Raw genomic sequence first — 49626 nt, forward strand, 5'->3', positions numbered from 1 at the left:
TCAAGTTAGTAAGACCCCTTGAAGACGACGAGGTAGATAGGGCGGAGGTGGAAGTACAGTAATGTATGGAGCTGACCGTTACTAATAGGTCGAGGGCATAACCAAGCAAGGTGATAGGAGAATGGATGGAAAGATCTTTTGTATGTAGTTTTGAAGGTATATAACCCTTGAAGAATGAGAGAAGAGGCACCTGGAAGTGAAAACTTCCGGGTGTTTTTTTATGGATTATTTGTGATAAATAGATTAACAGAAGGAAGTTTAGGAGAGATATAGAGAAATATAAGAAAGCCTTCTTCTATGGTTTACGGCGGTAAAACACCATGTTAGTATAGAAAATAAAAAAATTCATAAAAAGTGAAACTTTCTGATTCGTTTTACCGTCTAATAGATGTAAGAACAGTGTAAAGATAAGGGGGAGACAAGCACTGAAAAATAACGACCTGCAGGAGAAGAAAGGGGGAAGCCTATTGCTGTTTTTAGTGAAAAAAGCGCAAAAAAGGGACGACCAGGCATTTGTGGAACTAATGGAAACTTATAAGTCCAGTATGTATAAGGTGGCGAGGAGTTATCTGCGCAGAGATGAAGATATTGCGGATGCTGTTTCCCAGACAATATTGGATTGTTATGACAACATCGTAAAATTGCATGATCCGAAATATTTTAAAACATGGATGATCCGTATTTTGATCAATAATTGTAAGGATACGATAAGACAGAATCAAAAGGAACATCTTCTGGAGACGCCGCCGGAAAAAGGAGAAGAATGTATGGAGCTTAAAAATTATGAATTTCAGGAACTGATGAATTCTCTGGATGACAAATATCGGGTCATACTGCTTCTCTATTACGGAGAAGGCTTTAAGATCCGGGAAATCGCGCAGATACTGGAAATGGATGAAAATACGGTAAAGACAAGATTGTCCAGAGGAAGAAAAAAACTGGGACAGGTGTATAGTTTAAAGCCGGCGGCAGAGAGGAGATAATGTATGAGAAAGGATTATTCAGATAAAGAAATCAAACAGATCCTGGAAAAAGAGGCGCAGATCCCGCAGTGTGTAGAAGAAAAAATCCAGGCGGCATACCGGGAGATCAGTATGGAGCCGAAAGTAACGATGAAGTATACAAAGATATATAAGATCAGAAAAATGATCGTGATCGCAGCCGTTGTGACGATGGCGGCAGGATTGGTAGGGTTTGCAGCGAATGAATTTTTAAAAGTCAATATAAATGAAGAGGAAGAAAATGCGAAGGAGATAGAATTCAGGGTACAAGTAGATGCACAGAAAGAAGCGCACAAGATCGAGGTGGCTCCTACCTATATGCCGGAAGGTTATATATATGGAGAGGAAACTTCTCCATATGGTGGTAAATGGCATAATTATGACACAGACAGTGATATTACGATCACACCCATCAATGCGGCAGAAATTTATTGGGGAGAAAAGACAGAAAATCCAGTGTACCGAGACAGCTTTGACAAAGCAGATTATTTGGAAAAAGCGGAGATAGATGGGCAGCGGCAGGATATTTTCGTAGAGGCGAAGGCTCGCTATGTAGATACAGACAAGCAGACGATCAATATATTCCTCACCAATCAGGAGTATGGATATATGGTTTGGATAAGCAGTGAGACAACTTTAGAAAAAGAAGAGCTGCTGAAAGTAGCGAAAGGACTGAAAATAGAAGTGTTGGATGAAACAGAATCTTATCCTACAGAGGCAGAGATCGAGGACGAACTTGCTGCACAGAAAGAAGAACAGACACTTTGGGAAGAAGAAAAGGCAGAAAAACTAAAATATGGGATCCCGGCAGAAAATATCTATGAAATCGGAGATACCATCTCCAATCCGTTCCTGAATGCAGAATTCTCGGAGGAGGATATTGAGTATACTGTAGAAGATATTCAAATCAAGGACAGCCTTTCTATGGATAAATATCCGACCCAAAACTATATAAGTTATGAAGAAGTTTCCCCTTGGTTTCAGGAAGATGGAACATTAAAACCTCATGCCAGATACACGCAGACGATAACAGAAGATGGACAGGTGCAAGAAGAACCGATTCTTGAAGAAGTCGCATCGAAATATGTAGTGGTAAACATGAAAGTGAAAAATGCCTCCGGCAGGGCATATGAAGGGATAAATCTCGCACCGGATCTGATCGTTAAAGAAACAAGAGAAGATGGAAGTCTCTCCTGCTATGGACCAGAGTTCCTGTCGGCAAATGAGGACTATAATCTGCAGTGGAACAGCGGAGAAGGGGCAAGTTTCCCTGTATATATCGATCCGATATATTATACGGAAGGAACAGAACGTTTAAAGATTGGTTTATACAGACCACTGAAAGAGCAGGAAGAACTGGAATATACACTCGTGTATATAGCGGATGAAGACGTACTGGATTCCCTGTATCTGAAATTCCATCCATCTTATACGGAAGAAATGATCGAAGGAAAATGGACGACCAATCCATATGTAAAAGTAACGAAATAAAAATATACCGTAAGGTATAAGATGACAGGAGAGCGGTTTGACGCTCTCCTGTTTTATATGCAAAAAATATAGTTTGTGGTGTTCGAAAATATTTTGTTCAAAATGTTCGTTTTCGAAAGAAATCTATATGAAATTGCTTCTTAGGCAATTGAATCTGTATTGGCAAATGTTAAAATAAAAATGTAACGGACAATAAACCTAGGAAGGAGTTATATATGGAAATTTTAAAGAAACTTTTACCAGAAGGAATCACAAGAGAAGAAAGAACACAGAAGTTAAATACAGCAATGAGGAATGTTAAACCTGCTATTTGCATTGAGCGCGCAAAATTGATTACAGAAAGTTATAAACAGACAGAAGGCATGCCACATATTATTCGTAGAGCAAAAGGATTAAAATATCTTCTGGAACATATGACAATTTTTATTGATAAGGAAGAATTAATTGTGGGAAACCATGCTTCAAATCCGCGATGTGCGCCTTTATTTCCGGAATTTGGAGGTTTCAGTAAAAAAGAACTGGATATGATGCCTACACGTAAAGTAGATACATTGCAAATCACGGAGGAAGAAAAGAAAATACTTTTAAATGAGATTTATCCTTATTGGAAGAATAAATCTATTGGTGATTTATCTAGGTATTATATTGATGAAAGGATTATGGAAGTTTTAGATTCTGAATATCGCGTATTTAATCCGTTGAGCAGGGCTCGTAGTGGGTATGGTCATTATTTGCCCAATATAAAGAAAATTCTTACAAAGGGTTTTTGCGAAGTAGAAAGAGAAGCAAGAGACTATCTTATAAATTTGGATATTTTGGATAAGGATTTTACTGATAAGGTACACTTTTATAAATCCATACTAATTATCTGTGAAGCAGTGAAAATATTTCAGGACAGATTTGCTGATTTGGCAGAACAGATGGCGGCAAAAGAACAAGATGATCGGAGAAAACAGGAATTGCTACTTATTGCTGAAAATTGTAGGATTGTGCCCTACAAGCCAGCTAAGACGTATTATCAGGCTCTACAGTCATATTGGTTTGTATTAGTGATTGATTATTGTGGACAGAATGGGTCAGCTATTTCGGGCGGAAGAGTAGATCAAATGTTCTATCCATTTTGGAAAAAAGATATAGAAGAAGGACGTATGGTAAAAGAAGAAGCCAGGGAAATACTAGAGGCTTTGTGGGTGAAAAGCAGCGATATTATTAAAGCGGGTACGTACATGAGTGCTAGAAATAATGGAGGATTTGCTACGACTATCAATGTTGTTTTAGGTGGAATAGACGAAAAAGGTGAAGATGCTGTTAATGATTTTACATATGTATGTTTGGATGCAGAACAAACAGTATTTAATTCAGAACCAAATACAAGCATTAGAATCTCCAAAAAGAATCCAGATAAATTTATTAATAAGGTATTACAGATTTTAGTAGAAAATGAAGGCGGGAAACTTCCGTTTTTTAATGATGAGCTGATAATTGATGGTTTGATTAAAGATGGAGTTTCAATAGAAGATGCAAGAGATTATGCAATTGTAGGCTGTGTGGAACCCACAGGGCAGGGGAATACCATGGGAAGAACAAATGCATGTTATTTTAATTTAGCGAAATGCTTGGAGTTGGCATTATTTGATGGAGTATGCCAAATGTCAGGACAGCAAATGGGACCAAAGACAGGTGCGTTTAAAGATTTTAAAACATTTAAAGATTTTTTAAGAGCGTATGAGACACAAGTCGACTATTTTGTTGATATGATGATAAGTTCTTTAAATTCTATTGAGCTTCTTCACGCCAGATATGGACAGCATATATATTGTTCTGCTCTTTTAGAGGGATGCCTTGAAAATGGAAGGGACTGTACACAAGGTGGTGCAAAATACGATTATGTTGGCGTTCAAGGGGTTGGTATTGCAGATGTGGGAGATTCTTTGACCGTTATTAATCAAATGGTGTTTGAAACAAAAGAGCTTATGCCGGAAAAATTATTAAAAGCATTGAAAGAAAATTTTAAAGGTCAGGATATTTTAAAGCACCGTATGCTTAACAAAATATCAAAATATGGAAATGACATAAAGGAAGCGGACGAAATGGTAAAATATGTTGGTGAGCAGTATTGTAGAAGTGTAAAGGGACATCGTTCGCCTCATGGGGCAATTTATCGACCAGGCTTATTCTGTTTGTCTTCCAATACACCTTTAGGAAGGCAAGTATGTGCACTTCCTAGTGGACGCGAGGCTGGTACTCCATTGGGGGATGGTGGAATTTCTCCTAAACACGGAATGGATATCTGCGGACCGACTGCTGCTTGTAAATCAGTTGCTAGAGTAAATCATGAATTAGCAATAAATGGAGTTAATTTTAACATGAAATTTATGCCTACGATTTTAAAGACAAAAGAAGAACGACAAAAATTAATTGATATGATTCGTACTTATTTTAATATAGGAGGTATGCATATACAATTTAATATTCTTACGCCAGAAAAATTAAAAGATGCACAAATGAATCCGGACAGACATAGAAATTTAGTTGTACGTGTAGCTGGTTATAGCGCTTTTTTCGTGGAATTGGATAAAGATATTCAAAATGAAATCATTAACAGAACAATGCAGTGTGTATAGGAAAAGGAGATAATATGGAAAAGCAAATAAGAGGAAATGTATTTGATATACAAAGATATAGCATACATGATGGTCCAGGAATTCGTACAGTTGTGTTTTTAAAGGGATGTCCGCTTAGGTGTAAGTGGTGTTCTAACCCGGAATCGTGGAATGAATCACCCCAGTTGTTTTATGCGTCATCTAGATGTATTGGATGTCGCACTTGTGTGAAAGTATGTACTAATAAAGAAGTAACGGCAGAAGAAAGGTTAAAGATTCATTGGGATCGATGTAAAGCAGATAAATTAGACTGGGTAGAACAGTGTCCAACAAAAGCACTAACAGTAAAAGGAAAATGGATGGGGATTTCAAAAGTAATGGATGAAATAGAAAAGGATATAGACTTTTACAAGCAAAGCAAGGGGGGAATTACTTTATCCGGAGGGGAACCACTTCTACAGCCAGAATTTTCTTATGAGTTGTTGAGACTATGTAATGAAAAAGGAATTCATACATCTGTGGAAACAACAGGATGTGTTCCAAAAGAAAATTTAGAAAAGATATTGCCGGTAGTAGATTTATTTTTATATGATATAAAATCAGCAGATACGCACAAACATAAAGAATGGACTGGCATAGGAAATGAGAAAATTTTGGAAAATTTGAGATGGATATCTAAGCAGAATAAAAAAATATTTGTTAGGACACCCATGATTCCAGAAGTTAATGATAAAGAACAAGATATTCTTGATATCATAGAAATTTTGCAGAAATATAGTATTAGAAACTATGATATACTGCCCTTTCATCAGTATGGAAGTGGAAAATATCAATCTTGTGGAATTGAATATGTCATGCAGGATGTAAAACCACATAACGAGGAATATGTAGAGAAGATGAGGAATATGATACGTAGTTATGGTTTTAACACAAAGATGGAAAAATGAAAAGAGGGGGCAGTTTGCCCCCACTTTCTATATTATACTCATTGTGAAAGTGTTACCTGCCTACGTATATTCACAGGAGTTTTGGTGGAATTTGTATTTTTGTACAGTTCTAACTGAAATACACATTTGTCCGCCCTTGTGATGGAAGTAGTAAATTCAAAGATGAAGCCAGAATCTAAATAGGAGACACGTTGGATTTTATAACCTGGCACTTTAGCAGTGCATTTTAAAAGAGTTGCCTCATCTCTATTGATAATAATTGCTTCAATTGTTTCAGTTGCTCTATAAAGGTTCAATGCATAATGCTCATCTAGTGTATTGTACAGTGAAACAGAAGAAAAATCATAATATTCAATACCCTCACACAGATAATACGGGATATATGACTTTTCAAACAGAATGGGCTCATTATTCGCACAGCGAAGCCTATATAGCTTAAATACTTTTGTTTGTGTACTTGGCAATCTGAGCTGTTCACGAATAAAAACGGGAGCATCTACAACCTCGCTTTTTAGGACGATAGAATTAGGGTTTGCACCGAGTTCTTTCATGTTTTCCGTGAAATTATAAAGATAATTAATATTGCGTTTCATTTTGGAATCTGCAATAAAGGAGCCTCTTCCACGATAGCGGACAAGAAGTCCTTCTTCCACTAGTCTATCCATACATTGTCTGACGGTTGTACGGCTGATATTTAATATTTTACAAAGATTAGCCTCGGTGATCATTTGATCTCCAGGCTTTAAAATGCCTGCTTGAATTTGTATTTTAATATAAGAGGCAAGTTGTTCATATAATGGTGAATCACTTCCTAAAGAAAAATGAAAAGTTTCTTTAAAATAATCAATATCCAATTTAATAGTTCCTTTCTAACATAGGATTTCCGCATGGGATGAAAGGGACAAATGTTGTAAATACAGCGGATAGAACGGTTTTATTTGTTTCAATAGTATCACAAAAAGATAGTGCATTCAAATATCTTTTGCCAATTACTGGATGAAAAAACAACTGGATTAAATCATGTTTTTGTGATACAATACATATGTATCATACAAATGATACAAAAATCATATCATAAGTAAATAAAAAAGGCAATATATTGACGTGGAAAAATAAAGTAAAATAAATGGGGAAAGTTATCAATGCGAGAACGCAGAAAGATTATTTTACAAGAATTAGAACAGACAGGATATGTAAAAGTAAGTATGTTAAGCCAAGAATTCCATTGTACAGAGATGACAATACGTAGAGATCTAAACGCTATGTCAGAAGAAGGTTTATTAAAAAGGACACATGGAGGGGCTGTTAAAATTGGAAAAAATTTTGTGACAGATAATGTAAAAGATTTGGTTTATAGCAATCTATGCAACAAGATATATATTGCGAAAATGGCTTACCGTATTATAAAGAATGGGGATACTATTTTTTTAGACGATGCGACGACTTGTCTGTATTTAGCACAGGAAATAAAAAGAAACAATAAAAAAAGTGTTAATGTAATTACAAATAGTATTTTACTCGCTTCAGAAATCATGCAGACAGCACATATATTATTGAAGGTAATAGGAGGAGATGTTGCAGGAAATCTTTCTGCTACTGTGGGGAAAGAAGCACTGGAACAGATAAGAGGATATAGAGTGAATAAAGCATTTATTGGGGTAAACGGAATTGATTATCAGGAAGGAATTACAGGAATCGGATATCCGCAGATGGAGATAAAAAAAGCTATGATGAAACGAGCAGAAGCTACCTATGTGCTAGCGGACAGCAGTAAATTCGGACATATATATTTGTCCCATATTTGTAATCTATCTGAAGTGACAGGTGTTTTGACAGATAAAGATTTAAAGGAAGAATATGTACAGATAGCAAAAGAGAAGAACTATCCGATATATGTAGATGATACATTTATAAATAGGAGAGAATGAAAATGAAGAAAGAAACTATGAGTGAAAAACAAAAATGTCAGTCGGGAGTTTTGTATGATGCTAATTATAATAAGAATTTGGTAGAGGAACGAAACAGATGCAAAGACGTATGTTTTGCATTTAACAATTGTTTACCATCTAGGAAAGAACACAGGAAGAATATTATAAAACCAATATTTGGTAAAGCAGATGATACATTTCAAATCGAGTCAGACTTCTGGTGTGATTATGGATATAATATAGAATTAGGCAGAAATTTCTATGCAAATCATGGATGTATCATTCTAGACGAAGCAAAAGTTATGTTTGGTGATAATGTTTTTATAGGACCAAATTGCGGTTTTTATACTGCAGGGCATCCGATTGATCCACAATTAAGAGTAAAAGGTTTAGAGTATGCAAAACCTATTACTATTGGAAGCAATGTTTGGTTTGGAGGAAATGTGGTGGTTATGCCTGGAGTAATGATTGGAGATGACGTAATCATAGGTGCTGGGAGTGTGGTGACAAAAGATATACCAACTGGGGTGATTGCAGTCGGAAATCCATGTAGGGTATTACGAAAGATCACAGAGGAAGAAATAGAAAAAGAAAGGAGGTTAGTATGAGCTGGCTAGATTTACATATGCATACTGTACTTAGCAATGATGGAGAATTTGAACCAGATAAACTAATGAAGTTGTGCGCAAAGGCGAAGCTGGAGGTAGTAGCGATTGCCGATCATAATAGTACCAGGGCATATAGAAAAGCAAGTGAAACAGCAGGGGCTTTGGGAATTGAATTACTTCCAGCAGTAGAATTAGATTGTACTTTTCAGGGAAAAGATTTTCATGTCTTAGGGTATGGGATTGATCCAGTATATGAGGAGTATGAAATAATTGAAAAAGAACTACTCTGCAAAGAACAAGATGCCTCCAAAATAAGATTGAAACTTATACAAGAAGCAGGGATAAAAGTTGATCATGAAAAAGCAGAAACTTTGGCCCATGATGACGTGATAACAGGAGAAGTAATAGCAGAAACTGCATTACAAGATTCAAGAAATTATGCATTACTAGAAGCATATCTTCCCGGAGGTAGTCGAAGCGATAATCCATATGTTAATTTTTATTGGGATTGGTGTGCACAGGGAAAAATTGCCTATGTACCGATAGAATTTATATCTCTTGATAAAGCGATAGAAATTATTAAAAAATCGGGTGGAATTCCGGTTCTTGCACATCCAGGGAATAATGTAAAAGAAGATACGGACTTGCTGGAAAAAATTACTGAAAGAGGAGTATGTGGAATAGAAGTGTTTAGTAGTTATCATACAGATAAGCAGAAGAAATTTTATATGGACTGGGCAAAGAAGCATGAAATGGTAATGACTGCTGGAAGTGATTTCCATGGAAAGACAAAGCCAGCTATTTTCTTGGGAGATATGGATATTTGGGGAATGGAAGAAATGTTATATAAAAAATTAAAGGAAGCAATAAGGAGGGGATAATCAGTGGATTCTTTGTGTCGGGATATTTTATGGAAAGAAGGGACATGGACAAATAAACCTGCAGCATGGAAAGAAGAAGGAAAATCGTTGTTGGTACAAGCGATGCCGGAAAGTGATTATTGGGAAAAAACATTATATGGATTTATACATCGCAATGGGCATGCACTTTTGACAGAGTTAAAACGTTCTGAGGCAATGGAGGTAACCTTTTTGTTAAAAGACTTCTCAGAATTATATGATCAGGCAGGCATGATGATCTGGTATGATGATATACATTGGATTAAGGCTGGGATAGAAGTAATAGATGGAGAGCCTAATATATCTATTGTAATAACAGATGTATATTCAGATTGTTCTAATTTTCCAGTAGCGAATTGGGAAGGAGAGAAGGTTACATTTCGTGTGTCACCTTTTCATGATGCAGTTTTAATTCGTGTACGTACTTCTAAAAGCAGATGGATGACGGTAAGGCTTTCTAGATTTCCTTTTGAGAAAGGAATAAAAGCGGGACCTATGGTATGTGCACCTATCAGGAAAGATTTAAAGGTAGAATTTACAAGGTGGATAAAGACGGATCCGGACATAGCACAGCATCAAGATCCTCCCATCATATAAATAATTTAGATATTTTACTATAAAAATCAATTTCAGATTGCTATATATTTTTATTTTGGAGCAAGCAGCGCTTGCGGAAATATTCTAAAGCAATTTGAAGTTGATTTTTTTAATACCTCAATTTACAGGCTTTTATTTTTTAAGGATGTATAGAAAATAAGAAGGTTTATCATTTAATAAATTAGTTAAATTGTAGAAAATATATAGTAATATTTGTGCAATATGCAAATTTTAGTATAAAACAAACAAAAGTATTGACAATATAAAACGATTAATATATATTAAATGTATCATACATTTGAAACAAATAAACAGGAGGTTAATTATGGGGAAGGTAAAAGAGATGAATAGTAATGAAAGCAAAATACTTCTAAAAAAAATGAAAGCAATGGGAATTTTGTGGGCGCTGATTTTAATTTGTATCATTGCGGCTGTTATTTCCCCTAATTTTTTAAGACCGGCTAATATAGTTAACGTAGTACGTTCTGTTTCTTTAAATGGTATTATTGCCATGGGTATGACCTTTGTTGTGCTAACAGGTGGGGTGGACTTGTCAGTTGGCTCTATTGTTGGGGTGGTTGCTGTGTCCTGTGCGATGCTGCTTCAAAAAGGAGTCTCTCCCATTATGACAGTAGCAGCAGGATTAGTAATAGGGATTATTCTTGGCCTAATAAATGGTATTGGGGTTACAAGAGGAAGATTAGCGCCGTTTATTATGACTTTAGGTACGATGACTGCACTTCGTGGAGTGGCAAGATATTTGGCGAATGGTTCGCCACAGAATTGGACTGAATCAGGTATTGATTTTTCCTTTTTGGGTCAGGGAAGTATGTTAGGAATTCCAGTACCGGTTTATATCTTTTTAACCGTATTTTTTATTGCATTATATATGCTGAAATATACAGGTTTTGGAAGAAGTGTATATGCTTTGGGGGACAGTAGAGAAGCAGCGCGTTTATGTGGGATTCATACAAAAAGAGTAGAGACAATGTGCTTTGTGATTACAGGTTTTTTGTCGGCGCTTTCTGCAATTATTTTTATTTCAAGATTAGGCATTGGGCAGCCGGAGGCTGGGGAAGGTTATGAGTTAGATGCACTTGCGATGGTCTATATCGGCGGGGCAAGCACAGCTGGAGGAAGCGGAAGTGTAGTTGGTACTTTGATTGGGGCCTGCTTGATTTCCGTATTAAATAATATTTTGAATTTGATGGGTATTTCCCCATTCATACAGAAAGTTATTCAAGGTGTCATTATTATATTAGCTGTGCTGTTAGAGAGAAAGACAAAAAAGAATTCTTAAGGCTAAGGGCACGTGAAGAAAGTGCTTTAGTAATAAAATAATTCACAATAATAAAAGGAGGAAATGTGGATGAAAAAGAAAATAATAAGTGCGGTTCTTTGTCTAACAATGGTAGCGGGTCTGGTAGTCGGATGTAGCAATGGAGGAGCAGGAAATTCTGCTGGAGAGGATAAATCTTCGAAAGAAGGAGATAAAAAGTATACGATAGGATTGTCTCAGGGGACAATGAACCATCCATTTCGCGTTGCCATGGTGGATGAAAATGTGGCCTATGCAGAAGAAAATTATCCGGAATTTGAAGTAATTACGACTGATGGACAGAATGACTCGGCTACACAAGTACAAAATGTAGAAGATCTGCTTGCCCGTGGAATTGATTTATTGATTATTTCACCGTTGACAGCGGATGCACTGACTCCAGTTTGCCAGAAAGCAATGGATCAAGGAATACCAGTAGTTACACTAGACAGAAATGTAGAGTGTGAAGTTACATGTTATGTCGGAGCAGAGAATAAACCAATGGGAGTAGCTTCCGCAGATAAGTTAGCAGAAGCTTTAGATGGCAAAGGAAAAATTGTAGAAATACAGGGAACAGCAGGGACATCGGCAACGATAGACAGACATGACGGTTTTGCAGAGCAATTAGAAGCTGAATATCCGGATATGGAAGTTATTGCGACACAATATTGTGATTATCTAAGAGAAGATGCAATGGCATTTATGGATGATACATTACAAAGATTCGGACCTGGTGAAATTGATGCAATCTATTGTCATAATGATGAAATGGCGTTAGGGGCTTTAGAAGCATTGCGAGCAGCAGGCCGTGAAGATGAAGACATATTAATTACGGGAATGGATGGGACAGAAGTTGCTTTTAAAGAAATTGAAGAAGGCAATATGTTCTTTACTGTTTTCTATCCGTATTGTGCACCAGAAGGAATGCAGGCAGCATATGAGATCCTAGAAGGAGACGGAGTAGAGCAGCGTTGGGAATTAGAGACAGTGGTTATTGACAAAGATAATGTAAAAGACTGGATTGGAAAAGGTCTGTAAATAAACCCATAATACGGAGGTGGCAGCGATGCTTAAGATGAATCATATTTCAAAAAGTTTTCCTGGAGTAAAGGCACTGGATGATATCTCAATTTCTGTAAAACGAGGAGAAATACATGCTTTAGTTGGAGAAAATGGTGCTGGAAAATCAACATTAATGAAGATTTTATCAGGTGCTTATTCATTAGATAAAGGCGAGATTATCATCGATGGGGAAAAAATAGAAAATACGACACCTGCAAAGATGATTGAAAAAGGAATTGCAGTAATTTATCAAGAGTTAATGCTGTTGCCTCACCGTACTGTAGCCGAAAATATTTTTCTGAACAGATATCCGAAAAATAAGATGGGGAAGATAGATTATAAAAGGATGGAAGAGGATACAAAGAAAGTTATAAAAGAATTGCAGTTAGATTTGGATCCGCGGGCTGTGGTAGAAGATTTAAGTGTGGCAAAGAGACAGATGGTAGAGATTGCCAAAGCAATGTCTAGGAACGCTAAAATTGTAGTACTGGATGAACCGACAGCAGTATTAGGAGACAATGAATTGGAAGGACTTTTCAGAATCGTAAAAAATCTTGCAGCAGAAGGAGTTACTTTTATCTATATTTCTCATCGGTTAAAAGAGATTTTTGAACTTTGTACAAGTTTGACAATTATGAAAGATGGACAGCTTGTAGAAAGCGGGCCGGTACAAAATTATACAACAGAAATATTGGTTTCCAGAATGGTGGGCAGGGATGTAAAAGATATTTATCCTAAAAGAGAAAGAAAATGTGGAAATGTTGTGCTTTCTATTCGAAATTTAACAAGGAAAGGCGCGATAGAAAATATCAATTTTGATCTTCATAAAGGTGAGATTTTAGGAATTGCAGGGCTTGCAGGAGCAGGACGCTCGGAGATTTTACGTGCAATTATCGGTGCGGATCCAATTGATGAGGGAAATATAGAATTGGAAGGAAAACCAGTAAAATTTAAAAACGTAAAAGAAGGAATTCTTGCAGGCTTAGGTATAGTACCAGAAGAACGAAAAGCAGAAGGACTAATGCTACAGCAAAATATGATATTTAATATGACTATACCGGCGCTTAGAAAATATAAAAATAAATTCGGTACACTGATGTTACGAAAAGAAGCAGAAATTACAAAGAAATATATTCAAATGTTTCATATACGTCCAGGAATACCTGATACCATTACAAATTTTATGAGTGGAGGAAATCAACAAAAGGTAGTTTTATCGAAATGGATAGCGGCAGATTGTAAAATTCTTCTTGTAGATGAACCTACTAGAGGAGTAGATGTAGGTGCAAAAGAAGAAATTTATGAAATATTAAATCAACTGATTGAAAAAGGACTTTCTATTATTATGGTGTCATCAGAATTGCCCGAACTTTTAGGAACATGCGACAGAATTATGGTGATGAATGAGGGAAAACAAACAGGATTATTTGATATTGAAGAATGTTCTGAAGAAACACTTATGACATTTGCAACAAATTAAAAAGAGGTGGAAATATGTACGATTTTTGTGCGATAGGAGATGCTTTGATAGACTATATTCCTGGTCCTGGATATACACTGGAGAAACCTATTTATCAATGTGAAGTTGGAGGAACAGTAGTAAATGCCTTGACAGCAGCAAGTAAGTTGGGACTTCATACAATGTTTATTGGCAAAATAGGTGATGATTGTATGGGAGAATTAATCAGACGCAAAATGGAAAGCTACGGCGTGGGTTTAGAGGGATGTGTTTTAGATCCAGTTCATTTTACGACACAGTCATTTGTCACCCTGGATGAAAATGGAGAGAGAAGTTTTAGTTTTTCAAGAAGATTTGGTGCAGATATTTGGCTGGATGAGAAAGAAATTCCGATAGAAAGAGTTCTCCAATCTGCTATGGTTGGATTTTCTGGTATGTGCATGACGGATGAACCAGTTAGAACGGCAACTTGGAAGGTGCTCAACGAGGCGCATAAAAAGGGAATACCAATTGTATTGGATGTAAACTACAGGCATAATTTGTGGAGTAGTAAAGAAAAAATGATTTGTGAGATGAAAAAAACTTTATCTAAGGTTTCGCTTTATAAATCATCAGAAGAAGAAGCATATCTTCTTACGGGAAGAAATACCTTGAAAGAGGCTGCAAAAGAAATTTCTAAATACGGCTGCAAACTAGTGATTATCACATGTGGAGAAAAGGGTTCTTATTATTACACAGAAGAAAAAAGTGAAAAAATAAAAGCATATGATGTGAAAGCAGTGGATACGACTGGAGCTGGAGATAGTTTTTTCGCAGGAGTAATTTATCAAATTATTCAAAAGGGTGGAATAGAAAAGGTTATGTCAGAAGATCTTCCACAAATATTAAAGTTTGCTAATGCCGCAGGAGCATTAGCAACTACGAAAAAAGGAGGAGTGACAGGCTCTCCTCTGTTACAAGAAGTAGAGGAGTTCATAAAGCAGCAGAATAAAGAGTAACCATTTCAAAAAATGATGAAAGAGCATGATAAGTATAGGAGGAGACCAGATGAAACCAGAAAAATCAGCAAATGAGATGACCGTGAAGGAATTGGCAGCGTACATTGACTATTCTGTATTAAAACCGGAGTTTACAGAGGAAGAGATCATTGCTTTGACAAAAGACGGGGTAAACTTAGGGTGCGCTACGATCTGTATCAATCCGGGATATATGGAGTTATGTGAACCATATGTAAAAGGAACAGACACCATGCTGTGTCCGGTAACGGATTTTCCGTTCGGTACAAGTTCTACACAGTCCAGAGTGGAGCAGATCGAAAAGGTGGCAAAGTATGATACAGTAAAAGAGGTAGATATCGTAGCGAACTATGGATGGCTCAGAGCAGGATTATATGACAAGGTGACAGAAGATTTAAAGGCGTGCGCGGAAGCTGCCCATAAATATGGAAGAGAGATCAAAGTGATCCTGGAAACAGACGCGCTGGGTGAAGAGCAGATCCGAAAAGGCTGTGAATGTTGTGTAGAAGCAGGCGTAGATTTTGTGAAGACAAGTACAGGATTCCTTACAGGTTTTGAATTAAAAGGCGCTGCGCCGGAGGTGATCGAGATCATCATGGATCAGTTGAAAGGAAGGGCAAAGGTCAAAGGCAGCGGATGTATTCGGACAAGGGAGCATTTCTTACAGTTGATCGATATGGGAATCGACCGCATGGGAGTTGGATATAAATCCGTTCCCGTTGTGCTGGATCTGAAATAAAGGATAAATGCTTAGAAAAGGCAGTGTTTTACATTCTGGCATAGAATGTAGAACGCTGTTTTTTCATTATGGTAAAAACGATGGAAAAACAGTGCTATTTAGGACTGTGATTTGACAAGGGTATCCAGGAAGTTTATAATTCAACTGTATGAGTGTATGTCCGGGACCAGAAGTTTTCGGATGTGAATAAACGCAAGGAGGAGCACAATGAAGAAGCCGGTTTTGATCATTATGGCAGCAGGAATGGGGAGCAGATACGGTGGTCTAAAGCAGATCGACCCGATAGACAAAGAGGGGCATATCATCATGGATTTTTCCCTTTTCGATGCGAAAAGAGCGGGGTTTGAGAAGGTTATTTTTATTATAAAAAAAGAAAATGAAGAGGACTTTAAAGAAGCAGTCGGAAAACGTATAGAGCAAGTGATGGATGTCTCGTATGTATATCAAGATCTTTTTCATCTTCCACAAGGGTACCATGTCCCGCAGGGGCGGGTAAAGCCATGGGGAACAGCACATGCTGTACTGAGCGCGTATGAAGAAGTGGATGGTCCTTTTGCAGTCATCAATGCAGATGATTATTATGGACAGCATGCCTTTGAGAAAATTTACAAATTTCTTACTACCCATGAAGATGGTGAAAAATACAGTTATACAATGGTCGGATATCGGCTGAAAAATACAATGACAGACAATGGACATGTGGCGCGCGGGATCTGCGAATTAAATGAGGATCAAGAACTTGTGGAAATTAATGAGCGGACCAGGATTGAAAAAAGAGAGGGGCAGATCGCTTATTCTGAAGATGACGGCAAAACATGGATACCGGTGGATGGCGAAAAATTAGTTTCTCTGAATATGTGGGGATTTACCCAGAGTATTATGGAAGAGATCAAAGCTGGTTTTCCGGCATTTTTACAGCAGGGATTAAAAGAGAATCCCATGAAATGCGAGTATTTCCTTCCGTCTGTTGTAAGCGGACTGCTGGAGGAAGGACGTGCGGCGGTAACAGTATTGGATACAGAAGATAAATGGTATGGGGTGACATACAAAGAGGACAAACCAATGGTAGTGGCGGCCATTCAGGCGCTGAAGGATGCGGGGAAATATCCGCAGAAATTGTGGGAATCATAACTATATCGTAGCAGAAAAGGAGGGTATACAATGTCTATATTAGTGACAGGCGGTGCGGGATTTATAGGAAGTCATACTTGCGTAGAGCTGTTAAATGCGGGATATGAAGTGGTCATTGTAGATAATCTATATAATGCGTCAGAAAAGGTCATAGGACGGATTGAAGAAATCACAGGGAAAAGTGTAAAATTTTATAAAGCAGATGTGCGGGACGCAAAAGCGTTAGATGAAATTTTTGCGAAAGAAGCTGTCGAAGCGGTTATCCATTTCGCAGGACTGAAAGCAGTGGGCGAATCTGTCGCAAAACCTTTGGAATACTATGACAATAATATAAACGGTACATTGACACTTTGTGATGTCATGAGAAAGCATGATGTCAAGAATATTATTTTTAGTTCTTCTGCTACGGTATATGGCGATCCAGCATTTATACCGATCACAGAAGAGTGCCCAAAAGGAATCTGCACGAATCCATATGGCTGGACAAAATGGATGCTGGAACAGATCTTGACAGACTTGCACACGGCAGATAAAGACTGGAATGTGGTTCTTCTCAGATATTTTAATCCTATCGGGGCTCACAAAAGCGGAAAGATCGGGGAAGATCCGAAAGGAATTCCGAATAATCTTATGCCCTATATTACGCAGGTAGCGATCGGAAAACTGCAGTGTCTTGGGGTATTTGGGGATGATTATGATACACCGGATGGAACCGGTGTGCGCGATTACATTCACGTAGTGGATCTGGCAATCGGCCATGTCCGTTCTGTCGAAAAGTTAAAAGAAAAAGCAGGGGTATCCGTTTATAATCTGGGAACAGGTAAAGGATATTCTGTACTGGATATGGTGAAGGCCTTTGGAAAGGCATGCGGAAAAGAAATACCTTATGAGATAAGGCCAAGACGTGCAGGCGATATTGCCACATGCTACTGTGATGCGGCGAAAGCAAAAGAAGAATTACATTGGGAGGCAAAACGCGGTTTAGAAGAAATGTGCGAAGATTCCTGGAGATGGCAAAGTCAGAATCCCAATGGGTATGAAGAATAAAATATAAATTTAACTGACAAAAGAAATATGAAGTCAAACGGCAAAAGGGCGCATGAAATCTGTATTTTACATCGCTCGTCAGGGCTGTGCCTAAATTCCTCGCTCACGCAAAACACAGATTTCATGCATACACTTTCGCCGCTTAAGTTCATGTTTCTGTTAAAAAAATCGACTTCACGCTGCTGCGCATTTCCGCTAGAAGGCAAAAAACACTTCTGTTTGGAAGTCTGTAGCAACGTGAGGTCGTCTTTTTTTCTGAAATTTAATTGAGGAATCTGCCTTCTGATAGTAGAGTGAAACTTCTGATTGGAAGAGACAGCGAAGAAACACTATGTCAGATAAGCGGGTCCTGTCCTGTGTTCTGACACAGTGTTTCTTTGCGTACCTTCTATATAAATTTTACCTTTTCTCTATAAGGCAGTTCGTCAATTAAATTTATATTTTTCTATGAATTTCCGGACGGTTTCTATATCTGTTTCGAGCATTTCTGCGATTTCTTCAGCGCAGTATCCTTTCTGGACTTTCTTTTCTATCTGTTCCTGTAATTTCTGCAGTCTTCCTTCTTTTAATCCGGAAGCATGGCCTTCCTTCAATCCGGAGGCGTGGCCTTCGCGAATACCTTCTTCACGCGCTTCATTTTGTTCTATGATCTTTTCTTCCCAAGCCTGCATATATTTCACCCCGATCTTTTCGCTGGATTTGATCGCTTGGATGCGCTTCTGGATGTTATGGATCCGCTCACTGACACAGATCCTGCTCACTTCCTCCGTGGTGTGCTCCATATATTTGAGGAGTTCCACTAGTTCTTCTGACACCCCTTCGGTATTCGTTCCATGGGTATTGAGGAAGATACGGACAGCACCGTCTCCCAGAGAGAGTTCCGGTACTCCCTCACACTGCATACGGAAGGTATAGCGGTACAGTCCGTATCCGAACAGGTCGAAGGGACAGATCAGGATGATATACACGGGATTTAATTTCTGGAAGCCGACTTCTCCCGGAGTTAAGAGATTCGAGTCGATCAGCGCCTGATAGAAGCGGCTCCGTTTCGGAAGGTTTCCCGTATTGTTCTGTTGGACTTCTGTGTTATAGACCGTGTCCTCCTCATCCATGGCCCATACATCCAGCCGTACATAGCGGTTTAAGGGATGGGTGCGCTGTTCCTTCTCCGTCTGGGGCAGCAGTTTTAATACAACTTCTTTCCCTAAAATGATCTCCAGTATATCCCGCATGGTATCCGGGTCGTCCGCCGCCTGTGCGAATAAAAAACGATCCAGCAGGTTCAAATCCTTCAATGGTTTTTGTTTTAGTTCCATCTGTACTTTTCTCCTTTGATTATAGGGAAAAGCCCGCCGGTTTACAACACTTTTCCCTAAATTGCCTGTGACGTAAAATTTTTCCGGCACAAATATGTGATTTTGTTTCTTTGGGTAAATGTTTGCGAATATTCCGGATAAGAACCCGGATATAGCGACTATCCAGCAACTGGATAAAATAGAACGATCTGTATAGAGCAGATCATCAGGCTGTGTTTTAGGAAAAACACAAAAGTTTTTCTGGATGCGCATCTAAAAGATACTCTTACCTAAACACAACAGAGTATAGACTACAAGAAAAATAAATATAGATAATTAACAAAACAGCCGGCAGAGTGAAAAGAAAATTTGACATTATATAGGCGTGTCACATGGAAGTGTCTGTTCTTTTTCCCTGCTTGCTGCTATATGAAATAATTTGACACTGTGGCGGGAGATTGTTAAAATGAAGAATGATGAAAAGGAAAGGACTGTTACTATGGAAGAACAAAAGGTGAATGTAATAGCAGAGGGAAAAAAACGGGCGTTAGGCTCTTTGCGCAACTCGGAGATGATTTATATGCTTGTATCAGCGTGCACAAAGATGCCATTTGTGCTGTGTGATCCGGAAACGTATGATGATGAGATTTTTCTGTTTGATGATCTGGAAGAAGCAAAAAAATGTGCGGAAAAATGTAGAGAGAAAAAGCAGCCGGTGAATGTGGGGAGAGTGGCAAATAAACAGTTGCTTCCGTTTTATTCCAGTTTATATACGATGGGGGTAAATGGTCTTGTATTCCAGGCAAAAGGAGGAGAAAAAACGATGCTCCAATTGGAAGAACTTGTAAAGCGGGGAGATACATCCAAGCTTCCGGATGGAAAAGTGTGGGTGGAAAATCCGAGCTTGCATCTGACTTCCCTATATTTTATGCAGGAAATGCGAAGACAGCAGAAACCAGAGCTGACAGAAGAAATGAAAGAGCTGCAGGAAGAGATTCTTTCGAATTTTCAGAAAGGGACTTATATTGTGGCTGTACAGGCGGAAAATAAGATTCCGTTGCTGAAATTACAGGATGGTACTTCTTTTCAGCCCGTTTTTACAGATGTGATAGAGTTCCAGAAGTTCAATAAAGAGAAGACTTTTAAATCGGCGGTAATAAAAGCGGATAAATTGTTGGATATTTTAGTTCCCGAAGCAAAAGGGGTTGTTGTCAATCCTTTTGGGGTCAATTTGCAGCTTCCGATCAAGAGGAAAAAGCCATGATCATCTTTTATTTTAGCGGGACAGGGAATACGTTATGGGCGGCGAAAAAAATCGCGCATTGTTTGTCCGGAGAATGTCATGGGATCATGGAATATGCCGCAGAAAAGTCCGTGGAGATCAAGGACGATAGAATCGGCTTTGTATTTCCGGTCTATATGAATGATATTCCATGGGTTGTAAAAGCATTTTTGATGGAAATATCCTTACATAATCCCAAATATATATTCGCTGTTTTGACATCAAGCAGTGGAAAGCATGGGAAAGCGGTTAAGAATCTGGAAAAGGTTTTGCAGTGGAAAAATGCCTCCCTTTCAGCCGTATTCGATCTTGCAATGCCTGGAAACTGCATGCCTGGAAACGTATCCAAAGATACAGAAAAATTGGAGAAGGCTCCAGAGAAAGTAGAGCAGATCATAAAGGCTATTAGGGCGAATACCAGGAATGTAAAGCAGAAGTTGAAAGAAAATAAAATAAGCGGAAAGATAAGCAGAGCATCTGCAGGCAGTTTGAGCGCAGATTTTGTGACAAGTTCCTGGTTTTATGGACAGGGGATGGCGGGTGCGGCCATGAAGCCCTATCCCAATACCGAGAAATGCACAGGATGCAGAATTTGCGAAAAAGTTTGTCCTACCGGAAATATTCAGATAAGAGACAGGAAGGCTGTTCACGGAGGATGCTGCGCAGCATGTTACGCCTGTTATCATTGGTGTCCAGAACAGGCATATACAATATCTATGCCTGTTTTAAGAGGAAGAAAGCAGTACCATCATCCAGATATAAGCTGGGAAGACATTGCAGAACAAAAGAGAAATGTGAAAGAGGGAAAAAGATGACAGAGAAGGAGCGTATGTTGTCGGAAAAGCTATATATAGCAGATGATAAGGAATTAGCAGAAGACATGAAACGTTCTAGGCGATGTACAAGAATGTTCAACGCATCCACAGAAGACGAATATGAGCTTCGGATCCAGTTAATAAAAGCACTGTTTCAGAAAACGGGGGAGAATATATGGATAGAGCCTCCGTTTCACTGCGATTATGGCTGCCATATTTCTGTGGGAGATAATTTTTATGCCAATTATGATTGTATTATTTTAGACGTATGTGATGTAGAGATTGGAGATAATGTATTTTTTGGACCCAGAGTCTGTATTTATACGGCGGGACATCCAATCGATGCAGGGGTGCGCAATCAGAGGCTAGAATTTGGAAAGAAAGTAAAGATAGGAAATAATGTCTGGATCGGCGGCAGTACAGTTTTGAATCCAGGAGTGACGATCGGGGACAGCGTCGTTGTGGGTTCTGGATCTGTTGTAACGAAGGACATTCCTTCCAATGTTATAGCAGCAGGAAATCCGTGCAGAGTGATACGGAAAATCACACAAGAGGACAGGAGATATTGGCAGACTCTGGCGGAGGAATACTACAGAAACAAAAAGGACGAAGGAAAGTAAAATAAGAATGGAAAAGATAGAGAAAACAGACGGCAGGGAAGTACGCAGGAGGGGGCATAAGTGGGAATTGCAGAACTAATGATCCTGGCAGTGGGTCTATCAATGGATGCCTTTGCGGTTTCTATTTGCAAGGGACTAGCTATGCCAAATCTGTCTAAGAAGGCCATGGTGATCGTAGGACTTTGGTTTGGCGGTTTTCAGGCGTTGATGCCTCTTATGGGGTATTTTCTTGGTTTTCAGTTTAGGGAGAAAATTACGGCGATCGATCACTGGATCGCCTTTATACTGCTGGCGATCATCGGGGCGAATATGATCAAAGAGTCTTTTGCGCGGGAAGATGTCTGTGAAGAAGCAGACGCGGCTCTTGATATAAAAACAATGTTTGTGCTTGCGATAGCTACAAGTATCGATGCTCTGGCGATTGGTATTACATTTGCATTTCTCGATGTGCAGATCGGACAGGCTGTCTTATTGATCGGGCTGATCACATTTGTGATTTCAGCGGCAGGGGTGAAAATTGGAAATATTTTCGGTATAAAATATAAGACAAAGGCAGAACTGGCAGGCGGGATCATTTTGATCGTACTTGGTGTGAAGATTCTGCTGGAACATTTGGGACTGCTTTGAGCAGGTGTGTGTATTTGGGGGGAATTAGTTGTGTTTGCAAAGCTTCCGTGGTAAACTAAAAAGAGATAAAAGGCAGGGTGCGCCTGCTGGCGCGCCGGGCAGCAGAAATTACGGGATAGATAAGGGGCGGGGAAAATGGCGGTACCGTTATATATTAGAAAAGAATATTTCAAAGGTGTGATACTCACGGATAAGAGCGCCCATATACTGGAATTTTGTTATAAGAAGGAGACAGTCAGTGTCTATGAAGAGGGAACGCTGCTTTTTTGTCTGCACTATTATCTGGAGAGTAAGTTTAAAGCAGATATACTGGACTTTTATTTGATCGACAGGCGTTTGAGGGGGCTGGGATATGGTACGGTCTGTATGGCAGAGATACTCGAACAGCTCAGAAAAAAGAGTGTGACGATGGTAAAGGCGCCTCTTGGCTATGCAAAGCTGCCGGAAGGATATGTGAGCAAAGAACAGTATCAGCAGCTGTTGGGCGGTTTTTATGAAAAGACAGGCTTCTCTCTCGGAGGAGACGGGAATACTGCGCTTCAGATCTTAAATTAGTGACAGGAGAGAATAAAGGCAGGATATAGGAATGTATAGGATTTTGATCATTGAAGATGATTTGGTGATGGCACAGGCAATGCAAAAGGAGATGCAGGTCTGGGGCAATGAGGCGGTATATGTAGAAGAATTTCAGGATATAGTAAAGCAGTTTGCAGAATACGATCCGCATTTGATTCTTCTGGATATAACGCTTCCTTTTTATAATGGTTACTATTGGTGCGGCGAAATACGAAAAGTATCTAATGTACCGGTTATTTTTATTTCATCTGCTGCGGATAATATGAATATCGTGATGGCTATGAATATGGGAGGCGACGATTTTATCGCAAAGCCGTTTGACTTAAATGTACTTGTGGCGAAAGTGCAGGCGGTACTGCGCAGAACATACGACCTTACAGGGAAAGTGCCTGTGATCGAACACAAAGGGGCTTTGTTAAACCTCCATGATATGACGTTTATATATGACGGCAGAAAGATCAGCCTGACGAAAAATGAGTTTCGGATCTTGCAGACGCTGATGGAAAATAAAGGGCGCCTTGTCAGCCGTGATACATTGATGACAAAACTGTGGGAGACAGATGACTATATTGAAGAAAACACACTGACCGTGAATATCGCGCGTCTGCGCAAAAAGCTGAAGAATGAAGGCCTGGATGGGTTTATTACGACAAAGGTAGGAGAAGGCTATATTATAGCGTAGTATCTGAAAGAAGCACCTTGCCGGACTATGCCTGGCAAGGCAGGCGCTGCAGTGTGCCAAATGAGGATAGAAAGGAAAGAAATGGTGAAAAAAGAAAAAAACGGAGTGAAACTGTTTTTAGAGTATTTATACGAGCATCGTTTTACTGCTGTGTGGGCATTAGGCTGTATCTTATGCTTCACGGCAGTATTTCTGTTATATCAGATAGAATTGCGGGCAGTGTATTATCCGGTTTTGCTTTGTGCGGTATTTAGCCTGTTATTTTGTATACCTGGATATAACAGATATAAAAGAAAGAGAGAAATACTAAATAGGCTGGGGGACGAAAAGGGAATTGTCACAGAGCTGCTTCCCCTTGCAGACGCCGGATTGGAGCGTGCATACCAGGAATTGGCAGCGCGTATGGAAGAGATACAGCGTAAAAGTGAGGAAGCCTGGATACAGTCGCAAAAGGACATGCAGGACTATTATGCCACATGGGTACACCAGATCAAAGCGCCGATCGCGGTGCTGCGGGTGCTTTTGCAGAGAACAGATACAGAAGAAAACCAGGAAATGCGATTCGAATTATTTCGCATCGAGCAGTATGTAGAGATGGCGCTGTGCTATACAAGGCTCCAGGAAGACGCCTCGGATCTGGTGCTCAAAGAAATCGATCTGGACAGGGTCGTGCGCAATGCAATCCATAAATACGCAGGACAGTTTATAAGGAAAAAGCTTCGGCTTGTGTATGGGGGAACAGATAAGACTGTACTTACGGATGAAAAGTGGCTGTCTTTTATACTGGAACAGTTTTTGTCCAATGCTGTCAAATATACAAAAGCAGGAGAAGTGCGTATAAAGGTAAATGATAGAAAGCAGTTGACAGTGGAAGATACCGGTATCGGCATAGAGTCCGAGGATATACCGAGGATCTTTGAAAAGGGATATACAGGCTATAACGGACGGATGGATAAAAAATCAACAGGGATCGGTCTGTACCTTGTAAAACAGGCGGCCGGCAAGCTGGGACATTCTCTGCATGTAGAGTCTATTCCGGGAGAGGGAAGCCATTTTACGATCGACCTGGACTCCTATCCGTTGCAGGTGGAATAAGAAATTTCGGTTCTAGAAAGAGGATGTACGGAGAAACAGACATGACAAAATTGTCACATGGAGCGGTTATAATGTCACAGATTTCGATGTCGGCATTATGACCGCTTTGCTATACTGGTTTCAGAACAAGTAAGGAGGACATAACACAATGGCAATTTTAGAAGTCAGAAATCTAAAAAAAATATATAAGCCTCGTTTTGGAGGCAACCAGGTACAGGCCCTCTCCAACGTTTCTTTTTCGGTGGAAGAAGGAGAATATGTGGCAATTATGGGGGAGAGCGGTTCCGGTAAGACTACGCTGTTAAATATCCTGGCAGCCCTGGATAAACCGACGGCAGGGGAAGTCTTCCTGGAAGGAACAGCGCTTTCTTCTGTCAAGGACGAGAAAATCAGCGAATTCAGAAGGGATAATCTAGGCTTTGTATTTCAGGAATTTAATCTGCTGGATACATTCACCGTACAGGATAATATTTTTCTCCCTCTTGTATTAGAAGGAAAGCGCTACAAGGAGATGAAAAAAAAGTTAGATCCGATTGCCGGGGAACTGGGGATCACGGCACTGCTTCATAAATATCCCTATGAAGTCTCCGGGGGACAAAAGCAGCGCTGCGCAGTGGCAAGAGCGCTGATCGCAGATCCTAAGCTGGTTCTTGCTGACGAACCTACAGGAGCGCTGGATTCGAAATCCACAGATGAATTATTAGGGCTGTTTGCGAAAATTAACCAGAAAGGGCAGACGATCCTTATGGTGACACATTCTGTAAAAGCGGCGAGTAAGGCAGGGCGCGTACTTTTTATCAAAGACGGTGAAGTATTCCACCAGATCTACAGAGGAGGCATGACTGATGAACAGCTCTATCAGAAGATCTCAGATACATTGACGATACTGGCGACAGGTGGTGAAGTACGATGAAGACAGGATTCTATTGTACACTTGCAGTGACAGGCATAAGAAAAAATAAAAAACTGTATTATCCCTATATTCTGACTTGTATCTGTATGATCATGATGTTTTATATTATTTGTTTTCTGACATACAGCGGAGAATTCAGAACCATACCGGGGGGAGAGGCGATGCAGTCCACCCTTTCTTTCGGATGCGGCGTTATAGGTATTTTTTCTCTTATTTTTCTGTACTATACAAATTCTTTTCTCATCCGGCGAAGGAAAAAAGAGTTTGGTCTCTATCATATACTGGGGATGGGCAAACGCAATCTTACAAAGATCCTCATATGGGAAAATATTCTGACAGCGTTTGTGTCCCTTGCGCTCGGACTTGTCAGTGGCTTTCTGTTGTCTAAAGCAGCCGATCTTCTCTGCGTGCGGCTCATAGGTGGAGAGTTTGGATTTTCCATGCATATTGAGCCGAAAGCGATCGGAATGACAGTGCTTTTATTTGCAGGTGTGTTCTTTTTGATCATGCTGCGCATGCTCGTACACATTTACCGTTCCCGTCCGGTAGAACTGCTGCAGAGTGAAAGTGTGGGGGAAAAACCGCCCAAGGCGAATTGGGTGATTGCTGTCTTTGGTGCGATCTTGCTTGTCGGGGCATACTATATCGCGCTGAATATTGAGGAACCGATTACGGCGATGATGTGGTTTTTTGTGGCGGTCGTTATGGTGATCTTTGCAACCTATCTGTTATTCATTACCGGTTCTGTGGCGTTTTGCAGACTTTTGCAAAAGAATAAAAGTTACTATTATAAAACGAAACATTTTGTTTCTCTTTCTTCCATGGTATATCGGATGAAACGAAACGGAGCAGGGCTTGCATCTATCTGTATTCTTTCTACTATGGTATTGGTGATGATCTCCTCCACAGCGTGTCTGTATATCGGCGCCGATGATAGTTTGAGAGGAAGGTACCCAAGGGATATTGTAGTGGATATGTATTCCCAGGATGAAACATATGTGAATAGGATTCAAGAGACAGTATCCGCGGTCCTGGAGGAACATGAGGAAAAGGAGGAACATATACTGCAGTACACGATGCTGGATATGGCAGGATACCAGGCGGGGGATACGATCTATCTGGATCCGGCGAGCATAGAGGCTGGGGTAGATATGTTTGAGGATATACGACAGTTGTTTATCATTCCTCTGGCAGATTATAATCGTCTGATGGAAAAGACGGAGACATTAAAAGAGGATGAAGTCATGATCTATATGACAAAAGCGCCCCGGAGCGGGAAAACTTCCGGTTACGGGCATGATACCATTACGCTGGATGGTATGGGTACCTGGCAGGTGAAAAAGGCGGTGCCGGAATTTGTAGCCAATGGTATCGATGCACAGCAGGTGATGTCCTCTCTGTTTATATTTGTAAAAGATGAAAAGGTGATACAGCAGTTGTACGACGGGCAGGCGGCCGTATATGGAAAAAATAAATCCTATATGCATGTATATTATGGATTCGATCTGAGTTGTGATAAGGAAAAGCAGATTGCGATCAAAAAGGAGATCGAAGAGCGGATATTCGGATATGGGGAACAAGACGATTCCTTTCCGCCGGTGACAGTGGAGGGAATTGAACAGGAACGCGCCTGGTTCTATGGATTATATGGTGGATTATTCTTTTTGGGGATTTTGCTGGGAACCATTTTTATCTTTGGCACAGTGCTGATCATGTATTATAAACAAATATCGGAAGGATATGAAGATCAGGGCAGATTCGAGATTTTAAGAAAGGTAGGGATGAGACAAAAAGAAATCAGGCAGAGCGTTAATTCACAGGTATTGACGGTATTTTTCCTTCCACTTGTTATGGCCGGGGTGCATATAGCATTTGCTTTTCCATTGATTTCAAAAATGCTGCTATTGTTCGCAATTACAGATAAAAAGCTCCTGCTATGTATTACGGGGATTTGTTATGTTGTCTTTGCTATATTTTATATAGTCGTTTATATTGTGACTTCTAGGGGATACTATACAATTGTAAGCGGAAAAAAAGAGCGTCAGTAAGACGCTCTTTTTTAGATCCTTATGGATCTAGTCTTTTGATGAAATTGCCGGATACAGAACAGCCTTCGTTAAATACCATAAAGGCATTGGGATCGATTCCATTTACAATCTGTTTGATAGTAGATACTTCATGTTTCGATATGACGACAAAGAGGATGGAAGAATGTTCGTTTGTATAGGCGCCTGCTCCATCCCAGTTTGTGACGCCGCGTCCAGTCTGCTGCATGATCGCCTGGGGAATACCCTCCTTTTTAGTAAAAATGATAACACTCATATTGATGTTCTGGATATGTACTCTGTCGCATGCGATCGAATATACGACACCGTAAATAAGCGAGTAGATGACGATCTCGATATTGAACATGACAAGACAGATACCATAGACAAAAATATTAATGAGTAAGGACATTTTCCCGACACTGAAACTGTGGAATTTTTTCGTAAAGTATAATCCAAGTATATCCTGTCCGCCTCCAGAGCTTCCTCCGCGCAGAATGAGTCCGGAACCGCTGCCGGCAATAATACCTCCGATAATGCAGGCAGTCAGGTAATCATCAATGATCGGCTCAATAGGGATCGGGATGAAAGTCAGCGCCGCAGTCTGTATCAGGATCGTGATGATAGAACGTATAAAAAAATTTTTTCCCATTGTCCATGCCAGATAGATCAGCGGAAGATTGATCAGCAGATAAATAATCCCGGCAATATCCGTCTGCCCGAAGGATAGATGAAATACCTGTAAGAAAAACGTTCGAATCAACTGGGAAATACCCATAAAACCGCCGTTGTATAGGGACAAGGGCGTGATAAATACATTGAGCCCAAAGGCAAACATTACAGAACCAAGTGTGGCATATCCCATTCCGTTGAGTCCCATGCGCCGCATAGCAGCAGAAAATTTTGATGACATAATATAACAGCTCTCCTTTTCCTGACAGAATTTTTCTATAAAAACTATTAAGTATTATAACAGGTTCTAGACTGCGGTACAATATAAAAACGGAGATTTTTTATAAGAAAGGAACGTTTATCGGAAGTACGGCAGAAAGCGTATCTGGAGACGTTCTTTTTTATATCTGAGAAGGTGTCTCAAGACGACGGTGGCAGAGATGAGGATAGACCCGTATATAAAAGAACGAACTGGCAGTGTGCGGATACAGGAGACAGTAAAACAGAAAAATGTGATGATGCTGCGGAACAGATGAGGTTCTATGATAATGATCACAGAAAATAGGAGATAGAAAACGATCAGATACAACAGAGGAGTAAGGAACGGATACAGCCCCATAAGGCAGCCGAAAGACACAGCGATAGCTTTGCCGCCTTGTCTGGGATGCAGGAAAGGGAAAGCATGACCGATGACAGGAGCAGCCATGATAAGACAAAATAAAGAGGAACGATAAGAGACAAAGCGTGCAGCAAGAAAGACAGGAAGAAATCCTTTGGCTAACTCTAAAAGTAAGACAAAGATACCGACCTTGATGCCGGCACAGGAAAAAGCATTGAAGGTACCTGGATTTTTATCTTTACTTATCTGACGTATATCAATCCCGCAGAAAAACTTGGGAATGATGTACGCATAAAGGATACTTCCTGAGAGATACCCGATGATCATGAAAAAAATATAATCAGACATGTGATCCTCCTGCTGCTTCTGTAAATTCACGCAGAAGCTGGTAAGTTTTTTGCGCGGCATCTTTTGCGATCGTTCTTTTTTGGGCGGCGCACATTGCATGCTTCAACTCCTCGTCCCGGAGCAAATTTTGTCCGGCGCAGATCTGTCCGTGAAATCTTCGTGATGTAAGCGAGAGACCATGCGTCGTGAAAAATTCCAGATTTCGTGTTTCACACCCAGGGATCGGACGCGTGTGGACGATCGGGATTTCCTTGACGGCAGCCTCTGTGCTGGTAAGACCGCCGGGCTTTGTAAAGAGGACGTCACTGGCATCCATGTAGGCAGAGATGTGTTCGGTATAGCCTAATATACGTATATTTTCCTGAGTTTGAAAAGATTTCTGGAGTATTTTGCGCAGCTTTTTATTATTTCCGCAGATGACAATGATATATTCATTTACGGAGAGAGTCTTCAGCAGTTCAGCTACAAAAAAAGGAATCTTTCCAAATCCCATACTGCCGCTCATGATCAGATAAACATGGGCGTTTTCGGGGATACGGCAGATTTTTCGCGCATGGTTTTTACTGCCTGCATCTGCAAAAGCCTTTCTGACCGGTATCCCATAGGGTTTTAATTTATGAGCGGGGATCCCCTTTTTTGTAAATTCCTCTGCGAGAGAGGCATGAGGGATAATATAGGCATCACAGTTTGTTTCCTCCCAGAAAGGGATACAAGTATAATCTGTTTCCACGGCGACGACTTTTTGTTTCAACATCCCTTTTTGCTTCATATAGGTAAGTGTTTCTGCGGCAAAAAGATGGACGGTCACAATAACATCACAGGGATGGGAATCCAGATATTTTTTCAGTCGTTCTGCGAGGAGAGTATTTGCATAATAGACGGGAGATTTTCTCTTTTTAGAACTGACAAGTGTGCCGGCTTTATAAAGAAGCTGGAACAGTCTGGGAGCATGGGTGACAATTCCGATGTAACTGCCGCCTACCAGACGGGAGATACGTTTCCCGGCAAGGAGCATAATATCTACGAGCTCTGCGTTGTCACCGTGAGAGAGAATACATTCTTTAAGTGCCTTGCCGGCATAATTGTGTCCTTCTCCTGTATTACAAGATAAAATCAATACATTCATCATATAGTCGGTCTCATTTCTATGTCCATAAATCTGTGGTTGCTTCGAACAGTATGCAGTATGCCCTGTTTTTATCTGATCATATCACAAAGCCTGCGAAAAAAATAACAACAGGTATGGTGAAAATGGATACAAGGGTGGAAAATGCAAAAATTTCCGAAGAATAGGTATAGTTCTGCCCATAACGGATTGCCATCATTGTTCCGGTGGTAGCGGTAGGGCATGCAGCAGCTATCAAAACAGTGTATGCCACATCATGAGGCATCTTACATAAGAAAAGAGCTGCAAGAGTCAGCAGAGGAACTGCCATAAGTTTCAAAACAGCGGCTCTGTATATTTTAAAAGTAGAGAACAATTTCTTTAAATCTGCCTGTGCGACAGAAAAACCGGCAACCATCATGGCAAGCGGAGTGTTCATGTCTGCGATATACTCTATAGGATCCAGAAGGATCTCGGGAATCGCTATGCGGGCAAAAAACAGCAGTAAGGCGGCACCTGTCGCAAGTACAACAGGAGAGAGCATGCCTTCCCGGAGTTCTTTTAGGCTGAACTCCTTTTTCATAAGGCTTAAGCCATGCGTCCAGGAAAAAAGATTAAAAACCGTGATGTAAGCGGCAAGAAAAAACACGCCTTTGTCACCGAGCACACTTTGGATCAATGGGATCCCGATAAAACCACAGTTTGAATAGACCACACTGTAACGCTCGATACAGTAATCCGGATTATTCTTTGCAGGAACAAGAAGGTTCGCGGCAAACACAGCGAGGATATGTGAGACAGCTGCCGCAAGGAAAGCAAGCAGGAGTCCATGTATCAGTTTAGGGTCATACTCGGTCTGAAATGCAGTGATCATAACACAGGGATTGACTACAAGAAGGAGTAGATTAGACACAGTACGGTTGCCTTCCTGCCCTACCAGCTTGATACGATAGCAGATAAAAGCCAGCAGCATGATAAAAAACATTTTCAGAAGTTGACTAAATATTAGTATAAACATAAAATAAAAGGTTTCCCCCTCTTCTTTATCAGCGGTCGATCCCAGCCTGCAGCTCATCAGCCCAGGTCTGGAGACTGTAAGTATGTCCGTTGAATAGTTTTAAAATAACCCCTGTAGGATGGTCCTCATTCGCGAATGCGTTTGCCTCGTCTGTATCTACATGCATGGCAAGGGAAAAAGAAGGATCGACCCGGACGACCACATCGGAAAAGATGAGGGAACGTTCATAGCTGGTCGTAATGACAAAGACAATATCATTATCTTTGACATGTGCGCGTATTGCATCTACAGGAGTCATATGGATATGTCGTTTTGCGACAATCACTCCTTTTTCAAGCTGTACTTTGCCGCTGGGTCCGATGAGGAGGCAGCCTGGCGTATCATCCAGGTCTCCAGACTGGCGTATGACGCTGGGAATGCCTAAACGCCGTGCGTCAGTAACCGAGATCTCCACCTGCGTATGAGAACGACAGGGACCAAGAACGATGACTTTTTCAAAACGTCCTTTCGACCCGACGACAGTAAGACGTTCTTTGCAGGCATATTGCCCCGGCTGGCTCAATTCCCTGAAAAAGGTAGGGCGGGAACCAGGACCAAATAAGATTTCAAAGTCCTGCTGTGACAGATGGATATGTCTTGCAGATGTCTCGATTGGAATTTTTAAGTTCATATTTCCTCCTGCTGGTAAAAAATCTTTACTATGCCGGTATGAGTTTGCATACTGGATAACTCTTTCAATTCTAGCAGAATCATACTATGTTTTCAAGTAAGAGAAGAATACGGGGTGACTTTTGTGTAAAAAATATGTTAAGATTTTGCTAAGAAAAGATAAAGTCAGATTGTCGGGGAGATTATGGCATGTTATTTTTGAGATACGTGTGTAAAAACATGAAAGGAAAGACAAAGGAGAAAATGAAATGGGAATAAAAGATATACTCTCCCTGTTGGGAGGTCTCGCTTTATTTCTGTATGGAATGCAGATGATGAGCAATGGGCTGGAGTCGGCGGCAGGAAATAAGATGAAATCAATCCTTGAAAGACTGACTTCCAACAGGATCAAAGGGGTACTCGTAGGTGCCGCTATCACGGCGGTGATCCAATCCTCCTCAGCCACGACAGTAATGGTCGTGGGCTTTGTGAATTCTGGTCTGATGACGCTGAATCAGGCTGTCTGGGTCATTATGGGAGCCAACATTGGTACTACGATCACAGGACAGCTTATTGCGCTGGATATAGGAGCGATCGCTCCGCTTTTCGCAATCGGCGGTGTAGCTTCTATTATGTTTATCAAAAGTGAAAAGGTGCATCATATCAGCGGCATTTTTGCAGGGCTGGGGATTTTATTCATGGGAATGGATATGATGGGAGCGGCTATGGAACCGCTTCAGAATTCGGAGACATTCCTACAATTTATGACGAATTTTAAGAATCCGCTGGTGGGCATTTTGATCGGGGCTGTGTTTACAGCGATCATTCAGTCTTCATCTGCCTCTGTGGGTATTTTGCAGGCACTTGCAGGTACGGGGATGATCCCTCTCTCCAGTGCGGTATATGTACTGTTCGGGCAGAATATAGGTACGTGTATCACAGCTGTGCTGGCTTCCATTGGTACGAAAGTCAATGCCAGAAGAACAACGGTCATCCATCTGATGTTTAATATTTTTGGGTCCATTTTATTTACTGTTATCTGTCTGACAACGCCTTTTGTCTCCTGGATGGAAGCCATGACTCCAGGGAATCCTGTGTCGCAGATCGCAAATGTACATACTACATTCAATATTGTGACAACGCTGCTTCTTCTTCCGTTTGGGACATATATGGCAAAAATCGCAGTCAGAGTCCTCCCGGACAGCAAAAAGGAGGAAGATGAGGAGTACTGTTTAAAATATATCCGTCCGTTTGATTCCACTTATGCGATTGGCCAGGGAGCGGTAGCAATCTCACAGGTGCATGATGAGGTCAGCCGAATGAGAGATATGGTTGCAAAAAATATCAACGACGCTTACGATATACTTATCCGATACGATGACAAAGCACGGAAAAAGGTAACGGAAAGAGAAGAATATATTGATTATTTAAACAGAGGTATTTCAGAATATATTGTTTCTATGATGGGAAATGAAAAATCGTTTTCAGATTCAAAACAGATGAATGGTTTTTATGTGATCATCAGTAATCTGGAACGAATGGGGGATCATGCGGTGAACCTTGCTGAATATGCGGATGATCTGAAAAAGTGGGAACTGAAGTTTTCCGAGAATGTACTAGAAGAACTAGATGACATGAAAAAACAATGTCTTGCGGCATTAGATATCATAAAAGATGTCCGGCTAGAGCAAGCAGGCTATGTGCTGAATAAAGCGTCTGCGATCGAACAAAAAATCGATGATACAAGAGACAAATATTTTAAAAAGCAGATGCAGAGGCTTAAAAAAGGTAAATGTAAGCCGCAGACGGGGATTATCTTTACAGAGATTTTAACGGATTTTGAGAGACTGGGAGATCATGTGAAAAATATTGCCCAGCAGTACGATGAAATGGGAAGCTAAATGTGTATATTTTCCTCTGATTTACAGATACTACTTGTATCTGCAAAAGTTACCAGATGCGGTGTAGTCAGGATAAAATGTAAGAATGTAAAATGGAGGAAATTTTATGAAGGCAACAGGAATCGTAAGACGGATCGACGATCTGGGAAGGGTGGTCATTCCGAAAGAAATAAGAAGAACTCTGAGGATCAGAGAAGGAGATCCACTGGAGATTTTTACAGATAGGGAAGGCGAAATCATCCTAAAAAAATACTCTCCTATCGGAGAACTGGGGACATTAGCCAGGCTGTATTCAGAAAGTCTGGCGCAGACGATGGGCTGTACTGTCTGTATCACAGATATGGATCAGATCGTAGCTGTCTCAGGAAATGGGAAGAAAGAACTGAAAGAAGCCTATATTACCAAGGAATTGGAACACGTACTGCAGCAGCGTGTCCAGGTTACGGAAAAGGCGGGCAGTACAAAATTTGCGGCGATTACGGCAGGAACACAAGAATATATAGAGGAGATCATCAGTCCGATCTTATGTGAGGGAGATGTGATAGGATCCGTCGTATTTCTCAGAAAAGAAGAAAAGAAAAAATTCGGGGAAGTGGAATGTAAGGTAGCGCAGAGTGCGGCAGAATTCCTGGGAAGGCAGATGGAGCAATAGCATAAAACTCCTTGAACAGGCATAGGATGTAGAAACAGACAGAAGGTCTGGGCAAAACTATGCAGATTCTAGGAGGAAAGAGATGGAAAAGAATACAAAAAACAGCCGAAGCGTGGAGACAAAATTACTCTGGCTGCTGAAATCCCTTTTATGCGCGTATGTTGTAACAGGTATTTTACTGTTTATTCTGACGCTGCTTTTATACAAGCTGGATCTTGATGAGGGAAAAGTGACGGCAGGGATCGTGGGTATTTATATATTGTCCACTTTTGCAGGCGGTTTTATGATCGGGAAGCTTGCAGGTGTCCGGAAATTTATTTGGGGGATGCTTGCAGGTGTTTTCTATTTTGTGCTTTTGATTTTGATCTCCCTTGGCGTTTACCACACTTTGCAGTCAGAGTGGCAGAATATGCTGACAACCTGCCTTCTGTGTGCGGGAGGCGGCATGCTTGGCGGAATGCTTTCCTGAGAGAAAAAAGGGGTTTAAAAACTAAAAACAGTATGGTATAATAACGAAATAACAGGTGCAGACAGACACCGTATGAACTAGGAGGAGAGAAAATGAAACACATTAAGACACTGAATACACAGACTTTGAATCATACAGTAAAAAAAGGCGGATGTGGTGAGTGCCAGACATCCTGTCAGTCAGCATGTAAGACATCCTGCACAGTAGGAAATCAGACATGTGAGCATAAGAAATAAGTATAACAGCAGCTTTTGCTTTTGGCTGAAGAAAAAGGGAAAAAAAGAGGCAGCGGCGTTTACCGCTGCCTTAGCGTTGTTATTAGGCGAGAGAGTTTTTCCTTTAGGCGCATAATAGGAAAATAATGAATTTAGAAATGAAAGAGAGATACATATCGTGATTCATCAGTATCAGAATAATGGATATTATATTGTATTAGATGTCAACAGCGGCTCTGTACATGTAGTAGATAAATCTGCTTATGAAGTGATCGAAATACTAAAAGAAGAAAATCCGGATCATACAGAACAGACATTAAAGCAGCCGCATACACTGTACAATTTAACAAAACATCTGGGGGGAAAGTACCCGGAAAGCGAGATAAAAGAGATTTTAGAGGCAGTGACAGAACTGACAAAAGAGGGAAAGCTCTTTACACAGGATATTTATGAAGGATATATCGGGGAAGTGAAAAAAAGAAAGACTGTCGTGAAGGCACTTTGCCTGCATATAGCCCATGACTGCAACCTTGCCTGCAGATACTGTTTTGCAGAGGAAGGGGAATACCATGGAAGACGAGCCTTGATGTCCTATGAGGTGGGAAAGAAGGCGCTGGATTTTCTTGTGGAAAATTCAGGAAACCGACGGAATCTGGAGGTGGATTTCTTTGGCGGAGAACCTTTGATGAACTGGACAGTCGTGAAACAGCTCGTGGCGTATGGGCGTGAACTGGAGAAAAACCATGATAAGCATTTTCGCTTTACATTAACGACAAATGGCGTACTTCTTAACGATGAAGTGCAGGAGTTTGTAAACCGCGAGATGGATAATGTAGTGTTAAGTCTGGACGGAAGGAAAGAAGTCAATGACAAAATGCGCCCGTTTAGAAACGGCAAAGGCAGTTATGATCTGATCGTGCCAAAGTTCCAGAAACTTGCTGAGAGCAGAAATCAGGAGAAATATTACATCCGCGGGACATTTACAAGGGAGAATCTGGATTTCTCTGAAGATGTTCTTCACTTTGCAGATCTTGGATTTGAGCAGATTTCGATTGAACCTGTGGTAGGAGAAGATACGGACGCATATGCGATACAAAAAGAAGATCTGCCTCGGATCTTTGCTGAGTATGATAAACTGGCAAAGATCATGGTGGATAGGGAACGCGAAGGAAGAGGTTTTACCTTTTTCCATTTTATGTTAGATCTAGAGGGCGGTCCCTGTGTGGCAAAACGTCTGTCCGGATGCGGTTCTGGTACGGAGTATCTGGCGGTGACTCCGTGGGGAGATCTGTATCCGTGCCATCAGTTTGTGGGAAATGAAGAGTTCTTGATGGGGAACGTAGAAGAGGGGATCACACATCCCGAGATTGCGGAAGAATTCCGGGGATGCAGCGTGTATTCGAAGGAAAAATGCCGGGATTGTTTTGCCAGATTTTATTGCAGCGGAGGATGCATGGCAAACTCTTATAAATTCCACCATACGATTCATGATACGTATGATGTGAGCTGCGAGATGGAGAGAAAACGTGTGGAATGTGCAATTATGATAAAGGCAGCGCTGGCTGACCAGGAAGAAAGGAATGGAAAGCATGAAGAAAAGTAAAGGTATCGGTACTCTGCTTATCATTGCGGCGTTTATGATTTTTTTGGGATATACGACCATATTTGGACTCGGAAAATTCGGCGGCGCGGCGAAGAATATCAATTTGGGTCTGGATCTGGAAGGCGGCGTGAGCATCACCTATCAGGTGAAGGGCGAGAAACCTTCTGAAGAAGATATGTCAGATACGATCTATAAATTACAAAGACGTGTGGAACAGTACAGCACAGAGGCACAAGTCTATCAAGAGGGAGACGACCGTATCAGCATTGAGATACCGGGAGTTACAGATGCAAATGCAATCTTGGATGAATTGGGGCAGCCGGGCTCCCTGTATTTTATCCGAGAGAAAGATACAGAAGGGACAGCAAACTACGCATTGGATTCTGCAGGCAACTACGTGCTGAATAAATCTATAGAAGAGATAGAAAAAGACGGTTCCATCCTGTTGACAGGATCGGATGTGAAGAGTGCTTCCGCCGGAACACAGCAGGACAATACGACGTCGGAGATGAAAAATGTTGTACAGCTTTCTTTTAATAAAGAAGGAACCAAAAAATTTGCTGATGCGACAAAGGCGGCAAAAGAGGCCGGTGAGACGATCGCCATCTACTATGACGGGGAACTGATCAGTGTGCCCAGAGTTAATGCTGTCATTGAGGACGGGCAGGCGATCATCGAAGGAAAAATGACATATGAAGAAGCGGACAGTCTGGCATCTACGATACGTATTGGCGGACTCAATGTGGAACTGGAAGAACTGCGTTCGAAGGTAGTAGGCGCACAGTTGGGAGAAGAGGCGGTAAGCACCAGTCTAAAGGCGGGAGCTATCGGACTGGCAGTTGTATTTATCTTTATGATCATTGTATACCTCCTTCCAGGACTGGCATCCAGTCTGGCGCTTTTGATCTATACAGAACTGATTTTAGTTCTTTTAAATGCGTTTGACATTACACTGACATTGCCGGGGATTGCAGGAATCATTCTGGGAATCGGAATGGCAGTGGATGCGAACGTGATCATCTTTGCACGTGTCAAAGAGGAACTGACGGCGGGAAAAGCGGTCAAATCTGCGCTTTACGCAGGTTTCCACAAGGCAATGTCTGCCATCCTGGATGGAAATATCACGACGCTTATCGCAGCGGCGGTACTGTGGTTAAAGGGCAGCGGTACAGTCAGGGGATTTGCACAGACTCTGGCGCTTGGCGTGGTCGTATCCATGTTTACTGCACTGGTGATCACAAGATTGATCATTTATTCACTGTATGCGGCCGGAATACGCAGCGCCAAAGTATACGGACGCCCAAGACCTGCCAGAAAGCCGATCGATTTTATCGGAAAACGCAAAGTATTTTTTATTATATCGATCATCCTGTGCCTGTCAGGCATCGTATTTATGGGAATATACGCAGGAAAAGGCGAGGGAGCCCTCAATTACAGTATGGAATTTAAAGGCGGTACTGCCACGACAGTGACCTTTGATAAAGAATATACGTTGGAGGAGATCGACAGCCAGATCGTTCCGAAGTTAGAAGACGTGACAGGCGATAAAAATGTGCAGGTACAGAAAGTGGAGGGCACGAACCAGGTGATTTTCAAGACCCAAACATTGTCTCTGGAAAAGCGAGAAGCATTTAATCAGGTAATGACAGAGGATTTTGGCGTCAATGAAGAAAAAGGGATCACATCCGAAAATATCAGTTCTACCGTAAGTTCGGAAATGCGGACAGACGCAGTCATTGCAGTGACTATCGCGACGATCTGTATGCTTTTATATATCTGGTTCCGGTTTAAAGATATCCGGTTTGCGACCAGCGCCGTGCTGGCTCTTCTGCATGATGTACTGGTAGTATTGGCTGTATATGCGATTGCGAGAGTTTCTGTGGGAAATACGTTTATCGCGTGTATGCTGACGATCGTAGGGTATTCGATCAATGCGACGATCGTTATTTTCGACCGTATCCGGGAAGAACTTAGGACAAAAGGAAAAGAAGATCTTGCCCTGCTCGTGAACAGATGTATTACGGCGACATTGACAAGAAGTATTTATACGACTTTTACAACTTTTATCATGGTAGCTATTCTGTATGTTATGGGAGTAAGTTCTATCAAGGAATTTGCGCTTCCGCTTATGGTGGGAATCGGCTGCGGCGCATATACCTCTGTGTGCCTGACAGGATCACTGTGGTATGTGATGAAGACGCGTATCGGAAAGAAAACACAGAATATACCGGCAAAAACAGGGAAAAAGAAATAATCCGGCAGGACTCAAAAAGACTGCAGAAGCGGGATAAAACAGGATGCCGGGGTATGAAGGAGTTTGTCTCCTTATACCCCGGCATTTGTTGAAGGAGGCACTTATGGAGAAATGGTTTATAGCCATGAAAAAGGCGGATTTTCAAAAAAATGCAGACAGGTATCATATCTCCCCGATCGTAGCAAGACTGATACGCAACAGGGAGGTGATCTCTGAACAGGACATCGATCTGTACTTAAATGGGACGATTGCGGATCTATACGACGGCATGCTGATGAAAGACATGGATAAAGCTGTGGAGATCCTTGCGGAGAAGATCAGGGAAAAGTCGGCGGTACGTATTATCGGCGATTATGATATTGACGGAGTCAACGCTACCTATATATTGAAAGAAGGCCTGTCTGGCTTAGGAGCCGACGTAGATACCGATATTCCAGATCGGATAAAGGATGGATACGGTTTGAACCGTATGCTGATCGACCGGGCGTTGGAGGACGGGATCGATACGATTATTACATGTGATAATGGGATTGCGGCGAAAGAAGAAATTACCTATGGGAAAGAGAAGGGGCTTACGATACTCGTAACTGATCATCATGAGGTACCCTATGCAGAGCTTGGCGGAGAACGGGAATATATGCTTCCTCCTGCGGATGCGGTGGTGGATCCGCACAGAACGGACTGTCCGTATCCATTTAAAGGCTTGTGTGGGGCAGCAGTTGCGTATAAGTTGGTAGAGGCATTGTATAATGTGATGGGACGGGATGCAGAAGATATGGATTATCTGATGGAAAATGTTGCCGTCGCCACAGTCGGAGATGTGATGGATCTGATTGGAGAGAATCGTATCTTTGTAAAGCAGGGGCTGGAAATGTTAAAAAGAACAAAAAATGAGGGCTTAAAAGCGCTGATCGCTTGTACCGGTATTCCGGCGGAACGTTTAAACGCCTATCATATCGGCTTTGTACTTGGTCCCTGTATGAATGCCAGCGGCAGGTTGGATACGGCGAAGCGTGCGCTGGAACTGCTGGAAGCAAAGACGCACAGAGAGGCGGTCATGCTGGCAGAGGATTTGAAGGCTTTGAATGACAGCCGCAAAGAGATGACAGAAAAAGGAGTAGAACAGGCGATAGTAGAGATAGAGAGCAGTGATCTGAAAGATGATAAAGTGCTGGTGGTCTATCTGCCGGACTGCCATGAAAGTATTGCGGGGATCATTGCCGGACGTATCAAGGAGAAATATTATCGTCCTACATTTATTTTGACCAAGGCAGAAGAGGGGGTAAAAGGTTCTGGCCGTTCGATCGAAAGTTATCATATGTTTGAAGAGATGTGCAAATGCCGTTCCCTTTTTACAAAATTCGGCGGGCATAAGCTGGCGGCCGGTTTATCCTTGCATGAGGAAGATGTGGAGAAATTCAGACAGACGATCAATGCATTGGCAGATTTAAGTGAGGAAGACCTGCAGATGAAGGTGTCTATAGATATGCGGCTGCCTTTTACCTATGTGACAGAACAGCTCATAGAAGAGTTGGAATTATTGGAGCCTTTTGGAAAAGGCAACACGAGACCTCTTTTTGCAGAAAAGGGGCTAAAAGCGTTAAGACCTCGGATTTTTGGGAAAAATCAGAATGTACTCAAATGTATTTTAGAAGATAAAGAAGGGAATCGTTTAGATGCGGTGTATTTCGGAGATGTACAGGCATGTTTAAACAAAATGCAGGAGAAACAGACTCTTTCTGTGACCTATTATCCTACGATCAATGAATTCAGGGGAGAGCGGACAAAGCAGATCACGATCGTCAATTACCAATAAAATGTTTGAAAATTGTGAGAATAATGCTATACTAAAAAATAACAATGCCCATACATAAGGGCACTGTACCTATCAGATAACTATCAGAGAAAGGGGGCATTGATATGGCAGGTACGCTGGAATATGAGCTGTTGAACAGAAATCTGGAGATTGTAGACGGACACGCGGTAAAAGCGCCTGAAGATTATCAAGACCCTGAACAATTATATCAGGCATTGATCGCAAGAGTACGAAAATACCATCCGTCGGCAGATATTACGATGATAGAAAAGGCATATGCTGTCGGGAAAGCGGCGCATAAAGAGCAAGTGCGCAAGTCGGGAGAACCTTATATCATCCATCCATTGTGGGTTGGGATCATTCTTGCAGAATTGGAGATGGACAAAGAGACGATCGTGGCAGGAATGCTCCATGACGCCGTAGAAGATACGGACATGACGCTGGAGGAAGTTGTCAGGGAGTTTGGAGAAGAGGTGGCTCTGCTCGTGGACGGAGTTACGAAGTTGGGACAGTTATCCTATGCAAAAGATAAACTGGAAGTACAGGCAGAAAATCTGCGTAAGATGTTTTTGGCAATGGCAAAGGATATCCGTGTTATTATCATCAAACTGGCAGACCGTCTCCACAACATGCGTACACTGGAATTCATGATACCCGAGAAGCAGAAAGAAAAAGCGAGGGAGACGTTGGATATATATGCGCCGATCGCGCAGCGGCTCGGTATTTCTAAAATTAAGACAGAATTAGATGATTTATCCTTAAAATATTCACAGCCGGAAGTCTATTATAACTTGGTAAAAGAGTTAAACGAACGCAAGACAGAGCGGGAAGAGTTCGTACAGCAGATCGTGGAGGAAGTATCCAGCCATATGACGAATGCGCATATCCAGGCAAAAGTGTATGGCAGAGTCAAACATTTTTTCAGTATATATAAGAAAATGGTCAATCAGAATAAAACACTTGACCAGGTATATGATCTGTTTGCGGTGCGTATTATCGTAGATTCTGTGAAGGACTGTTATGCGGCTCTCGGAGTGATCCATGAGATGTACACGCCGATACCGGGACGGTTTAAAGATTACATTGCCATGCCTAAGGCGAATATGTACCAGTCCCTTCATACGACGCTGATGGGACCGTCGGGACAGCCGTTTGAGATCCAGATACGGACAGAGGAAATGCATAAGACGGCGGAGTATGGTATCGCGGCGCACTGGAAATATAAAGAGGGCGGCGACACAACAAAGAGTATGAAGGCGCAAGAAGAAGAAAAGTTAAGTTGGCTGCGCCAAATACTCGAATGGCAGAGAGATATGTCAGATAATCGGGAGTTTTTAAGTCTGCTTAAAGGCGATCTGGATCTGTTTGCAGAGGATGTCTACTGCTTTACGCCAAACGGTGATGTGAAGAATCTGCCAAACGGGTCTACGACGGTCGATTTTGCCTATTCTATCCACAGTGCGGTAGGAAACAAAATGGTCGGGGCGCGTGTCAACGGAAAACTGGTAAATATAGACTATAAGATACAAAACGGAGACAGGATAGAGATACTGACCTCACAGAATTCCAAAGGCCCAAGCAGAGACTGGTTAAATATCGTTAAGAGCACACAGGCGAAAAACAAGATCAATCAGTGGTTTAAAAGAGAGTTTAAAGAGGAAAATATCATCCGAGGCAAAGAGCAGATCGTCTCCTACTGCAAAGCAAAAGGTTTTAGCAGTGCAGATATCATCAAGCCGCAGTATCAGCAGATCGTACAGAAAAAATACGGTTTTAAAGACTGGGATTCTGTACTGGCAGCGATCGGGCATGGGGGCCTGAAGGAAGGGCAGGTTGTCAATCGTCTGCTGGAAGAATATGAAAAAGACCATAAAAAAGAGATCACAGATGAGACGATACTGGAAAAAATATCCGAGGCCAACAACCAGAAGGTGCATATTGCGAAATCAAAAAGCGGGATCGTCGTCAAAGGGATCGATGATATGGCAGTGCGTTTTTCAAAATGTTGTAATCCGGTGCCGGGTGATGAGATCGTTGGTTTTGTAACACGGGGAAGAGGCATGTCCATTCACCGTACAGACTGCATCAATATGCTCCATCTGACAGATAAAGAAAGGGAGCGCTTGATCGATGCTGAATGGGAAGAAAATGCGGCGGAGGAAAGCGGCGGGCAATATTTGGCGGAACTGAAGATGTACGCGGCTGACCGGCAGGGACTTCTGATGGATATATCCCGCATTTTTACGGAGGCAAAGATCGATGTTAAGTCTATGAATGTCCGTACCAGTAAGAAGGGCACGGCGACGCTGGATGTGGGATTTACTGTACACGGCCGAGAGGAGATGAACCGCGTAACAGAGAAATTGAGGCAGCTTGACGGTGTTATAGATATTGAGCGGACAGCGGGGTAGAAAGAATGAAACATATACAGATAAAGAATTTTGTAACAGGAATCGTAGGGACAAACTGCTACATTGTGAGCAACATTGCAACGAAAGAGGCGTTTGTCGTAGATATAGCAGGAAAATCTACGCCTATGGCAGAGTATATAAAAGAAGAAGGACTGAGGATAAAAGCGCTTTTTTTGACACATGGTCATTTTGACCATATCATGGGGATTGACTGGTTCACGGCTTTGTTTCCGGTTCCAGTCTATGCCTTTGAGGAAGAGAGAAAACTGCTTGAAGATGCCGGGTTAAACGCGTCTTCTTCCTATGGAAGTGCTTATACATATAAGCAGGCGCAGTATATAAAAGATAACGAAGAACGTAGTGTTGCAGGCGTGAAGATACACGTTTTATATACACCGGGACATACCATTGGCGGATGCTGCTATTATCTTCCGGAGGAAGAAGTACTTTTTTCAGGAGATACGCTGTTTAAAGAATCCATCGGGAGGACAGATCTTCCCACCGGAAGTTCTGGAAAGCTTATCCGTTCCGTGAAAGAAAGGCTGTTTGTGCTGCCGGATGAGACGGCAGTATTCCCGGGACATATGGAAACCACAACGATCGGATATGAAAAAGCATACAATCCGTTTGTGAGATAGATGCGGCAGAGGAAGCACAGATGATTAAAATAAGCAGTCAGAAAAACAAATATACGTATAATGTGTATCATCTTGTAAAGGCATTTTTCCCGCAGGAAGAAATTGTGCAGCAGGTAGATGAGAACCAGGAGCCTCTTGTGAAATTCAGTGCAGATGGAGGCTCTTCTTTTTGTGTCCGCAGGGAAGAAAAAGAAGAGAATGTGATTCGTAGTGTTTACCGGCATTTGTCAGAAATGACAGGCAGAGAGCTTGCCTGGGGAATGCTTACGGGCGTGCGTCCGACGAAGTTGGCTATGCAGGCAATCGAAGCGGGAAATACGCAGGACGAGGCGGTGAGGTATTTGAAAGAGACGTATTTCATCAGTGAAAAAAAGGCTCGTCTGGGAGTGGCGATCGCAAAAAAAGAGAGAGGATTGCTAAGAAAACTAGATACGAAAAAGGGCTTCAGTCTTTATGTAGGGATTCCTTTTTGCCCAAGTATTTGTTCTTATTGTTCTTTTAGTTCTTCTCCTATCGATCAGTGGCGTGAAAGGACAGATGCCTATCTTGCGGCGCTGTGTAAAGAAATACGGGCGTTGGGAAGGATGGCGGCTGATAGAAAACTGGATACCGTCTATATCGGCGGCGGTACACCGACGACACTGTCTGCCTCTCAGCTTGACAGGCTTTTGTCTGTCGTTGCGGAGAGCTTTCCAATGGAAAGCTGCATGGAGTATACGGTGGAGGCAGGACGCCCGGACAGTATCACAGAGAAAAAACTGCAGGTATTGCGAAATTATCCGGTGACGCGTATTTCCATCAATCCACAGACGATGCAGACAAAAACGCTTAAGCTGGTAGGAAGGAAGCATACCGCCGAAGACGTGACAGAAAGTTTTTATCTGGCACGTAAGGTGGGATTTGATAATATCAACATGGATCTGATCGCAGGGCTTCCGGGGGAAGATGCCAATGATATGAAAGATACGCTGCGGCAGATCGAGCGGCTTTCGCCGGACAGCCTGACTGTACATGCACTTGCCATTAAAAGAGCGGCGAAATTCGGACAGGAAGGACGGATCCAGATGCAGGGCAGGGAAATAGAGATTATGGTGGAGGCGGCTGCAGAGGCTGCGAAACGGATGTCTATGGAGCCATATTATCTATATCGACAGAAAAATATCGCGGGGAATTTTGAAAATGTAGGGTACGCAAAGGTTGACAAAGCAGGAATATACAATATACTTATTATGGAAGAAAAACAGACGATCCTTGCGGCAGGCGCAGGAGCGACGACCAAGATCGTACTGCCGGAAAAGAGAAAATTGGAAAATGGAAAAGAAACAAATCTTATCCGTATCGCAAATGTGAAGAATATTACGGAATATATTGAACGTATTGATGAAATGATAGAACGAAAGGAAGAATGGCTATGACATTAAAAAAGAAACCAGTCACAGGCATGAAAGATATGCTGCCTGCAGAAATGGAGATCAGAGATTATGTGATCGGACTGATCAAAGAAACCTATAAATCTTTTGGTTTTTCTTCTATTGAGACGCCTTGTGTGGAGCATTTGGAAAATCTGTTGAGCAAGCAGGGCGGAGACAACGAAAAGCTGATCTTTAAGATCTTAAAGCGCGGTGAGAAGCTGAAGATCGGGGAAGCGAAAGAAGAAGCCGATCTGGCAGACGGAGGACTTCGATATGATCTGACAGTGCCTCTTTCCAGATATTATGCAAATCATGCGAATGAATTGCCGGCTCCTTTTAAGGCCTTACAGATGGGAAATGTGTGGAGAGCAGATCGTCCACAGAGAGGAAGATTCCGTCAGTTTATGCAGTGCGATATTGATATTTTGGGAGAACCTGGCAGCCTGGCAGAGATAGAACTTATCCTGGCAACGACCTGTCTGCTGGGGAAATTGGAGTTTAAAAATTTTACCATCCGTATCAATGACCGGAGATTTTTAAAGGCGATGGCGGCATACAGCGGTTTTAAAGAGGAAGACTACGAGACGGTCTTTATTATTCTGGACAAAATGGACAAGATCGGGATCGACGGCGTGGCGGCAGAGTTAGAGGAATGTGGATATGCGAAAGAAGCGGTGGATAAGTATTTACAATTATTTAAAGAAATCCAGAACGATGTGGAAGGCGTTCGCTGGTGCAAGGAAAAATTACAGGGCTTTCTTGAGGATGAAGCGGCGGCTTCACTGGAAATGATCATCACAAGTGTAGAAAGCGCCAAAGAGGCGGATTTCAAGATTTGTTTTGATCCTACGCTGGTGCGTGGGATGTCCTACTATACAGGAACGATCTTTGAGATCGCAATGGACGAGTTCGGCGGTTCGGTAGGCGGCGGCGGACGTTATGATAAGATGATCGGAAAATTTACCGGTCAGGATACGCCGGCTGTTGGTTTCTCCATTGGCTTTGAGCGGATCATAATGCTTCTCATGGAACGCGGCTTTTCTATACCATCCGGAAAGGAGAAGAAAGTATTCTTATTGGAGAAAAATCTTTCAAAGGAAGCTACCCTGAAGGTTCTGGAAATGGCAAGAGAAGCGCGGATGAATGGAAAACAGGTCATGCTCGTAAATATGAAGAAAAATAAAAAATTCCAGAAAGAACAGCTGAAAGAACAAGGATACACGGATATAACAGAGATATACAAAGATTAAGCACAGAAAGGAAAAGAAAGATCATGGCAGAATCAATGCAGGGGCTGAAGAGAAGCCACCGCTGCGGGGAACTGTCCGCAGCAGATATAGAAAAGACAGTTACCATTATGGGATGGGTGCAGAAGAACAGAAATAAAGGAGGGCTGGTCTTTGTAGATGTCAGGGATCGCTCTGGCATCATACAGGTTGTATTCGAGGAAGGAAAAGCAGACAAGGCGCTACTTGATAAGGCAGCAGGCTTACGCGCGGAATACGTGGTAGCGATCGTCGGAACAGTACAGAGACGTTCGGGTGCAGTCAATGAAAATCTCTCTACAGGGGAGATCGAGATCATCCCTCATGAACTACGCATCTTATCAGAGTCTGAGACACCGCCGTTCCCAATTGAAGAAAATGCAAAGACAAGGGAAGAAGTGCGCCTGAAATATCGATATCTGGATCTTAGAAGACCGGATCTGCAGAAGAATCTAATGCTCAGGAGCCAGGTGGCGAACTTAGTGCGTCAGTTTCTTTCTGAAGAAGGCTTTTTAGAGATTGAGACGCCGATGCTTGGAAAGAGTACACCGGAAGGAGCGAGAGATTATCTGGTGCCGAGCCGTATTCATCCTGGCAGTTTTTATGGTCTGCCGCAGTCGCCGCAGATTTACAAGCAGCTGTTGATGTGTTCGGGGTATGACCGTTATTTCCAGATCGCGAAATGTTTCCGTGATGAGGATCTGCGCGCGGACAGGCAGCCGGAATTCACGCAGATCGATATGGAATTATCGTTTGTAGATGTGGAGGATGTGATCGATGTCAATGAACGTATGCTGGCAAAAGTATTTAAAGAAGTACTGGATGTAGATGTTCCACTGCCGATCCCGCGGATGACCTGGCAGGAAGCGATGGATCGTTTTGGTTCTGACAAGCCGGATGTTCGTTTTGGAATGGAACTGACAGATGTCACGGATGTTGTGAAAAACTGTGGTTTCGGTGTCTTTACAGGCGCTGTTGAAAACGGCGGAAGCGTGCGCGGGATCAATGCGAAAGGGCAGGGCGCGATGCCAAGAAAGAAGATCGACAAGCTGACGGCCTTCGTGAAGGATTATGGCGCTAAGGGGCTGGCCTATGCAGCGATCCAGGAGGATGGAACTGTGAAATCCTCTTTTGCAAAATTCCTGACAGAGGAAGAAATGGAACAGCTTGTGCAGGCGATGGATGGACAGCCGGGAGATCTGCTTTTATTTGCGGCAGATAAGAATAAGGTCGTGTGGGACAGCCTGGGCGCCCTTCGTCTGGAGCTTGCCAAACAGATGGAACTGCTTGATAAAAAGGAATATAAGTTTATCTGGATCACAGAATTCCCACTTTTAGAGTGGAGCGACGAACAGAACAGGTATACAGCAATGCATCATCCATTTACGATGCCGATGGAAGAAGACTTGGCGCTTCTGGATACAGACCCAGGGAAAGTACGCGCGAAAGCGTACGATATCGTACTCAACGGAAATGAGATCGGAGGCGGAAGCGTCCGTATTTTTCAGGATGACGTGCAGGAAAAAATGTTTGAAGTACTAGGTTTTACCAAGGAGCAGGCATACAGTCAGTTTGGCTTTTTGCTGGATGCTTTCAAGTATGGTGTCCCGCCGCACGCAGGACTTGCCTATGGTCTGGACCGCCTCGTTATGCTGATGGCTAAAGAGGACAGCATCCGTGATGTGATCGCGTTTCCGAAAGTGAAGGACGCGTCCTGTCTGATGACGGAAGCTCCCAGTATTGTAGATGAAAAACAGCTGATCGAGCTGGGGCTTGAAAGAGTAAAGGCAGAATAAGAGATGAAGAGGATAAAAGAGAAGTGGCTGTTCGTATGTCTTGTCTTTTTTATTTCTGTTGCATTGCCATCTTGCGGACAACTGCCGCAAGATGGCAGGACATCTTCTTCGCAGTTCCAGACAGGGCGAAAAGCGGCGGAAGAGACAGTAACGCTGGCGGATATCCCAGCATATACAGACCAGCCTTACGTAGAGATAGATCAAGGAGAACCGGAGTTTACAAAAGAGGAACTTACCACAGAACCCTATGAAGACTATGGAGAACTGGACGATCTCGGACGCTGCCAGACAGTGCAGGCATGTGTAGGAAAAGAGACGATGCCTACAGAGGAACGTGGGGCGATCGGACAAGTAAAGCCGACAGGATGGCATACGGTGAAGTATGCAGGGATAGATGGAAATTATTTGTACAATAGGTGCCATTTGATCGGGTATCAGCTGACGGCGGAAAATGCCAATCCTGAAAACTTGATCACAGGGACGAGATATATGAATACAGAGGGGATGCTGCCCTTTGAAGAACAGGTTGCGGAGTATGTAAAAGAGACAGGCAATCATGTCTTGTATCGTGTGACTCCTGTGTTTGAGGAGGAGAATTTGGTCGCCTCAGGCGTACAAATGGAAGCAGAGTCGGTAGAGGATGAAGGCAAAGGCATCTGTTTCAATGTATATGTCTATAATGTGCAGCCGGATATTGACATAGATTATCAGACGGGAGAGAGCAAAAAAGCGGAAGCAGTCTCTGAAGAAGGGAACAAACAGCCGGATAAAGAAGCGAAGATGGATGGAGCTGACGCAGAAAAAACGTATGTCCTCAATCAGAACACATATAGATTTCACTTGCCGGACTGTGACAGTGTGTCTGCTATAAAAGAGAGGAACAAAAAAGAGTATACTGCAGACAGGGAAACATTGATAGAGCAGGGATATAAACCATGCGGAAGATGTAAACCTTAAGAAATAGAAAGCAATTTCCTATGAAATAAAA

44 protein-coding genes and 1 rRNA gene are annotated in these 49626 nt (G+C 41.8%); 38 read left to right on the top strand and 7 right to left on the bottom strand.

Annotated elements, in window-relative coordinates; translation table 11 throughout:
* The 5 genes from WKT01_RS12230 to WKT01_RS12250 form a co-directional block, all read left to right on the top strand.
* Window positions 1–105: ribosomal RNA gene (locus WKT01_RS12230) — 23S ribosomal RNA — on the top strand; the annotation flags it as partial.
* 362 nt (window positions 106–467) lie between these two features.
* Complete coding sequence (locus tag WKT01_RS12235) at window positions 468–983, top strand: RNA polymerase sigma factor (RefSeq protein ID WP_117975443.1); 516 nt, start codon at window positions 468–470, stop codon at window positions 981–983.
* Between the two features lie 3 nt (window positions 984–986).
* Window positions 987–2492, top strand: coding sequence for a hypothetical protein (locus tag WKT01_RS12240; RefSeq protein WP_117975444.1), 1506 nt, complete (start codon window positions 987–989; stop codon window positions 2490–2492).
* 215 nt (window positions 2493–2707) lie between these two features.
* A complete protein-coding gene (locus tag WKT01_RS12245; protein WP_117975445.1) occupies window positions 2708–5116 on the top strand; it encodes a glycyl radical protein in 2409 nt (802 codons plus the stop codon).
* A gap of 14 nt (window positions 5117–5130) precedes the next feature.
* Window positions 5131–6042 carry a glycyl-radical enzyme activating protein gene (locus WKT01_RS12250; protein WP_270395681.1) on the top strand — a complete coding sequence of 304 codons (912 nt, stop codon included), beginning with the start codon at window positions 5131–5133 and terminating at the stop codon, window positions 6040–6042.
* A gap of 38 nt (window positions 6043–6080) precedes the next feature.
* Here the strand turns inward: WKT01_RS12250 and WKT01_RS12255 are convergent, their stop codons facing one another.
* Window positions 6081–6896 (bottom strand): GntR family transcriptional regulator, encoded by an 816-nt coding sequence (locus tag WKT01_RS12255; RefSeq protein ID WP_117975446.1) that lies wholly within the window; start codon window positions 6894–6896, stop codon window positions 6081–6083.
* 288 nt (window positions 6897–7184) lie between these two features.
* Between WKT01_RS12255 and WKT01_RS12260 the strand changes: the two genes are divergently transcribed.
* From WKT01_RS12260 to galE, 11 genes are all read left to right on the top strand, one after another.
* A complete protein-coding gene (locus tag WKT01_RS12260; protein WP_117975447.1) occupies window positions 7185–7970 on the top strand; it encodes a DeoR/GlpR family DNA-binding transcription regulator in 786 nt (261 codons plus the stop codon).
* A 2-nt stretch (window positions 7971–7972) separates the two neighbouring features.
* Window positions 7973–8578, top strand: coding sequence for a sugar O-acetyltransferase (locus tag WKT01_RS12265; RefSeq protein WP_330671112.1), 606 nt, complete (start codon window positions 7973–7975; stop codon window positions 8576–8578).
* Complete coding sequence (locus tag WKT01_RS12270) at window positions 8575–9459, top strand: PHP domain-containing protein (protein WP_059070249.1); 885 nt, start codon at window positions 8575–8577, stop codon at window positions 9457–9459. Before WKT01_RS12265 ends, WKT01_RS12270 begins: the two co-directional genes overlap by 4 nt.
* A 3-nt stretch (window positions 9460–9462) precedes the next feature.
* The gene (locus WKT01_RS12275; protein WP_117975448.1) at window positions 9463–10074 is read left to right on the top strand and encodes a DUF1349 domain-containing protein; all 612 of its coding nucleotides are present in this window, start codon (window positions 9463–9465) and stop codon (window positions 10072–10074) included.
* A gap of 325 nt (window positions 10075–10399) precedes the next feature.
* Complete coding sequence (locus WKT01_RS12280) at window positions 10400–11374, top strand: ABC transporter permease (RefSeq protein ID WP_117975449.1); 975 nt, start codon at window positions 10400–10402, stop codon at window positions 11372–11374.
* A 69-nt stretch (window positions 11375–11443) separates the two neighbouring features.
* A complete protein-coding gene (locus tag WKT01_RS12285; RefSeq protein ID WP_270395680.1) occupies window positions 11444–12430 on the top strand; it encodes a substrate-binding domain-containing protein in 987 nt (328 codons plus the stop codon).
* 37 nt (window positions 12431–12467) lie between these two features.
* Complete coding sequence (locus WKT01_RS12290; RefSeq protein ID WP_340312544.1) at window positions 12468–13934, top strand: sugar ABC transporter ATP-binding protein; 1467 nt, start codon at window positions 12468–12470, stop codon at window positions 13932–13934.
* Window positions 13935–13948: 14 nt separating this feature from the next.
* On the top strand, window positions 13949–14911 hold the full coding sequence (locus WKT01_RS12295) for a carbohydrate kinase family protein (RefSeq protein WP_117975450.1): 963 nt from the start codon (window positions 13949–13951) through the stop codon (window positions 14909–14911).
* 49 nt (window positions 14912–14960) lie between these two features.
* On the top strand, window positions 14961–15668 hold the full coding sequence (gene deoC / locus WKT01_RS12300) for a deoxyribose-phosphate aldolase (protein ID WP_117975451.1): 708 nt from the start codon (window positions 14961–14963) through the stop codon (window positions 15666–15668).
* Between the two features lie 207 nt (window positions 15669–15875).
* Window positions 15876–16799, top strand: coding sequence for a sugar phosphate nucleotidyltransferase (locus WKT01_RS12305; RefSeq protein ID WP_117975452.1), 924 nt, complete (start codon window positions 15876–15878; stop codon window positions 16797–16799).
* A gap of 30 nt (window positions 16800–16829) precedes the next feature.
* Window positions 16830–17846 carry a UDP-glucose 4-epimerase GalE gene (galE, locus tag WKT01_RS12310; RefSeq protein ID WP_117975453.1) on the top strand — a complete coding sequence of 339 codons (1017 nt, stop codon included), beginning with the start codon at window positions 16830–16832 and terminating at the stop codon, window positions 17844–17846.
* 425 nt (window positions 17847–18271) lie between these two features.
* Here galE and WKT01_RS12315 read toward each other — a convergent pair whose 3' ends face one another.
* Window positions 18272–19162: an Rpn family recombination-promoting nuclease/putative transposase gene (locus WKT01_RS12315; RefSeq protein WP_117975475.1), complete on the bottom strand. Its 891-nt coding sequence runs from the start codon at window positions 19160–19162 to the stop codon at window positions 18272–18274.
* Between the two features lie 445 nt (window positions 19163–19607).
* Between WKT01_RS12315 and WKT01_RS12320 the strand changes: the two genes are divergently transcribed.
* The 9 genes from WKT01_RS12320 (at window position 19608) to WKT01_RS12360 (ending at window position 27799) form a co-directional block, all read left to right on the top strand.
* Complete coding sequence (locus WKT01_RS12320; protein ID WP_270395679.1) at window positions 19608–20405, top strand: SseB family protein; 798 nt, start codon at window positions 19608–19610, stop codon at window positions 20403–20405.
* Complete coding sequence (locus WKT01_RS12325; protein WP_117975454.1) at window positions 20402–21238, top strand: EFR1 family ferrodoxin; 837 nt, start codon at window positions 20402–20404, stop codon at window positions 21236–21238. Before WKT01_RS12320 ends, WKT01_RS12325 begins: the two co-directional genes overlap by 4 nt.
* Window positions 21235–21858 (top strand): sugar O-acetyltransferase, encoded by a 624-nt coding sequence (locus tag WKT01_RS12330; protein ID WP_117975455.1) that lies wholly within the window; start codon window positions 21235–21237, stop codon window positions 21856–21858. The genes WKT01_RS12325 and WKT01_RS12330 overlap by 4 nt, the downstream gene beginning before the upstream one ends.
* Window positions 21859–21918: 60 nt before the next feature.
* Complete coding sequence (locus tag WKT01_RS12335) at window positions 21919–22485, top strand: manganese efflux pump MntP (RefSeq protein ID WP_117975456.1); 567 nt, start codon at window positions 21919–21921, stop codon at window positions 22483–22485.
* A 135-nt stretch (window positions 22486–22620) separates the two neighbouring features.
* Window positions 22621–23040: a GNAT family N-acetyltransferase gene (locus WKT01_RS12340; RefSeq protein ID WP_117975457.1), complete on the top strand. Its 420-nt coding sequence runs from the start codon at window positions 22621–22623 to the stop codon at window positions 23038–23040.
* A 31-nt stretch (window positions 23041–23071) separates the two neighbouring features.
* The gene (locus tag WKT01_RS12345; protein WP_340312548.1) at window positions 23072–23743 is read left to right on the top strand and encodes a response regulator transcription factor; all 672 of its coding nucleotides are present in this window, start codon (window positions 23072–23074) and stop codon (window positions 23741–23743) included.
* An 81-nt stretch (window positions 23744–23824) separates the two neighbouring features.
* Entirely contained in the window at window positions 23825–24838 is a 1014-nt protein-coding gene (locus WKT01_RS12350; RefSeq protein WP_340312550.1) for a sensor histidine kinase, read from the top strand.
* A gap of 148 nt (window positions 24839–24986) precedes the next feature.
* Entirely contained in the window at window positions 24987–25751 is a 765-nt protein-coding gene (locus WKT01_RS12355) for an ABC transporter ATP-binding protein (protein ID WP_270395676.1), read from the top strand.
* A complete protein-coding gene (locus tag WKT01_RS12360; protein WP_270395675.1) occupies window positions 25748–27799 on the top strand; it encodes an ABC transporter permease in 2052 nt (683 codons plus the stop codon). Before WKT01_RS12355 ends, WKT01_RS12360 begins: the two co-directional genes overlap by 4 nt.
* A 19-nt stretch (window positions 27800–27818) precedes the next feature.
* Here the strand turns inward: WKT01_RS12360 and WKT01_RS12365 are convergent, their stop codons facing one another.
* The 5 genes from WKT01_RS12365 to WKT01_RS12385 form a co-directional block, all read right to left on the bottom strand.
* A complete protein-coding gene (locus WKT01_RS12365; RefSeq protein WP_270395674.1) occupies window positions 27819–28709 on the bottom strand; it encodes a YitT family protein in 891 nt (296 codons plus the stop codon).
* A gap of 117 nt (window positions 28710–28826) precedes the next feature.
* Window positions 28827–29435, bottom strand: a complete 609-nt coding sequence (locus WKT01_RS12370; RefSeq protein WP_270395673.1) for a glycerol-3-phosphate acyltransferase — start codon at window positions 29433–29435, stop codon at window positions 28827–28829.
* Entirely contained in the window at window positions 29428–30561 is a 1134-nt protein-coding gene (locus tag WKT01_RS12375; RefSeq protein ID WP_416389126.1) for an MGDG synthase family glycosyltransferase, read from the bottom strand. The genes WKT01_RS12370 and WKT01_RS12375 overlap by 8 nt, the downstream gene beginning before the upstream one ends.
* Before the next feature lie 79 nt (window positions 30562–30640).
* Window positions 30641–31558, bottom strand: coding sequence for an AEC family transporter (locus tag WKT01_RS12380; protein WP_270395671.1), 918 nt, complete (start codon window positions 31556–31558; stop codon window positions 30641–30643).
* Window positions 31559–31586: 28 nt separating this feature from the next.
* Entirely contained in the window at window positions 31587–32228 is a 642-nt protein-coding gene (locus tag WKT01_RS12385) for a phosphate propanoyltransferase (RefSeq protein ID WP_270395670.1), read from the bottom strand.
* A 247-nt stretch (window positions 32229–32475) separates the two neighbouring features.
* On the opposite strand from WKT01_RS12385, the gene WKT01_RS12390 reads away from it, so the two are divergent.
* From WKT01_RS12390 to WKT01_RS12450, 13 genes are all read left to right on the top strand, one after another.
* Window positions 32476–34107, top strand: a complete 1632-nt coding sequence (locus WKT01_RS12390; RefSeq protein ID WP_270395669.1) for a Na/Pi cotransporter family protein — start codon at window positions 32476–32478, stop codon at window positions 34105–34107.
* A gap of 106 nt (window positions 34108–34213) precedes the next feature.
* Window positions 34214–34759 (top strand): stage V sporulation protein T, encoded by a 546-nt coding sequence (gene spoVT / locus WKT01_RS12395; RefSeq protein WP_270395668.1) that lies wholly within the window; start codon window positions 34214–34216, stop codon window positions 34757–34759.
* 82 nt (window positions 34760–34841) lie between these two features.
* Entirely contained in the window at window positions 34842–35228 is a 387-nt protein-coding gene (locus tag WKT01_RS12400; RefSeq protein WP_270395667.1) for a TIGR04086 family membrane protein, read from the top strand.
* A gap of 92 nt (window positions 35229–35320) precedes the next feature.
* Window positions 35321–35464: a six-cysteine ranthipeptide SCIFF gene (gene scfA / locus WKT01_RS12405; protein ID WP_059070209.1), complete on the top strand. Its 144-nt coding sequence runs from the start codon at window positions 35321–35323 to the stop codon at window positions 35462–35464.
* Between the two features lie 157 nt (window positions 35465–35621).
* Complete coding sequence (gene scfB / locus WKT01_RS12410; RefSeq protein ID WP_340312556.1) at window positions 35622–37046, top strand: thioether cross-link-forming SCIFF peptide maturase; 1425 nt, start codon at window positions 35622–35624, stop codon at window positions 37044–37046.
* A complete protein-coding gene (secD, locus tag WKT01_RS12415; RefSeq protein WP_340312558.1) occupies window positions 37033–39300 on the top strand; it encodes a protein translocase subunit SecD in 2268 nt (755 codons plus the stop codon). Before scfB ends, secD begins: the two co-directional genes overlap by 14 nt.
* A 103-nt stretch (window positions 39301–39403) precedes the next feature.
* Window positions 39404–41116 (top strand): single-stranded-DNA-specific exonuclease RecJ, encoded by a 1713-nt coding sequence (gene recJ, locus WKT01_RS12420; protein WP_340312560.1) that lies wholly within the window; start codon window positions 39404–39406, stop codon window positions 41114–41116.
* A gap of 104 nt (window positions 41117–41220) precedes the next feature.
* The gene (locus WKT01_RS12425) at window positions 41221–43527 is read left to right on the top strand and encodes a RelA/SpoT family protein (protein ID WP_340312561.1); all 2307 of its coding nucleotides are present in this window, start codon (window positions 41221–41223) and stop codon (window positions 43525–43527) included.
* Window positions 43528–43541: 14 nt separating this feature from the next.
* On the top strand, window positions 43542–44165 hold the full coding sequence (locus WKT01_RS12430) for an MBL fold metallo-hydrolase (RefSeq protein WP_059070551.1): 624 nt from the start codon (window positions 43542–43544) through the stop codon (window positions 44163–44165).
* Between the two features lie 20 nt (window positions 44166–44185).
* Window positions 44186–45580 carry a coproporphyrinogen dehydrogenase HemZ gene (hemZ, locus tag WKT01_RS12435; RefSeq protein WP_340312563.1) on the top strand — a complete coding sequence of 465 codons (1395 nt, stop codon included), beginning with the start codon at window positions 44186–44188 and terminating at the stop codon, window positions 45578–45580.
* Window positions 45577–46827: a histidine--tRNA ligase gene (gene hisS / locus WKT01_RS12440; RefSeq protein ID WP_117975465.1), complete on the top strand. Its 1251-nt coding sequence runs from the start codon at window positions 45577–45579 to the stop codon at window positions 46825–46827. Before hemZ ends, hisS begins: the two co-directional genes overlap by 4 nt.
* 23 nt (window positions 46828–46850) lie before the next feature.
* On the top strand, window positions 46851–48638 hold the full coding sequence (aspS, locus tag WKT01_RS12445; RefSeq protein ID WP_059070198.1) for an aspartate--tRNA ligase: 1788 nt from the start codon (window positions 46851–46853) through the stop codon (window positions 48636–48638).
* Between the two features lie 3 nt (window positions 48639–48641).
* Complete coding sequence (locus tag WKT01_RS12450; protein WP_340312564.1) at window positions 48642–49595, top strand: DNA/RNA non-specific endonuclease; 954 nt, start codon at window positions 48642–48644, stop codon at window positions 49593–49595.
* The last annotated feature ends 31 nt before the right edge of the window (window positions 49596–49626 follow it).

Origin of the sequence: Mediterraneibacter sp. ICN-202921, assembly GCF_037890075.1 — a bacterium.
Taxonomy (GTDB): domain Bacteria; phylum Bacillota; class Clostridia; order Lachnospirales; family Lachnospiraceae; genus Mediterraneibacter; species Mediterraneibacter massiliensis.

Bases quoted from the DNA above. Each gene is read 5' to 3' on its own strand.
- WKT01_RS12425 (WP_340312561.1), top strand. From the start codon at position 41,221: ATGGCAGGTACGCTGGAATATGAGCTGTTGAACAGAAATCTGGAGATT.
- WKT01_RS12285 (WP_270395680.1), top strand. From the start codon at position 11,444: ATGAAAAAGAAAATAATAAGTGCGGTTCTTTGTCTAACAATGGTAGCG.
- WKT01_RS12380 (WP_270395671.1), bottom strand. From the start codon at position 31,558: ATGTTTATACTAATATTTAGTCAACTTCTGAAAATGTTTTTTATCATG.
- WKT01_RS12350 (WP_340312550.1), top strand. From the start codon at position 23,825: ATGGTGAAAAAAGAAAAAAACGGAGTGAAACTGTTTTTAGAGTATTTA.
- WKT01_RS12330 (WP_117975455.1), top strand. From the start codon at position 21,235: ATGACAGAGAAGGAGCGTATGTTGTCGGAAAAGCTATATATAGCAGAT.
- WKT01_RS12355 (WP_270395676.1), top strand. From the start codon at position 24,987: ATGGCAATTTTAGAAGTCAGAAATCTAAAAAAAATATATAAGCCTCGT.
- WKT01_RS12385 (WP_270395670.1), bottom strand. From the start codon at position 32,228: ATGAACTTAAAAATTCCAATCGAGACATCTGCAAGACATATCCATCTG.
- WKT01_RS12290 (WP_340312544.1), top strand. From the start codon at position 12,468: ATGAATCATATTTCAAAAAGTTTTCCTGGAGTAAAGGCACTGGATGAT.
- WKT01_RS12315 (WP_117975475.1), bottom strand. From the start codon at position 19,162: ATGGAACTAAAACAAAAACCATTGAAGGATTTGAACCTGCTGGATCGT.
- WKT01_RS12245 (WP_117975445.1), top strand. From the start codon at position 2,708: ATGGAAATTTTAAAGAAACTTTTACCAGAAGGAATCACAAGAGAAGAA.
- WKT01_RS12250 (WP_270395681.1), top strand. From the start codon at position 5,131: ATGGAAAAGCAAATAAGAGGAAATGTATTTGATATACAAAGATATAGC.
- spoVT (WP_270395668.1), top strand. From the start codon at position 34,214: ATGAAGGCAACAGGAATCGTAAGACGGATCGACGATCTGGGAAGGGTG.
- WKT01_RS12320 (WP_270395679.1), top strand. From the start codon at position 19,608: ATGAAGAATGATGAAAAGGAAAGGACTGTTACTATGGAAGAACAAAAG.
- WKT01_RS12280 (WP_117975449.1), top strand. From the start codon at position 10,400: ATGGGGAAGGTAAAAGAGATGAATAGTAATGAAAGCAAAATACTTCTA.
- WKT01_RS12260 (WP_117975447.1), top strand. From the start codon at position 7,185: ATGCGAGAACGCAGAAAGATTATTTTACAAGAATTAGAACAGACAGGA.
- WKT01_RS12375 (WP_416389126.1), bottom strand. From the start codon at position 30,561: ATGAATGTATTGATTTTATCTTGTAATACAGGAGAAGGACACAATTAT.
- WKT01_RS12295 (WP_117975450.1), top strand. From the start codon at position 13,949: ATGTACGATTTTTGTGCGATAGGAGATGCTTTGATAGACTATATTCCT.
- WKT01_RS12265 (WP_330671112.1), top strand. From the start codon at position 7,973: ATGAAGAAAGAAACTATGAGTGAAAAACAAAAATGTCAGTCGGGAGTT.
- WKT01_RS12400 (WP_270395667.1), top strand. From the start codon at position 34,842: ATGGAAAAGAATACAAAAAACAGCCGAAGCGTGGAGACAAAATTACTC.
- hemZ (WP_340312563.1), top strand. From the start codon at position 44,186: ATGATTAAAATAAGCAGTCAGAAAAACAAATATACGTATAATGTGTAT.
- deoC (WP_117975451.1), top strand. From the start codon at position 14,961: ATGAAACCAGAAAAATCAGCAAATGAGATGACCGTGAAGGAATTGGCA.
- WKT01_RS12370 (WP_270395673.1), bottom strand. From the start codon at position 29,435: ATGTCTGATTATATTTTTTTCATGATCATCGGGTATCTCTCAGGAAGT.
- WKT01_RS12360 (WP_270395675.1), top strand. From the start codon at position 25,748: ATGAAGACAGGATTCTATTGTACACTTGCAGTGACAGGCATAAGAAAA.
- secD (WP_340312558.1), top strand. From the start codon at position 37,033: ATGAAGAAAAGTAAAGGTATCGGTACTCTGCTTATCATTGCGGCGTTT.
- WKT01_RS12365 (WP_270395674.1), bottom strand. From the start codon at position 28,709: ATGTCATCAAAATTTTCTGCTGCTATGCGGCGCATGGGACTCAACGGA.
- WKT01_RS12240 (WP_117975444.1), top strand. From the start codon at position 987: ATGAGAAAGGATTATTCAGATAAAGAAATCAAACAGATCCTGGAAAAA.
- WKT01_RS12325 (WP_117975454.1), top strand. From the start codon at position 20,402: ATGATCATCTTTTATTTTAGCGGGACAGGGAATACGTTATGGGCGGCG.
- WKT01_RS12340 (WP_117975457.1), top strand. From the start codon at position 22,621: ATGGCGGTACCGTTATATATTAGAAAAGAATATTTCAAAGGTGTGATA.
- hisS (WP_117975465.1), top strand. From the start codon at position 45,577: ATGACATTAAAAAAGAAACCAGTCACAGGCATGAAAGATATGCTGCCT.
- galE (WP_117975453.1), top strand. From the start codon at position 16,830: ATGTCTATATTAGTGACAGGCGGTGCGGGATTTATAGGAAGTCATACT.
- aspS (WP_059070198.1), top strand. From the start codon at position 46,851: ATGGCAGAATCAATGCAGGGGCTGAAGAGAAGCCACCGCTGCGGGGAA.
- WKT01_RS12305 (WP_117975452.1), top strand. From the start codon at position 15,876: ATGAAGAAGCCGGTTTTGATCATTATGGCAGCAGGAATGGGGAGCAGA.
- recJ (WP_340312560.1), top strand. From the start codon at position 39,404: ATGGAGAAATGGTTTATAGCCATGAAAAAGGCGGATTTTCAAAAAAAT.
- scfA (WP_059070209.1), top strand. From the start codon at position 35,321: ATGAAACACATTAAGACACTGAATACACAGACTTTGAATCATACAGTA.
- WKT01_RS12390 (WP_270395669.1), top strand. From the start codon at position 32,476: ATGGGAATAAAAGATATACTCTCCCTGTTGGGAGGTCTCGCTTTATTT.
- WKT01_RS12450 (WP_340312564.1), top strand. From the start codon at position 48,642: ATGAAGAGGATAAAAGAGAAGTGGCTGTTCGTATGTCTTGTCTTTTTT.
- WKT01_RS12345 (WP_340312548.1), top strand. From the start codon at position 23,072: ATGTATAGGATTTTGATCATTGAAGATGATTTGGTGATGGCACAGGCA.
- WKT01_RS12270 (WP_059070249.1), top strand. From the start codon at position 8,575: ATGAGCTGGCTAGATTTACATATGCATACTGTACTTAGCAATGATGGA.